We start from the raw sequence: 49,262 nt of genomic DNA, 5'->3' as shown, positions 1-49,262 counted from the left end.
TTCGAAACCTTGCAGCACGCCAGTCGCGTCATCGGCGACTGGATTGGCTTTTACAACAACCAGCGGCCGCATCAGGCCCTTGGTATGAAGACCCCGGCTGAGGCGAGGCATTTGCATTAGCGGCATGAAGTGAGCAGGTTTGGCTGGGTCATTACACTCAGGCACCCCATCAAAGATCCAACACCAACATCTTCGACTTGGCCCGCGAGACACAAGTACAGATCTGGTCGTTGGCCGCCTTCTCTTTCTTCGACAGGCAATTGTCGCGATGGTCCGGTTCGCCTTCCAGCAACGGCACCACGCAGGTGCCGCAGATGCCTTCGCGGCACGACGTATCGATGACGATCCCTTCGCGCGCCAGGATGTCGATGATGGGAATGCCCACCGGGATCTGCACTACCTTGCCCGAGCTGGCCAGCTTGACTTCGAAGGCGCCCTCCTCCGCTTCGCTGGCCTCGGCTGGCGTGGCCGCCTGGAAGTGCTCCAGGTGGATCGCTTCTTCGGACCGATGGCGCGCCGCACTCTTGACCACCGCGTCCATGAACGGCGCCGGGCCGCAGGTGTAGACGTGCGCTTCGGCGCTGGCAGCGTCCAGGCAGGCGTTCAGGTAGTGATCCATGTCCGACGGCTGCACGCCATAGTGAAAGCGTACATGGGCCGCGAACGGGGCGCTGTCCATCAGGTCGGCGAACGCCGCGTGCTCGCGGGCCCGCACGAAATAATGCAGCGTGAATTTCCGTTGCCCGGCCCATAGCTGGTACGCCATCGATAACAGCGGCGTGACACCAATGCCGGCGCCAAACAGGATGTGCTCGGGCGCCGCCGCGTCCAGCGCAAACAGGTTGCGCGGCGTGCCCACTTCCAGTTCCGCGCCCAGCGTCACGGCGTCGTGCAACGCGGCCGATCCGCCACGCGAGGCGGGTTCCTTCTTGACGGCGATGGTGTAGGCGCACTGGTCGTCCAGCGGGCCGCACAGCGAGTATTGGCGCATCACCCCGGTGGGGCCGGTGACGTCGATGTGGGCGCCCGGCTCGTAGGCGGGCAGCGCCGCGCCATCGGAGCGCACCAGGCGGAAGGAACGGATGTCGCCCGTTTCGTCGATCAGTTTGTCTACGATCAGTTTCATGTGTTGCGCCAATGCTCGTGTACTTGTTGCGGTTACAGCAGGAAGCCCAGGGCGTTCAGGCTGTCCATCGAATTGACCAGCCGGATCACCTTCTGCTCGATCTTCGGACCCTGCGCGGTAAAGCGGATGCGGTGCGTCACGTTGCCCACGAACAGCGTGTGCTGCTGGCGCTTGTAGCCCACCAATACCTGGGCCGAGGTGATCTCGACCAGTTCGGCCGACAGGTGCACCGGGACGAAGCGCGATACCGTGCGCACGGTGGTGGCGGCGTCGACCGCCGACATCGCAAAACCCGAGGTCAAGCGCTCGATGCGAATCTTGCGCATGTGGGCGTTGTCGTAGGCGTAGTTCAGGGTCGCCGCGAAGTCGGTGGTCTCGGGGTCGATCGGTACCACGTAGTATCCGTCGTCGGTCCACAGGTCTTGCCAGGCGGCGTAGTCCTTGCGGTCGAGCAGCTCGGCTTCTTTCCAGATAAAGGCGATGGCCTTGGCCATCGATTCGGGGATGCCCTGCAGGTTCTCGCTCATGCTCATTGCTCCATCATCTTTTTCCACTGGGCATACGCTTCGCGCATCCCGGTCTCGTCGGTCGAATGCGACACCTTGTCGCCGTTGTCGTCCACCCATTCACGGTTCAGGCCGCGGTTGACCAGGATCGGCACGTTACGTCCCGCGTTCGATCCGGCCTGCACGCGCTCCCACGCTTCGGCATCGTCCGGGCTGCCAAAGCCGAACGGGCCCTGGAAGTGCTCATGGATACGCAGGCGCTCGCGGTTGGCGATCTCGGGGCCGCCGTCCATGCCCAGCGCGACGTGGCGGATCTGGGTCTCGCTCACCGACACCGGATGCAGCACGCGGAAGAACGACATCGACATGGCCACGTTGGGGAACAGGTTCAGGTTGAAGCCGGCGCCGTGCAGCGAGCGCACGATGCGGCGTACCTGCTCCGGCGGCATGGTCTTGGACAGCTCTTCGATGATGTGCGAGAAGCGCTCCTGCAATTGCTCGCTGCCATCGTCGATATCCAGGTCGACGTGTTCCGGCACCATGATCATGACGCTGTGGCCGTTGCCCAGCGAGCGGGTGATCGACTGGTCGTCGGTCATGAAGGACAGCATTTCCGAGGTCTCGGCGTCCACCGACGACAGGAAGGTCTTGTGCACCACCGGAAAGTGATAGCCGTCGGTCGTGTTCTCGAGCTGGATCTTCCAGTTGCCCTTGAAGCTGAACTTGTGTTCGCCCTGTACCTTGATGGGAAAGCCCGCACCCTGCTTCATGAACAGGTCGATCCACTGCTTGGCGTGGCCGAGGAAGTCTTCCAGCGGCTCGATGTCCTGGTTGAAGGACGCGAAGATCATGCCGCCATAGGCGCCTACCCGCAGGTTCTGCAGCGGCAGGTCGGCCTTCTCGACCACGTCTTCGTAGCCTTCCGGATAGGGCAGCCCACGCAGCTTGCCGTCCAGCCCGTAGGACCAGCTATGGTACGGGCACGTGAAGCCGGTGGCGTTGCCCTTGTGCTTTTCGCACACGGTCGCGCCGCGATGGCGGCAACGGTTTTCGAGCACGTTGATCTTGCCGCTCTTGTCGCGTACCACGATCACCGGCTGGCGACCGATCTGGGCGGTCTTGAAATCGCCCGGATTGCGGATCTCGCTCTCGTGGCCGACCCAGACCCAGGTCTTGTAGAAGATCTTGTCCATCTCGGCTTCGAAGATGGCCGGGTCGGTGTAGAGCGAGGGGTCGACCACGGCATCCTGCACCAGGTCGGCGTAGGAAGAGTCCGGCGTTCTCGGATGGAAACGTAGCGGTGCGTTCATTGCATTCTCCAGTGTGTTGTTTCGTTCGGCGTGTGCCTGGGACTTCAGGCCGCGCTTGCTTTGAGCGCCTGTTCCAGGTGCAGGCCCAGTGCGCAGATTCTTTCGTCGTCGCCCTTGCGACCCACCAGTTGCAGCCCGGCCCGCAGGCTGCTGCCGGCCAGCGGGACAGGTACCGTCAGCGCTGGGTGGCCGGACAGGTTGAAGGGCCGCACCAGCTTGCTCAGTGTCAGCACAGAGGTGCCTTCGCGCAGGGCCGCCAGTGTCGGCGGCAGTTGCGGCAGGGTCGGCAGCAGCAGTGCATCGGCGTCGACCAGGGCGGCGTCGACGGCGGCGCTGAAACTGGCGCGTATGCGTTCGGCACCGGCTACTGCATCGTCGCTGGTGGTGCCGGCCGCCGTGAGGCGTTTTTCGATGTCGGCGCCCAGTCGCCCGCCGCCGGTGAGGTGGCCGAAGGCGGCCCAGGTCTCGCGGTTGATCAGCACCATGCCGGCCTCGAAGGCGCCCTGCATGCCCTCCAGTCCGATGGCTTCGCCCTGCCAGCCGGTGGCCTCGAAGGCGGCTTGCACCGCGGCCAGGATGGCGGCGTCGCTATCGGTGTGCACCAGTTTCACGCGCGCTTGCGCCTGCGGTGCGAGCGCCGCTGCACGGTCGAAGCCGGGGGCGATGGTGGCCATGGCGCTGATGATCAGGTCCATGCCGCGGGCAAACGGGCCGACACAGTCGATGCTGCTGTAGCGCGGCCAGGCACCGTTGCGGCTGACGCGACCGAAGGTAGGCTTGAAGCCGGCCACGCCGCAACAGGCTGCCGGCAGTCGGATCGAGCCACCGGTGTCGCTGCCGATCGACAGGTCGACCAGGCCGGCGCCCACGGCCGAGGCCGAGCCGCTCGACGAACCGCCGGGCATGCGGGTGGGATCCTGCGGGTTGAGCGGGGTGCCGTTCCATTCGTTGATGCCGGTCATGCCGTAGGCCAGCTCGTGCATGTTGGCGCGCGAGGTGATCTGCCAGCCGGCATCGATGAGCAGGCGCACCACGTCGGCATGGGCCTCGGCCGGCGCGGCGTCGGCCAGCGCCGCGCTGCCGCCGCAGCTGGCCATGCCGGCAATGTCGATGCAGTCCTTGATGGCGACGGTCGGGCCGCTGCCGCCCAGGTGAAAGCGCGACAGCAATGCATGCCCGGTGCCGGGTACGGTGCGGTCTGTCCCCTCGGGACGAATTGGCTCAGGTGTCATGGTGCATCCGTATCGATGAAGCGTTGCTAAGAGGCGCGCTGGGAAAACCTGGCTGGCGCCGGATGCATTCGATCAACCCTGGGCCCGTCGGTGACGAGCGCCTTTGGCTGTTCGAATGCATTCTAGAATCCGCATTAAAATAGATCAAATTGATGTAGAATATTATTCTCATAAACAGCATGAATGCAGCCGCCAGCCCTTCTCCGGCCGCCCTCGCCCTGTTTTCGCCGCTGTCATCACCCCTTCCGAAAGACTGCGATGGCCACCTTCAACAACATGGATCTGAACCTGCTGCGCGTCTTCCAGGCCATTGCCGAAGAGCGCAGCCTGACCCTGGCCGGCAACCGCCTGCACCTGTCGCAGCCGGCGGTCAGTTATGCGCTGGGCCGCCTGCGGCAGATCTTCGACGACCCGCTGTTCATCCGCACCAAGGACGGCATGCAGCCCACGCCCACGGCGACCGAACTGGCCAAGCCCATCAGTCGTGCGCTGCAGGCGGTGCAGGACGCGCTGCGCTATACCGAGCGCTTCGACCCGGCCACCAGCACCCGGGTGTTCCGGGCTTCGATGACCGATGTGGCCGAGATGATGTTCCTGCCGGACCTGTGCGAAATCCTCACTCAACAGGCGCCGGGCTCGCGCCTGCAGGTCGAGCAGGTGGCGCCGGCCCATCTCGAGGAGGCGCTGCGCACCGGCCAGCTCGACTTTGCCTTCGGCAACCTGCCCGCGCTCAAGCCGGTGACCCACTACGAACTGCTGTTTCGCGAAAACTATGTCTGCCTGATGCGGCGTCGCGACGACCTGCCGCAGCGCCGGCACCTCGAGCTCGACGAATTCCTGGCCATGTCGCATGTGCTGGTGGAGTCGGCCGAAAGCAGTCATCACCAGGTCGAGAACTCGTTTCGCGGCCTTGGCGTGCAGCGCAAGATCAGCCTGTCGATCCCGCACTTCACGGTACTGCCGCGCATCCTCGAAAAATCCAACCTGGTCGCCACGGTGCCGCTGCGCATTGCCAAGCTGTTCCAGAGCGAGCACCCGGAGTCGTTCGTGTCGTATCAACTGCCGGTCGAAATCCCGACCGTGGATGTCACCTTGCATTGGCACCAGGCCTTCGACAACGACGCCGGCAACAGCTGGCTGCGCCAGATCTTCATCGACCTGCTGCAACAGTACGGCCGTAGCAGCTGATCAAAACTCGAATGCCCGCCGGATGTCATTCGAGCGGGCATTCTTCCTCAGACTATTTCAGACTTCCATCAAGCGGCATCAGAAGCGGTGGCGGATACCCATGCGCACGGCGCTCTGGTTGCCGGTTGCCGACTGGATACCACCACCGGTGACCGGATAGGCGCGATAACCCTTGTCGCGGTCATACACGGCGCCGACATACAGATCGGTACGCTTGGAGATCTTGTAGTCGAGCATGGCGATGACGGCCTGTGCATTGCCGATACCCTGGCTGCGCTTCTGGAATTGATAGGCGCCGGCCAGGTCCCACAGCGGTGTCAATGCATAGACCGTGCCCAGTTCATAGGTGGTGTCCTTGGCGCTGGTACCGGTGTTCTTGACCTGGGTCGCGATACCGAACAGCTTGAAGGCACCCAGCTGGTAACTGGCGCCGCCACCGTACATGCGGGTCGCCGCATTGCCGGTGGCGTCCTTGATGTCGGTGTACGACAGCGCGCCGCTGAACGCCCCCGCGTCGTACTGGCCGGTGGCGCTGATGGTGCGGCCGGCGGTATTGTTGCCGGCGACTTCACCGAAACCGTACATGGCGCCAAACGAGAAGCCGCCGATCTTGTTGCTGGCGTACTTGATCGAATTGTTGGTACGGTCGCCGGCGTAGATGTGGTTGTTGAGCGCGCCACCGTTGGCGGCATCGGCATGCAGGCCCCAGGCGAACGAACCGGCGGGCGACAGCGCGCCCATGGCGTACTGGCCGCCGAGGTTGGCCATGAAGTCGTACTGGCGACCCAGGCTCACCGAACCCCAGCTCTTGCTGTTGATGCCGACGAACGACTGGCGACCGAAGATCAGGCCGCCCTGGCCCAGGCTGCCGTCATCGGCGCCGAAACCGGTTTCCAGGGTGAAGAAGGCCGACAGGCCGCCGCCGAGGTCTTCGGTGCCCTTGAAGCCGATCCGGCTGCCCTGGGCGATACCGCTGTCCATGCGCAGCAGCGACGCATTGCCGCCGGTGGCGGTGGTGCGGGCGCTGGAGTAATAGGTCAAGCCGATATCGATCAGGCCGTAGATGGTGACGCTGCTCTGGGCGTGCGCCATTGTCGTACATGCCGCCAGCGTGGCTGCGACCAGCAGTTTCTTCTTCATGTTGATTACGCTCCCTGTAGTGTTGCCTGTTGAGTGTGTACACGTCTGTGCACAATGTGTGTCCACACAACGTGCCGCGTCGAGGTCGATGCAGATCACGACGACGTCATGCAGGTCCGATGGTAGGGATGGGCTTTGCGCCAGATCAAATTGGCGCGTTGGATCACGCTGATAAGCGCCACTGATGGGCCGCCGGGGCAGGCCTTTTTTCTCTAATGAGGTGCAGCCGGGTCGGTCGCAAGGGGCCGGGCGGGGCCATCGGCACCAGCCGGGTGCGCCCGATCACCAATCGGGCGCGTGGCTAAAGGTATCTTTAGATGTGGTTTTTCACCAACGGAAGGGTGAAGCAAAAGCAGGTGCCGCGAGGTTGTGCCGGTTGCGCCCAGATGTCGCCCCGATGGCGCGCGACGATGTTCTTGCACAGCGCCAGTCCGATGCCGTTGCCGCTCACCTTGGACGAGAAGAAGCCATCGAAGAGCCGTTCGCGGTGGCCGGCCTCGAGTCCCCCGCCCTGGTCGCACACCTTCAGCAACGCGGTCTGGCCGTCGCGCTCGCAGCTGATCTCGATACGGCGCAAGGGGGCGTCGAAGCGGCTCATCTCCTCGATCGCATTGAACGCCAGGTTCAGGATCACCTGGCCGATCAGCACCTTCTCGCAGCTCACCGGCAAGGCCAGCGAGCCCGGCGCGATGGTGACGGCCACGCCCGCCTCGGCGGCCTTGAGCTCGATGAAGTAACGCACCTCGCCGACGATCTCGCACAGGTCGATCACGGTCTCGGTCTGTTCCAGCTTGACCACGTATTCGCGCACGCTCTTGATGATGGCGGCGGCATGGTCGACCTGGCGTCCTGCATTGTGCAGGCCCCAGGCGATACCGTCGGCGTGTTCGCGCAGCGCGGCGTTGTTCTCGATGCGCAATATCGAGCCTTCGAGGAAATTGCGGATCGCCGCCAGCGGCTGGCTCAGTTCGTGGGCAATTGCGGTGGCCATCTCGCCCATGGCGTTGTGGCGGGCCAGGTACTCGAGCGCGGTCTGGTCGCGCCGTCGCGCCTCTTCGGCCTCGACCTGGTCGGTGACGTCATGAAAATGCAGCAGGTGCCCCTTGAGGTCGTTCTCGATCTCGATGTAGCGGCAGGTCGCCTGGTGCCAGCGCACGGCGCCATTCTTCTGCAGCAGCTGGTAACGGATCGGAAACGAGATCGCGTCCGGCAGCGCCAGCGTCAGCAACTCGAGCAGTTCCTCGCGCGAACTGTCGCTGCACATCTGGGCGAAGTTCTTGGGCGGATGCTGGCCGGGGCGCACACCCAGCAGCTTGCGCCCGGCGTCGCTGATGTATTCGATGCCGCCGTCGGCACGCAGCACCGCCACCCCTTCGTCGGAGTCCTGCATGAATTCCTTGAGGCGCGATTCCAGCCGCTTCATCTCGCGCTTGATGAGTTCCTCGCTGGCAATGTCGCGAAACTGCACCATGATCACATCGCGTTCGGACAGCGACACCAGCGTGGCGATGGCCTCCGACATGATTTCATCGCCGTTCTTGGCCCGGTAGCACCACTCGACCATGTTGCGTCCGCGCAGTACCGCGTCATGCAGCCACTTGCGGCCGATCTCGCGCCGGTATTCGTGCGAGCGACGGCTCATGTCGGGTGCCTTCAGCGGCAGCAGTTCTTCCAGCGTAAAACCCAGTACCTCGCAGGCCGAAGGGTTGGCCCACAGGATAGCCTTGGTCTGGGCATCGTGCAGGATGATGCAGACCGACAGCGCTTGCATCATGCGCTTGAAGTCGGCCAGGTCGAAGCGCATCGGTGGTTCGGTGGTGGTGGTCATGACGGGCATTGGACGATGGAACGCGCCCCATTCTAAGCCCGCCGTGCCGGCCGGGTCGTGCCCTAGGGGATTTCTTTAGCGCGCTGCCCGGTTACCCCTAAAAATTCCCCGGCCGTCCCGATTGAACCGGGACGGCGCGCTGCCTACACTCGATTGCCAACAATGACAGCCTGCCGCACGCCGTGGCTTGCCGGCCGTCACCCGATGCAGTACCGCGATCTTGGAGAAACGAATGTCCGCAATGGAAGCACCGGCCGCCCTGGCGGCCAGCGAGGATGAGGCAATGACACAGTTGTTCAGCGAGATCCGCGCCCGGCGCGACGAATTCGGCCGCCAGCGCTTCGTGCCCCGTGAATTCATTTCCAGGCTCAAGAAGCTGGGCGTGTATCGCGCCGCCACGCCGCAGTGCTTCGGCGGCAGCGGCCTGGCGCCGACCGCCTTCCTGCAGCTGATCGAGAAGATTTCCGAAGCCGACGGCTCGGTGGGCTGGGTGGCCAGCTTCGGCTCGGCCTCGGTCTACCTGGCCGCCTTGCCCAAGCAAACCCAGGCCAAGCTGTATGCCGATTCGCCCGACCTGGTGTTCGCCGGCGGCCTGTTCCCGATCCAGCCCGCGACCCAGGTCGACGGCGGCTGGCAGGTCAATGGCACCTGGAAGTTCGCCAGCGGCTGCAAGGGCGCCGACATGCTGGGCGTGGGCATCGGGGCGGCGGTGCCCGGCCAGCCCGGCGCCAAGCCGCGTACCGCGGTGCTGCCGCCGGCGCAGGTCGAGATCGTCGACAACTGGGACGTCATGGGCCTGTGCGGCACCGGCAGCCATGACCTGCGGGTAAGCGACAAGTTCGTGGCCGACGAGTGGACCTTCATCCGCGGCGGCGTGCCGACCATCGACGAACCGCTGTACCGCTATCCCACCATCGCCTATGCGGCGCAGGTGCTGGGCGTGGTCAACCTGGGCATCGCCCGTGCCGCCATCGACGAGATCAACCAGATGTCCGGCGGCCGGGTGGCCATCACGGGCGCGCCGAAACTGGCCGACCGGTCTTACGTGCGTATCGAGGTGGCCAAGGCCGAGGCGCACCTGCGCTCGGCGCGTGCCTTCCTGTACGAAGTGACCCACGAGGTCTGGCAATCGATCCTGGCCGGCAAGCCGGTCACGCCCGAGCAGGTCAGCATGCTGCGCCTGACGGCCGTCGAGATCGCCCGGGTCGGCAACGAAGTGGTACAAAGCATGTTTGGCCTGGCCGGCACCACCGCCATCTACAATCACCATCCGTTGCAGCGCTACCTGCGCGACGCCGCCGTGGTCAAGCAGCATGCCTTCCTGGGCGAAGGCATCTACGATGGCGCTGGTGCGGTCACGCTGGGCGTGCCGCCGATGCCCGGCTTCCTGTGAACCGGCCTTGCCGATCCAAATTTCCGAAGGAGAAAATGCATGACCCAAGCCACTGAAAAAGAAGCACTGCGCGTCCTGTTCTGCGTAGGCGTCACCCAGAACTTCTTCGACCTGCCGGCTACCGAGACCGGCCCGGTCTGGAAGGCCTACGGCGAGATGATGACCGCGCTGGCCAGGATGGATGGCATCGACGTCATCGGTACCATGGACGACGACCGCCTGATGGTAGGCAAGTCCGACGCCGCCCCCTGGACCTTCTACATCATGGCCGACGTGGTCGACATGGATACCGTGGTGGCCGCCTGCAACCTGTTTCGCACCACCATGGTAGGCGAGCATCGGCTCTGGAAGTACGGCAAGATCGAGGCCCGCGTCGGTCGCGCGCTGATCATCCAGGCATGATGCACCCCATGGACAAGAAGATTGCATTGGTCACGGGCGCCGCCCGTGGCCTGGGAGAGCGCATCGCGCGCAAGATGCACGCTGCCGGCTACAAGGTGGCGCTGGCCGACGTCGACCTGGAACTGGTCTCCACTGTGGCCGCCAGCCTCGACGCCAGTGGCGCCAGCGCCATGGCGCTGGCGCTGGATGTACGCCGCAAGCCCGATTTCATCGCCGCCTGCGATGCCATCGAATTGCGCTGGGGCGGCGCGGCGGTACTGGTCAACAACGCCGGACAGTCGCGCGTGGCCGCATTGATGGACATCACCCCCGAGGAATTCGACGACGTCACCGCCATCAACCTGAAAGGCACGTTTCTTGCGTGCCAGGTGTTCGGCAAGCGTTTCGCCGAACGGGGATACGGACGCATCGTCAATATCGCTTCGCTGGCGGGCCAGAATGGCGGCACCGCGACCGGGGCCCACTATGCGGCGGCCAAGGGCGGCGTGCTGACCCTGACCAAGGTGTTCGCGCGGGAACTGGCGGCCAACGGCGTGACCGTCAATGCCATCTCGCCGGGTCCGCTGGAGCTGCCCATCGTGCGGGAGATCGTCCCGGCCGACAAGTTGGCCGCGACCATCCAGAACATCCCGGTCAAGGCATTGGGCGAACCCGATTTCATCGCCGATGCGGTGTTGCTGCTGGCCTCGCCCGAGGCGGCAGCGGCCACCGGAACCTGCCTCGACATCAACGGTGGCCTGTTCATGCGTTGAGTCCTGTCAGACTGTCGACATTGATCTGCAACCTGTAGCTCGCTTCACTCACCAAGGGAGAAAAAAACATGCTGCACAAGAGTTTGATCGCCGCCGCCGTGGCGCTCGTGGCGCTCGCCGCCACACCCGTCCACGCCCAGATCAAGATCGGCGTGGTGACTTCGTCGACCGGCCCGGTTTCGCTGGTGGGCATTCCACAGAAGAACACCGTGCCGCTGCTGCCGACCAAGGCCGGCGACCTGAAGATCGAATACATCTCGCTCGACGATGCCAGCGACCCGACCAAGTCGGTCACCGAGGTCAAGAAGCTCATCGCCGAATACAACGTCGACGCCATCATCGGACCCAGCGGTTCGCCCAATGCGATGGGCGTGATCTCGTTCGTGGCCGAGGCCGGCGTGCCGATGCTGGCCCCGGTGGGCACCGCCGCCGTGGTGTTGCCCATGACCGAGCAGAAGAAGTGGGTCTTCAAGACCACCCAGAACGACGACCTGATCGCCAAGGCGCTGGTCGAGCAGATGGTGCGCACCAAGGTCAAGACGGTCGGCTTCATGACCATCAACGACCCGTTCGGCGAGAACTGGGGCAAGGTCTTCTCGGAACTGGCAGCCAAGAACAACATCAAGATCGTGGCCAACGAGCGCTACCAGCGCACCGACACGTCGGTGACCGCGCAGACGCTCAAGATCATGGCCGCCAATCCCGATGCCGTGCTGGTGGCCGCGCCCGGTGCGGCCACCGTGTTGCCGCAGACCACGCTTTACGACCAGGGCTACAAGGGCAAGATGTACCAGACCCACGGTGCGGCCCTGCCGGCCTTCCTGCAGCTGGGCAAGAACAAGGTCGAAGGCACCATCCTGGCGGCCAGCCTGATGCTGGTGCTGCCGGAGATCTTCGACGGCAATCCGTCCAAGAAGGTGGCCACCGACTACGTCGACGCCTACAAGAAGATGTACGGCAGCGTACCGGCGACCTTCGGCGCCAATGTGTATGACGCCGGCCTGCTGTTGCAGCAGGCGATCCCGACCGCGGCCAAGAAGGGCAAGCCAGGCACCAAGGAGTTTCGTGCCGCCTTGCGTGACGCGCTGGAAAACACCAAGGAGCTGGTGGGCACCCAGGGCGTCTACAACATGAGCGCGGCCGACCACAGCGGCTTCGACGAGCGCGGTCGCGAGCTGATCACGGTCAAGAACGGCAACTGGACGTTGTTGAAGTAACGGCTTGCCGCCGTCCGATACGCCGCCATGCGGCTACCGGTACGAACCGCACCCGGCAATATCGGATGCGGTTCGTCCGGGGGGGCGAGGTCCCGTATCGGAGGCGCACACAGGCTCACCAAGGAAGGTGCAATGAATTTTCAAATCGCGGCCCTGCTGGGACAGGACGGCATCACCAACGGCGCCATCTATGCGCTGCTGGCCTTGTCGATCGTGCTGGTGTTTACGGTCACCCGCATCCTGTTGATTCCCCAGGGCGAATTCGTCTCGTTCGGCGCCCTGACCATGGGCATGATGCAAAATGGCCAGCCCCTGACGGTGGCCTGGCTGCTGGTGGCGCTGTGCCTGGCCGCCGCCGCCTGTGACGTGTTCGACATGTGGCGCGCCGGCCGTCGCCGCATCAGCCCCTGGTTGCCGGCCAAGCTGATCTATGCGGCGCTGGTCGCCTGGGCCGCGCTGGCCCTGCCCTGGGTCGGCATGCCGATGCCGTTGCAGGTCGCCATGACCTTGCTGCTGCTGGTGCCGATGGGGCCGCTGCTGTATCGCATCGTGTTCCAGCCCATCGCCAGCGCCTCGCCGCTGGTGCTGCTGATCGTCTCGATCGCGGCCCACGTGGCGCTGGTCGGCGTGGCCTTGCTGGTGTTCGGCCCGGAAGGCGCGCGCACCGCGCCCTTCACCGATGCCGCGCTCGAGGTCGGTTCGCTGCGCCTGAGCAGCCAGGCATTGTGGGTCATCTGCGTGTCGCTGCTGCTGATCGTGGGGCTGTTCGGGATGTTCGAGCGCACCCTGTACGGCAAGGCGCTGCGCGCGGCCGCCCTCAATCGCATGGGGGCGCGCCTGATGGGCATTTCGCCGGTGTTCGCCGGCAAGGCGATGTTCTTCCTGGCTTCGCTCATCGGCGTGGTGTCGGGGGTGCTGATCGCCCCGCTCACCACCATCTACTACGACTCTGGTTTCCTGATCAGCCTCAAGGGTTTCGTCGGCGCCATCTTCGGCGGCCTGGTCAGTTACCCTGCCGCCGCCATCGGTGCCGTCGCCATCGGCCTGATCGAATCGTTCTCCACCTTCTGGGCCAGCGCCTACAAGGAAATCATCGTGTTTGTCCTGATCATCCCGATCCTGCTGTGGCGTTCGCTGTCGAGCCGTCATGTGGAGGACGAAGAATGAAGCATCCCGTTTCTTCCCGTGCCGTGCTGGCGGTGTTCGCGTTGCTGCTGCTGGTGGCGCCGTTCGTATTGCCGCCGTTCACCATGACCCTGCTCAACAACATCGGCCTGGCCTCGCTGGTGGTGCTGGGACTGGTGCTGCTCACCGGCGTGGCGGGCCTGACCAGTTTCGGCCAGGCTGCCTTCGTCGGCGTCGGCGCCTATGTCTCGGCGGCCTTCTCGGCGTCGGTGCTGCCGCTGCCCGACGCCCTGGCCTGGATGCACACGCCGTGGGCCGCGTTGGCGATGGCCTTGCTGGTGACGGCGGTGCTGGCGCTGCTGGTGGGCATGGTCACGCTCAAGCTGTCGGGCCACTACCTGCCGCTGGGCACGATCGCCTGGGGCATCAGCATGTACTTCATCTTCGGCACCCTCGACAGCATGGGTGGCCAGACCGGCATGTCGGGCATTCCGTCGATTTCGCTGTTCGGCGTGCTGCTGGCGTCGGACCGCGCCATGTACGGGCTGATCTGGGTGGCGGTGATCGCCGTGGTGGCCGGCCTCAACAACCTGCTCGATTCGCGCGAAGGACGTGCCATCCGCGCCCTCAAGGGGGGCATGGTGATGGCCGAGGCGATGGGCATCGACACGGCCCGTTCGCGCATCGTCATCTTCGTCATCGCGGCGGTGCTGGCGGCGTTGTCGGGCTGGCTGTATGTGCATATGCAACGCTTCATCAATCCGTCGCCGTTCGGCCTGGGTTTCGGCATCGACTACCTGTTCATGGCGGTGCTGGGGGGCGCCGCGCACGTATGGGGTGCGGTGCTGGGCTCGGCCGTGATCGTGGTGCTCAAGGAATGGCTGCAGGGTTTGCTGCCGGCGATCCTGGGACGCTCTGGCAACTTCGAGACCATCGTCTTCGGCTTGCTGATCGTGGTCTTGCTGCAGCGCTCGCGCGATGGCATCTGGCCCTACCTGGCCAGACTGGTACCGGTGCGCGGGCGACCACTGGCGCTGGACCCCGGCGCCGAACCGCTGCCGCGGCGCGAGATGCCCCATCCGGCCGAGGTGGTGCTGGATGTGCGCCACGTCACCCGGCGCTTCGGCGGCCTGGTGGCCAACAACGACATGAGCCTGAAGGTGCTGGCCGGCGAAGTGCTGGCGCTGATCGGCCCCAACGGCGCCGGCAAGTCGACGCTGTTCAACCAGGTATCGGGCGTGGATACGCCGACCTCGGGCAGCGTCCAGTTTCGCGGCCATGAAGTCACCGGTCGCGGCTCGCGCCATATCGCCGGCCTGGGCATGAGCCGCAGCTTCCAGCATGTGCGATTGATGTCGCGCATGACGGTGCTGGAAAACGTCGCCATCGGTGCCCACCTGCGCGGCAAGTGTGGGGTGCTGTCGTCGATATTGCGGCTGGACCGCAAGGAAGAGGCGCGCATCCTGGCCGAGGCGGCGCGCCAGATCGAACGGGTCGGCTTGAAAGAACAGATGTTCGAGCTGGCCGGTGCCCTGTCGCTGGGCCAGCAGCGTATTCTCGAGATTGCCCGCGCGCTGGCGGCCGACCCCTGCCTGCTGCTGCTCGACGAGCCCGCCGCCGGCCTGCGCCTGGGCGAGAAGCAGGCCCTGGGCGACCTGTTGCGCAAGCTGCGCGGCGAGGGCATGGCGATCCTGCTGGTGGAGCACGACATGGATTTCGTCATGGAGCTGGTCGATCGCATCGTGGTGATGGACTTCGGCCAGAAGATCGCCGAAGGCCTGCCCGAGGAGATCCAGAACAACCAGGCCGTGCTCGAGGCGTATCTCGGCGTGGCCGACGAAGAGCCGCAGGCCGTCGCCGTGGCAGGAGTCCAACATGGCCAATAAGGTATTGGAAGTACGCGACCTGGCCGCCGGCTATGGCCGGGTGCAGGTGCTCTCGGGCATCGACGTCAGTGTCGAGCAGGGCAAGATCGTCACCGTCATCGGACCCAACGGCGCCGGCAAGACCACGCTGCTGTCGGCCATCATGGGGGTGCTGCCGTCACGTGGCACGATGGCCTTCGACGGCACCATCCGCACTTCGCCCGAGGTCGAGGAAATGGTCGCCGCCGGCATGACGCTGGTGCCCGAGAAGCGCGAGCTGTTTGCCGAGATGAACATCGAGGACAACCTGATGCTGGGTGCCTTCCAGCGCTACCGCACTGGCCTGCGCGATCATGCCGCCACGCTGGAGGAGGTCTATACGCTTTTTCCGCGGCTGCGCGAACGGCGCGGCCAGCAAGCCGGCACGCTGTCGGGTGGCGAGCGCCAGATGCTGGCGGTCGGGCGCGCGCTGATGGCCAAGCCCAGGTTGCTGATGCTGGACGAGCCGAGCCTGGGGCTGGCGCCGCTGATCGTGCGCGAGATCTTCCGCATCATCGCCGAGCTGCGCCGACGCGGGGTGTCGATCCTGCTGGTGGAGCAGAACGCGCGCGCCGCGCTGCAGGTGGCCGACTACGGCTACGTGCTGGAAAACGGCGAAATCAAGATGCACGGCCCGGCCAGCCAGCTGGCCCACGACCCCCGTGTCATCGAGGCCTATCTGGGCCTGTCGGGCAAACACCAGGACCAGCTGGCCGGTTGATCATATGAGCACACCCCACCCCACCACCACCGCCACGCCACTGCGCATCTGCATCGCCGGCGCCGGCGCCATCGGCGGTACGCTGGCCGTGCGGCTTTCAGCGGCCGGGCACCAGGTCAGCGTGCTGGCGCGCGGCCGGACGTTGCAGGCCATCCGTGACCAGGGCCTGACCCTGCACGACCTGCATGGCGTCACGCATGCCCGCCCTGCGGCCAGCGACCAGCCCGATTTCGGCGTCCAGGACCTGATCCTGGTATGCGCCAAGAGCCAGGACATGGCCGGCCTGTTGCCACGACTGGCGCCATTGATCGGCAGCCAGACGGTCGTGATCCCGACCAACAACGGCGTGCCCTGGTGGTATTTCCACCGCGAGGGCGGGCGCTTCGACGGCAATACCGTGCAGGCGGTCGACCCCGATGGCGTGCTGGCGCAGGCGGTGCCGCTGACGCAGTTGATCGGCAGCGTGCTGTTCATTACCGCCGAGGTGATCGAGCCGGGCGTGATCAAGTCGGTCAATCCGCACCTGATCGTGCTGGGCGAGCCGTCCGGCGAGATGAGCGATCGCCTGCTGCGGGTGCGGGCCGCCATCGAGGACGCCGGTATCGAGGCCCGGGCGACCGACCGTATTCGCGACAAGCTATGGACCAAGATCATCGCCAATCTCAGCACCAACCCGCTGTCGGTGATTACCGAAGGCACGCTGGAGCAGCTGTATGGGCGCGCCGAACTGCGCGAGGTGGTCAGCCAGATCATGCGCGAGACCTTGCTGGTGGCATCGAGCTACGGTGCGCGGGTCGAGATCGACCCGCTGACCTTTGTCCAGCTGGGGGAAGCCATGGGGGCATTTCGCACCTCGATGCTGCAGGACCTCGAGCGCGGCCGGCCACTGGAACTGGCCGCCATCGGCGACGCGGTGCTGGAGCTGGCCGATCGCTTTGCGGTGCCCATGCCGATCACGCGGGCGGTGGTGTCGCTGGCACGCTTTCGCGGCATCACGGCACAAAACCAACATCTCAGTCTTTCGGGAGCACAACCATGAGCATCATGCAATTCAGTTATGGCGCGCAGCAGCCAGCCCACTGCAGCGACGAGGAATGGGCGGTACGCATCGAGCTGGCGCACTGTTACCGGCTGGTGGATTACCTGGGCTGGACCGAGATGATCTTCAACCATATCTCGGCCCGCGTGCCGAGCCCCGACAACCACTACCTGGTGAACCCGTTCGCGCTCAACTACAACGAGGTGACGCCCGCCAACCTGCTCAAGGTGGGGCTGGACGGCAACCTGGTGGAGCCCTCGGACTACAAGGCCAACCCGGCCGGGTTTGCGCTGCATAGCGCGATCCACGGCGCGCGTGACGACCTGCATTGCGTCATCCATACGCACACCACCCCGATCTCAGCGGTGACGATGAAGAAGTCAGGCTTCGAGCACAACGACTTCTACGGCGCCCAGCTGTATGGCCGCATCGGCTATCACGAATTCGAAGGCATCACGCTGTTCGCCGAGGAAAAGGAGCGCATGCTGCAGAGCCTGGGCCAGAAGCACATCCTGGTGCTGCGCAACCACGGCGTGGCGGTGTGCGAGCGCGACATCCAGCGTACTTTCTTCCTGCTGTGGACGGTGCAGCGGGCCGCCGAGATCCAGTCTGCTGGTCGCGCCATGGGCGGCGAGGATGTCCAGCTTGCCGACGAGGTGCGGCAGAAGTGTGCGGACCTGACGCAGCAACTGATCCGCAATGATGGCTTCGCAGTGATCTTCTTCGAGGCGATCGTCAGGAAGATGCTGAAGGCGCAGAAGCTGGTTTGAACGGAATTATCTTATGCGGCATATGCGTGCTAGGAGCGGTAGGCATGATCGCCTAAGGATATGCGTGGGTGACGGTAGGCTGCCGATGCTGTTCAATGCTGACGTTCGTTAAAGATTTTCGGGAATGATGGCTTCAGAAATGAGGCCCATCACTAGATGGAATCCCAAAGAACATATTGTATGAGTCCGTGTAGGGACTCCAACACATGTTATTGGCATCAATCCAATCCCCCATATTGAGGCCTCGGATATCAAGAACGTTATCGGAAAGGCGGCCATTCGATAAATTCATGCTTCCTGCTACATCGCTTAGTCCAGGTTCTTCAAGGGGTTTCATCGGTATCATCCTAAAAATTACTGCAGCCATGTTTTTCAATGCGATCAATCAGATCAGTCAGTTTTTCCTTTCTCAAAATATCTGCACGCAATACAGAGACTTCTGCATTGCGCTGACGCAGATGGAGCATTTCCTGGGTGAATAGAAACCTTGAAGCGTGCCAAAGCCCGCAAGCCGCGTAGGCCTTGCCTTCGGGCGTAGCGGAGGGGGAGCGGACAATTGCGGTGAACGCAGCAGTGGCGTTGGCAGAACCTTGCACGCTGCGGTACAGGTATTCTTCAGCGCTGATATGGCTGACAAAGCCAACGTAACCCAGCGCGAAGGTGTTCACCTGGGCGAGTTCGTCGGCGGGCGTGTCCAGATTGTTGGCCAGACAGTTCAGCTGGGAAAATAGAAGAAACGCACCAAGGATGGAGCGCGCTGTCTTTCGCGACGGAATAGGGAGGATGTGCATGGGATGAAGTCTCCCTCAATGCAACAATGACCTCCGAATTTCAAGTCAATATTCGGAAGTCATCGGTAAATCTTCTGCTACTCGGTTCAAGCGGTCGTGGCGAACATCTACCGCTGCATCCCCCACCGTTTCACCGTCAGGCGCTCGAGCGTGTTGAACACCAGGTTTTCCACCAGCAGGCCGATCAGGATCACCATCACCAGCCCGGCAAACACCTTGTCGGTATAGAGTTCGTTGCGGTTCTGGAAGATGTACCAGCCGAGCCCCCCTTTGCCGCTGGTGGCGCCGAACACCAGTTCGGCCGCGATCAGGGTGCGCCAGGCGAAGGCCCAGCCGATGCGCAGCCCGGCCAGGATCGATGGCAGCGCCGCCGGCACCAGTACCTGCAGCACGAACGGCAGGCCGCGCAGGCCGTAGTTGCGGCCTGCCATGCGCAAGGTGTCGGATACGCCCAGAAAACCGGCGTAGGTGTTGACAGCCAGTGCCCAGAGCACCGAGTGCACCAGCACGAAGATCAGGCTGCCCTGCCCCAGTCCGAACCACAGCAAGGCGATCGGCAGCAGCGCGATGGCCGGCAAGGGATTGAACATCGAGGTCAGGGTGCTGAGCAGGTCACGGCCGAACTGGGTCGACACGGCCAGTGTGGTCAGCACGAAGGCCGCCACGATCCCCAACAGGTACGCCTTCAGCAGCACCTGCAACGACAGCCAGGTCTTGGTGAGCAATTCGCCGCTGGCCAGGCCATCGAAGAAGGCACCGGCGGTCTGGGCGAAGGTGGGCAACAGCAGGTCGTTGTCCTGCCAGCGACCAAAGCCCTCCCATATCAATGCCAGCAGTACCAGGATCAGGGTCTTGCGCACCCAGGCCTGCTGCCAGATCCGCTGCGGCAGCGACAGGCGGCGCGCCAGCGCCACGCCAGGCAACGGCGCCAGCGGCAGTTCATATTCGTCCCGCACGGGGGGCGTCAGGCTCATGGTGTCACCTTGGAGTGGGGTAGCGGCTCAGTACGAAAAGCGAACGTCGCTGAAATTGATGGGCTGGGCGGCCGCCGGCGCCTGGCCTTCGTCGAACAACAGGCGATGGATGCGTTGCGCGGTCTGCTGGAAGTCGACCCCGCCCAGGCTGGACAGGTCGTATTGGTGGCTGTTGATCTCGGCCCGTACCCGGCCCGGGTGCGGCGACAGCAGCAGGATGCGGTTGCCCACCACCAGCGCTTCCTCGATCGAATGGGTCACGAACAGCAGCGTAAAGCGCACTTCTTCCCACAGGATCAGCAATTCTTCCTGCATCTTGCGCCGGGTCAGCGCATCGAGTGCGGCGAAGGGTTCGTCCATCAACAGCATCTTCGGTTGCATCGCCAGCGCCCGGGCGATCGCCACGCGCGCCTTCATGCCGCCCGACAGGGTATGCGGATAGGCATCGGCAAAGCGTGACAGGCCGACCTTGTCCAGGTAGTGGCGGGCGCGGTCGGTGGCTTCGCGGCGACCCAGCGTGCGCGAGGCCAGCAGTGGAAACATGACGTTGGCCAGGACCGTCTTCCAGGGCGGCAACTGGTCGAACTCCTGGAACACCACGATGCGGTCCGGACCCGGTTGCTCGATGAGCTTGCCGTCCAGCCTGATCTCGCCCTGGGCCGGCGGCAAGAAGCCGGCCACCGACTTGAGCAGGCTGGACTTGCCACAGCCCGAGGGCCCCAGCAGCACGAAGCGGTCGGCCGGATAGACGTCGAAGCTGACTTCATGCGTGGCCTGCACCACCGCCTGGGCGGTGCGGTATTGCAGGCTGACCTGGCCCACCTGCAACAGCGGCGACGTCGTTTCAGCTGCCGGGCTGGGCATAGGCTTCCTCGAAGAAGTAATCTTTCCAGGAGCTGGCACGGTGCTTGAGCACGCCGATCTCATGGAGCTTCTCGGCGTACACGAAGCTGCGCTCGGGCGAAACCGTGAAGTTGATTTCGGGATCCTCGACGATCTTGCGCACGAACTCCGGCGACAGCTTGGACTTCTGCACGCGGATGAAGGTATCGGCCGCGCGCGCCTTGTTGTTGCGGATGAATTCGGCGGCCTCGACCAGCGCGTTATAGAAGGCCCGGTAGGTCTTGGGGTTTTCGTCGTGGAACTTCTGCGTGCCGTACAGGAAGTTGAAGGTGGCCGGCCCGCCCAGGATGTCATAGGAGCTGATCACCTTGTGCACGTTCTTGTTTTCCAGCGCCTGGTACTGGAACGGCGGGCTCGAGAAATGGGCATTGATCTCGGAGCCGCCCGAGATCAATGCGGCCGTGGCGTCGGGATGCGACAGGCTGACGGTGATGGCATCGAAGCGCTTGTAGTCGTCCTTGCCGTACAACCTGGCGGTTTCGATCTGCAGCGTGCGCGACTGGTAGCCCACGCCTGCGGCCGGCACCGCGATGCGGTCCTTGTCGCTCAAGTCCTTGACCGACTTCACCTTGGGATTGTTCGACAGCAGGTAGTTGGGCATCGAGCCCAGCGAAGCGATGGCCTTGACGTTCTGGCGTCCGCGGGTGCGGTCCCACAGCACCAGCGCCGGTGGCGCCCCGGCCGATACCACATCCAGCGCACCGGCCAGCAGCGCCTCGTTCATGCCGGTGGCGCCCGACAGGCTGGTCCATTCGACCTTGATGTCGAGTCCTTCCTTCTTGCCCTGCTTTTCGATCAGCTTCTGGTCTTGCACCACGTCCAGGATCAGGTAGCCGATGCCGAACTGCTGGGCGATGCGGATCTGGCCTTCGGCCCGGGCCGCGCCGGCCAGGGCCAGGGCGGTGACGCCGGCCAGCAGGGCCGGGATGAATGGTCGGATCGATGGCATGTCAGCTGCCTCCCTGGATGTGACGGTCGTCGAAGAAGTAATCCTTCACCGAGGCCGGCTTGTTCTTGATGGCCCCCACGCGATGCATGAACTCGGCCAGCGCATAGGTGTTCTGCGGGCCGATCTTGAACTGCACCTCGGGGTTCTTGATGATCTGCAACAGCAGCTTGCGGTCGGTGTTGCCCTTGTTGACCTTCAGGTAGATGTCGGCGGCCTGCTCGGGATTGGCGGCGATGAACCTGGCCGCGTCGTCGAGCGCGGCGACGAAGGCGTCGTAGGTCTTGGGGTTGTCCTTGCGGAATTTCTCGGTGGCGTACAGCACCGTGGCCGAGGAGGGACCGCCCAGCACCTGGTACGAATTGAGCACGATGTGCGCCTTCGGGTTGCCGGCCAGCTCCTGCTCCTGGAACGGCGGGTTGCCGAAGTGTGCGCTGATCTCGGTGCCGCCGCCGATGATGGCGGCAGTGGCGTCGGGGTGAGGCACGGCCACGCTGATCTTGTCGAGCTTGTTGAACTGGGCGTCACCCCACAGCTTGGCCGAGGCAAATTGCAGCACGCGCGACTGCACCGATACCCCGACGGCCGGCACGGCGATGCGGTCTTTCTCGGTGAAGTCGGCAATGGTCTTGACGTTCGGGTTGTTGCTCACCAGGTAATACGGAAAGTTGCCCAGCGAAGCCACGCCGCGCACGTTCTGGCGGCCATGGGTACGGTCCCAGATGGTCAGCAGCGGCCCCACGCCGGCGCCGGCGATGTCGATCGAGCCCGACAGCAGCGCGTCATTGACCGCCGAGCCGCCAGACAACTTGAGCCAGTCGACCTTGATGTCGACGCCGTTGGCCTTGCCGCGCTTCTCGATCAGTTGCTGGTCTTGCGCTACATTGAGCAACAGGTAGACGATGCCGAACTGCTCGGCAATGCGCAGCTGGCCTTCGGCCTGTGCTGCCAGCGGAACGGCCAGCAGCGACAGCGACAGGCCGCCGGCGGCCGAACCTGCGATGAGCCTGGATACGAGGCGCCGGAGACGTCCCGGCGTGGGGCGAGCTGTGGTCATGGTCAACCTGTCGATATCGTTTGGGGCCGGCCTGGGCCGGAGTGGAGATTCGCCTGGAATTGCAGGTGCTTAGAACCTGTTTGTTAGAAAATTGCGGTTCTTTATTCCGAAGGAGTATATAAAGGCTGCTGTCGAAAGAAAAATTCGATTAACGCATATCGATATTCGGCCCGGGCATGTCGATCGGGCAACTTGTCAAGCCTGGGTGGCTTTTCAGAGGCGCGGGCGCAACGCAGGGCGTGGCAAGCGCGGCATTTTGATCGCAGCCCGGGGTAGAGTGCGATAAAGTACGCGTCCTGCCCGCCCGGACACCACGCCCTTGTACAGGGCAAGCCTGGCGCCCCGGCGGCGATTATCCAAAGATGTAAAAGGGAGTTTGATGAGTTCATCTCACACCAATCCGGATCTTTCCTTCCGTTCACGCAAGCTGCACCTGATCACCCTGGCCGCCCTGGGCGTGGTGTTTGGCGATATCGGCACCAGTCCCCTGTATGCGCTCAAGGAATGCTTCAGTCCCGAGCATGGCATCGCCTTTTCGCCCGACGCGGTGCTGGGCATCATCTCGATGCTGTTCTGGGCCATCACGGTGGTGGTGACGATCAAGTACGTGCTGTTCGTGCTGCGGGCCGACAACAACGGCGAAGGCGGGGTGCTGGCGCTGATGGCGCTGTCGCTGCGTTCTGCCGTGTCCGGCTCGCCACGGGCCAAGCTGCTGATGATGCTGGGCGTGTTCGGCGCCTGCATGTTCTATGGCGATGTGGTCATCACACCGGCCATCTCGGTGCTGTCGGCGGTGGAGGGGCTGGAGATCGCGGCGCCCCAGACGGCGCGTGTGGTGATTCCGTTGACCATCGGCATCGTGGTGGTGCTGTTCCTGATCCAGCGCCACGGCACCAGCGTGGTCGGCCGCTTCTTCGGCCCGGTGATGATGCTGTGGTTCTTCTCGCTGGCCGCGCTGGGCATCTACAACATCGCCAAGGCGCCCGAGGTGCTGGTGGCGATCAACCCCTACTACGCCTTCCATTTCATGGCCGAGCATTCGCTGCAGGCCTTCATCGTGCTGGGCTCGGTGGTGCTGGTGCTGACCGGCGCCGAGGCGCTGTATGCCGACATGGGGCATTTCGGCATCAAGCCGATCCGCTTCGCCTGGATGTACACGGTGATGCCGGCGCTGCTGATCAACTACTTCGGCCAGGGCGCCAACCTGATCGCCAACCCCAGCGCCATCAAGAACCCGTTCTACCTGATGGTGCCGGACCCGCTGGTGCTGCCGATGGTGCTGCTGGCGACGTGCGCGACGGTGATTGCCTCGCAGGCGGTGATCTCGGGCGCGTTTTCGCTGACCAGCCAGGCCATCCTGCTGGGCTTCGTGCCGCGCATGCGTATCCTGCACACGTCGGAAGACGAACAGGGCCAGATCTACATTCCGCTGGTGAACTGGATGTTGCTGGTGCTGGTGGTGGCGGTGGTGCTGGCCTTCAAGCGCTCCGACAACCTGGCCGCGGCCTATGGCGTGGCAGTGACCACCACCATGGTGATCACCACCATGCTGTTGGGCGTGGTGATGCGGCATATCTGGAAATGGCGCCTGCCGGCCGTGGTGTTTACCATCGCCTGCCTGCTCACGGTCGACATCGCCTTCTTTGCCGCCAACCTGCTCAAGCTGACCGAAGGCGGCTGGTTCCCGCTGGTCATCGGTGGCGTGGCCTTCTTCCTGCTCATGACATGGTATTCGGGCCGCATGCTGCTGCGCATGCGCATCAAGGACGACGGCATTCCGCTGGAACCCTTCATCGAGGGACTGCTGGCGCATCCGCCGCATCGGGTGGGCGGCACGGCCGTGTTCATGACCGGCAATATCAATACGGTGCCGGTGGCGCTGCTGCATAACCTGAAGCACAACCGGATCCTGCACGAGCGGGTGTTCTTCCTCAAGATCAGTATCTGGGACGTGCCGTACGTGGCCGATAGCGAACGCCTGACCATGAAGGACCTGGGGGGGCATGTCTACCTGCTGCGCGCATCGTTCGGCTTCAAGGAAACGCCGGAAGTGCACAAGGTCATGGCGCTGGCCGAACAGCAGTTCGGCCATCACTTCGACCTGATGGATACCTCGTTCTTCCTGGCACGCGATACGGTCGTGCCCAGCAAGCTGCTGGGCATGTCGTTGTGGCGCGAGCGGCTGTTTGCGTGGATGTACCAGAACGGCGCCAAGCCGTCGGACTTCTTCAACATCCCGGCCAACCGGGTGGTCGAGCTGGGGACCAAGGTCGAGATCTGAGCCCGCGCGGCGCACCGGCACGGTCTGGCAAGACGGCGATGAGCGATCATCGCCGTCTTGCCTTGGGCGGTGGTATCAATGCATGCCCAGCACCACCGCGCCGGCGGCGATGACCAGGCACGACAGCAGGCGCCGGGCGCTCAGCCTTTCGCCCAGGAAGATCGCGCCGATCAGCGCGGCGAACAGCACCGAGGTCTCGCGTAGCGCCGACACCAGTCCCATCGGCGCGAGCGTGACGGCCCAGATCACGATGGCATAGGCCAGCAAGGACATGACGCCACCCAACAGGCTGATCCAGGTGTCGCGTTGACCCGGCACGATGGGCCAGCGCCGGTGCCGGTAGAGGTAGATCAGCGCCAGCGGGATGCTGTCGAGTACGAACAGCCAGCCCGCATAGGCGATGGCATCGCCCGCCAGTCGCGCACCGATGCCGTCGGTGACGGTATAGGCGGCGATGAAGGCGCCGGTGACGAAGGCCGCCAGCGGGGCCTGGCTTGTGCCTCGGCGCAGCGCGCCCAGGTTGGCCAGGCTGATGATGCCGAGCGAGACCAGCGCAATGCCCAGTACCGTATGCCAACCCAGGGCTTCGCCGGCGAACAGGGCCGCACCCAGCGCCACCAGCAGCGGTGAAGAGCCGCGCGCGATGGGATAGGACTGGCCGAAGTCGCCGATCCGATAGGCCCGCACCAGGAACAGGTTGTAGCCGGTATGCAGGATGGCCGACAGCATGATGCACCACCAGCTTGCCGCCGCCGGCCATGGCCGCAGCAATACCAGCGGGATCGCGCCCAGACCGGCGCCGATGGTCATCAGCGAAAGCGAGGCCAGGCGATCGCCGCGGCTCTTGAGCAGCGCGTTCCACGACGCATGCAACAGGGCCGCCAGCAGCACCAGGCCGATCACGGCCAGCGTCATGGCGCCACGCCCAGGTCCAGTCGGCAGCGCCACAATGCGTGTCCCGAGGCCAGGTATTTGCGTTCGAACGGGGTGATCGGGGCATCGGTGACGAATTGCTCCGCCGCCACCGCCCGTGCGCTGACCTGCTGCAGCGCCTGGGCGAATTCTTCGATATAGATGCGCCAGTTGCTGCGGCATTCGATCCGGCCGCCCAGCGCGACGATGGTGGGAAAGACGGCGTGTCCGTGCCAGCGGCGCGCCAGCTGGCCGATCTTGGGCCAGGGATTGGGGTACAGCAGGTACTGCTGCGCGGGACGTACCCCGGCCTGCAGCGCCAGGCGCCAGTAGTCGACCAGGTCGGCACGGACGAAGCACAGGTTGCGGGGAGGCTCACCGCTCCACTGGGTCTGGCGTGCCAGGCGATCGGCCGACTGGTCGATGCCGATGACGAAATGATCGGGATGGCGGGTGGCCAGGTGCAGCGTCGACAAGCCGACCCCACACCCGGTATCGAGGATCAGCGGGGCGCATCCTGCCGCCTGCCAGGCCGCCATGCTGGCGTCGAAGCTGCGCCGGTTGTAGTCGGTGATGGGTTTCTGGAACGGGTGGGCGACATGTCGTGCGACCAGTTCGGTGAGTGCGTCGTGCACGCCGTTCTGGGCACTGCTGATCGGAGTAGAGTTCACGGGGGCTGCACCAGGACAGGCGACTAAAAGGCGACATCTTAAATGAGGACGCCGCCGTCGGCACGCAGGCACCCGGGCCGGCGGGCAAAAAAAAGCCGCGCTGTGGAGCGCGGCCTGGTTGCCCGGGGGCTGGTTCGTCAATGCAACGTCATCGGATGACGCATCATGACGTCGTAGCGGCTGAGAAAGTCATCGATGTCTTCGATGGTGGGTTCGCTGGCGATCAGCTCCTGTACATCCTTGCGGAACAGTTCGGCGGCCGGGCCATCGATGTAGATTTCGCGCTGGCCTGACTTGTCCATGATCTCGTAGCCCCCGAAGCGCAGCGCTTCGTGATCGGAATCGACACCGAACTCGACGACGCTGTAGTCTTCACTGTTGTAGATCAGATTCATAGTGCCTCCTTGGCTGGAATGCTGCTTCGAAAAGGAAGTGGCGCCTTTACCCCTGATTTCAAGAGCCAGGCACTGGCCCTCGAACCTTGCAACTGCGTCTTGCTGCGTTCCGCCGTGCGAGCGCCAGGTCCCTGCCTGTCGCTCCTGCTTTGTTTACGGCGTGAAGCCCTGAAACTTTGGTTCTTTTTACTCTACCTCAGCTGGCTGGCCGTAAAAAATAGATAGGCCATGTCGCTTGAAGTTCACCACCACCGTTGTTGCCGCGTGGAAAATTCCCGCTGCAGGCCGGCGCCAGCGACGGGCCTACCGTAAAACTACGGTAGCCGATACCGCGTCGGTTCAAGGTTCCCGTCAACCTTGCTTCGAGGATGATCGTAAAACCGGGCAAAGACCATCAGGAAAATTCTGACCCCGGAAAACGACATACTGGAAGTGCCAGCGCCCAACGAAAAAGAGACCGACAGGCGGTCTCTCTGGGCATCATGCATGACAGGCGTTCAATGGTTCTTGCGCGACAACTTGCCGGGTTCCACGCCCAGTTGCTTGAGCTTGCGATAGAGGTGGGTGCGTTCCAGGCCGGTACGTTCGGCCACCCTGGTCATGCTGCCGTTCTCGCGCACCAGGTGATACTCGAAATAGGCGCGCTCGAAGGCGTCGCGCGCCTCGCGCAGCGGCAGGTCGAACGAGATATTGGCGGCATTGTCGGCCACCGGCGCATAGGCCGAGTTGGTGGCGATGCCGTGATGCAGGTTGTCGCCACCCAGTGCCGGCGCATAGGCCGAGATGGGCGTGACGGCATGATCGGGCGTGTGATGCAGTTCGCCGGCGTTACTGGCCACCGAGGTCACGGCAGCAGGCCGGTAACTGGCTGGCCGCGCCGGTTCACGGCTGTGCGAAAGGCCCTGTTGCACGGCCTTGAGCAGCTTTTGCAGCGCAATCGGTTTTTCGAGGAAGTTGAGCGCGCCGATACGAGTGGCTTCGACGGCGGTATCGATGGTGGCATGACCCGACATCATGATGACCGGCATGGTCAGCAGTCCGTCACGCTGCCATTCCTTGAGCAGGGTCACGCCGTCGGTGTCGGGCATCCAGATGTCGAGCAGAACGAGATCGGGCACGCTGGCCTGGCGCAATTCGCGGGCTTGCTGCGCGTTCTCGGCGGTAGCCACGACATGCCCTTCATCGCCCAGGATTTCAGAGAGCAATTCGCGGATACCCATTTCGTCATCGACGACCAGGATGTTAGCCATGTGTTGCTTTCCTCGTTGCTAGTTCGTTGTCCAAGTTTTCGATTTTTATACCGGGATTCCGGTCGCCGCCGCCGGTGCCCAACGGTCCGGCCTGACGATGCGTCCCGGTGGCGACACTTGCATCTTGAGTCTTAATCAATAGGGGCTAACTTTACCAGCAAAATCAGTATTTTTGCGCCCCGGCCATTTGTACGGTTCTGGATATCGATCCTTCCCCCGTGTTCTTCCACGATTTTTTTGACCATCGCCAGCCCCAGTCCGGTGCCACGTGGCTTGCTGGTGACATACGGTTCGAACGCGCGTGCCAGGATCTTGGCCGCGAAACCGGGGCCATTGTCGATGATCGACAGCCGCACCGCGGGCTGGTGGGCGCCGTTGGCCCCGGTGATGTCGATCTGCTCGGTGATGACGTCGATGTGCGGCGCCTGCTGGGCCTCGTCGCCTACGGCGTCCTGGGCGTTCTGCAGCAGGTTATGGATGACCTGGCGCATCTGGGTGGCGTCACCCATGACCTTGGGCAGGCCGCCGGCCAGCCGCGCATGGATGGTGTCGCGGCCATCGCCGGCCAGGTAGAGGTTGAGGATTTCCTCGATCAGCGCATTCAGGTCGAGCGCCTCGGGTTTGGCCGGTGGCGTCTTCGCATAGTCACGGAAGTCGTCCACCATGCGCTTCATGGCGGCCACCTGGTTGACGATGGTGGTGGTGCCCTTCTCGAGGATGGCGGCGTCGTTGGGCATGAGCTTGTCGGACAGCCGATGCTGCATGCGCTCGGCCGACAGCTGGATCGGCGTGAGCGGGTTCTTGATTTCGTGTGCCAGGCGCCGCGCCACCTCGCCCCAGGCCAGCGAGCGCTGTACCGAGATCACGTTGCTGATGTCGTCGAACACCACCACATAGCCCACGCCGTTGTGGACCGGCAGGTGCGAGCCACGCGCAAACAGTGTGATCTTGTCCTGGTCGGGCTTGCCGGCGTTGCCCTGGTCGCCGTCGATGTCGCCGGCGGCGCCGGGTTGGCGCGGCAGTTCGATCTGGCGTTCCCAGTGCAGGGCATCGGCGGCGCCTTGCGGCCGGTTCTCGGCGCTGTGCTGGGCGCGCTGCTCGGAGAAGGCGCGGATGATGGCATGGGCAAAGCGGGCCTGGGGCTCGATGGTCTGCAGCGGCGTGCCGACATCGCCGCCGAAGTCATAGCCCAGGATGCGCCGCACCGAGTCGTTGCTGCTGACGATATTGAATTGGTCGTCCAGCACCATCACCCCGGCCGACATATTGGCCAGCACCGATTCGAGATAGGCCTTGGCGTTCTCGAGCTCGGCGCGGTTGCGTTCGACCGAGGTGCGCGCCTCGAGCAGTTGGCGGGTCATGGTGTTGAACGACTGGGTCAGCGTGCCCAGTTCGTCGGAGGTACTGACGATGGGGCGCGGCGACAGGTTGCCCTCGGCCACCGCCTTGGTGCCCTCGGCCAGCAGCAACAGCGGCTTGGCCAGGTCGCTGGCGATCAGGAAGGCGCTGGCGATGGCCGCGAAGATGGCCAGCAGCAGGGTCAGCGTCAGCGTCACCAGGTAGATCTTGCGCAGGCCCGAGCGCGATACCGAGCGTTGCTGGTATTCGCTGTAGGCCTGGCGCAACGTCTCGGCGTTGGTCGCCAGGTAGTCGGGCACCGGTTGCAGCACCTGGAGGAAGCGGTTCTCGTTTTGCAGCGACAGGCCCCGGCTGGGCGCCGGGATCATCACCACCACGTGCAGGCGCAGGTTGGCATCGTTGTCGGACGGGTCGCCCGAGGGACGCGAGTCGTCGCTCTCGACGGCGGCAAAGCCGCGCGAGATGCGCGCCTGGCGCAGCGCCGAAGGCGTCGGCAGAATCGGCGTAAGCGCGCCGATGCTGCCGCCCACCGATGTCATGGCCTGTCCGGCGTTGTTGATGATGGCGATTTCCATGCTCTGGTCGCGCTGGCGCGACAGATAGGTAACCTGTTCGGAATCGCTCATGTCCGACAGTTCCTGGGCCATGCTGCGCGTGCGCGCCGACAGGTCGGACAGGGATGAGTCAAGCGCATTGCGTCCCAGGTTCAGGCCCGATTCGAGCGCCGCTTCCATGCGCACGTCGAACCACGATTCGATCGAGCGCGACACGAATTGCACCGACATCAGGTAGATCACCGCCCCCGGCAGGATGCCGATGAGCGCAAACATCAGCACCAGGCGCGCCAGCAGGCGCGAGCCGAACTTGCCCCGGCGGTAGCGCTTGTAGAGACGGGTCAGCAGCAGCAGTACCAGGATCAGCAGCGAGATCGCCGCCAGGCCGTTGAGAAACAGCAGCCAGGGATAGTGCTGTTCGAATAATGCGGAATTCTCGGATGCCGACGCCAGCAGGAACAGCAGGACGCTGATGACGCCGCCGCCGACCACCAGCAGATAGCGTAGGGTGCGACTCATTCGGCTTTATAGGTGAATTCGATCCAGTCCGACGACAGGCGCCAGTCGCTGTTGTTGAGCGCATTGATCTGGAACGGCTTGGGCAACTGCGCCACGTCCAGCCGCATGCGCACGCCCACGGTGTAGGGGTCGCCCGGCTTGAGGGTATTGCCGTCGATGATCAGCCAGCGCGGCGGACGGCGCACCAGCGCCATGGCGTCCTCGAGGGTACTGAAGCTCTGCTGCAACTGGCCGCTGATGGCGGTGTGGTACTGGCGGGTCAGCACGTTGTAGGAGATGCGCACCGTACGCGAGGCCGATACACTGGTCTCGTCGAACCAGTACCAGCGGTGGCGCGTCATCTGCACCTCGGTGGTGAAATACAACGGCACCCCCCTGGTGAGCGCATCTTCGAGCCCACGGTTGAGTTCGAACGAGAAGGCCAGCGACAGCCGGTACCCCGGATTGCTGGCCTCGATCGAGGCCTGGTCGACCGTGATCTCGGCCGCCGGCACCGGTCCCGACCACAGGCACAGCATGAAGGCCAGCATGATCCCGCCTGCCCAACGCCGCAATCGTGCGATGGCGGCGGCGCGAGGGCCGCTGTGGAGGCAGGGGAAAGAATAGGCCGATTGCGTCAAGTTCATGCACCAGTTTTTTGGAACAGCGCGTAAAACAGGCCATCATGGTCGGTTTCTGCGCTGGCAGTCGGCAAAAGTTGACCTGGAGCTGGCAGTCGAGTGGCGTTATTTCTTTGCGCGAAGGCATCTGCCTGCTGTTGCGATTCGAGCGGCCACAGCGAGCATGTCACGAGCAGCAATTTACCATCCGGGCGCAGCATCTGCCAAAGGTTGTCCAGGATTTGCGCCGAAAGTGTCGCCAATTGTTCGGCATCGGTCTTGCGACGCAGCCACCGGATATCGGGATGACGCCGCACGATACCCGAGGCGGTACAGGGCACATCGGCCAGGATCCGGTCGTAATGCCGGCCGTCCCACCAGCCGGCGCCAGGCGCCAGCCCGGCGTCGCGCGCATCGCCCGCCAGCAACCGCGCCTGCGATCGCAGGCGTTGCAGGTTCTCGCTGATGCGAGCGAGGCGGCGCGGATCGTGGTCCAGCGCATCCAGTTCGATATCGGCGCATTCGAGCAGGTGGCCGGTCTTGCCGCCAGGCGCGGCGCAGGCGTCCAGCACCCGCATGCCGTCGCGCACGTCCAGCAACGGCGCGGCCAGTTGCGCGGCCGCGTCCTGCACCGACACCACGCCGTCGGCAAAGCCGGGGATCTGCTGCACCGGCACCGCCCGCTCCAGCCGCACCGCCACCGGCCCTACCTGCCGTGCTGCCATGCCGGCGCCAGCCAGGGTGGCGATGTACTGCTCGACCGAGCTGCGCCGGCGGTTCACGCGCAGCGTCAGGGGTGGTTCCTGGTTGCCGGCATGCAGGATCGCCTGCCATTGCTCGGGGTAGGCTGCCCGCAGGCGGTCGATCCACCAGGTCGGGTAGTTCCAGGTGCCGGGTGGGGTCTTGACCGCCTGCGGCATGAGCGACACGCGCTCGCGCAGGAAGCGCCGCAGGATGGCATTGACCACGCCCTTGGCAAAGCTCATGGCAGGGCTGGCGGCGGCGGCCTCGACCGCCTGGTCGACCACGGTAAAGCCCTCGTAGCCGGCCTGGTCGCCATCGACCAGCAACGCCAGCGCGCAATCGAGCAGTCCTTGCAGCACTTCCGGTTGGGGTGGCTTGTTGGCCAGCAGCGCCAGCAGGCTGTCGGTGAGGCCACGGCGGCGCATGGCGCGATAGCTGATGTCCTGGATTGCGCCACGGGTGGAGGGCGCCGCATCGATGCGCTTGAACACGGCGCCAAGCGCCTGCGGCAAGGCACTGCCGGCGCGCACCGCGGCCACCGCCTGGGCGGCGTAGGCCAGTTGGTAGGCCAGCGAGTCGGGCTTGGCCGAGGAGGAAATAAGCGAGATCTGGATCAAGGTTGGGTCAATTTTAAGTGCTGGCCGAACGCCGGCGCACCAGGGTGGAGCCTGCTACCGGCCAAGAGCGCAAGTGTACCAGCGACCCGCGCGCCCGCACCAATCCGTAAAGTGGACATTGTCGGGAACGCCACGGCCGGCATGAATCGGCCGCTTCGGCTAAAGTGGCTGCCTTTGAACAGGCGGCCGCGCCAGGCCGGATATCGCATGCAAGCCTTTGCCACGCAGTCGTCAACGCCATCGGACATCCCGCGCTGGATGGTGCTGCTGCTGGCCAGTGCCTGCGGCATCATCGTCGCCAATCTTTACTATGCCCAGCCGCTGGTGGGGCCGATCAGCGCCGCCACCGGCATTTCGCCGGCCGCGGCCGGCCTGATCGTCACGCTCACCCAGGTCGGATATGGACTGGGCCTGCTGTTCATCGTTCCCATGGGCGACCTGTTCGAGAACCGGCGCCTGGTGCTGTGCGGGCTGGGCGTGACCTGCGTGGCGCTGGTGAGCGCCGCCCTGGCCGACAGCGCGGCGCAATTGCTGGCGTCGATGGCGGTGATCGGCCTGAGCACGGTCGGCGCCCAGGTGCTGGTGCCGTATGCGGCGCATTTCTCGCTGCCGCACACACGCGGACGGGCGGTGGGAAATGTGATGAGCGGCCTGTTGCTGGGCATCCTGCTGGCGCGTCCGGTGGCCAGCCTGGTCACCGACCTGTTCGGCTGGCACGCCATCTTCGCCATCTCGGCGGTCGTGGTCGCCGCGCTCATGGCGGTGCTGGCGCGTTACCTGCCGCGCCGCCAGCCACCGGCCGGCATGCACTATGGCGCCTTGCTGGCCTCGATGTGGACGCTCATGCGCACCACCCCGATCCTGCGCCGTCGTTCGTTCTACCACGCCATGCTGTTTGCTGCCTTCAGCGTCTTCTGGACCGCCTCGCCGCTGTGGCTGGCCAGCCCCGAGCTGGGCCTGTCGCAGCGTGGGATCGCCCTGTTTGCGCTCTCGGGCGTGATCGGGGTGATCGCCGCACCGGTGGCCGGGCGCATCGCCGACCGCGGCTGGAGCCGCCCGGCCACCGGCGCGGCCTTGCTGTGCGCTGCGCTGTCGTTCCTGGTGCCGCACCTCGTGCCGCCGGGCCGCACGTGGTCACTGGCCGGCCTTTTGCTGACGTCGTTGCTGCTGGACCTGGCGGTGGCCGCCAACCTGGTGTTGAGCCAGCGCGCCATCTACGGTCTCGGTGCCGAGATCCGCAGCCGCCTCAACGGGCTCTTCATGGCCACCTTCTTTGCCGGTGCGGCCGCCGGATCGGCCCTGGGTGGCTGGATCTATGCCCATGCCGGCTGGTCCGGCGCCAGCTGGCTGGGGTTTGCGTTTCCCTGCCTCGCATTGCTGTACTACCTGACCGAATTGCGTTCACCGCGTTGATCCCGGGCATACCGGCCACGAGAGCGGGCAAGAAAATGGCCGACGCGGTGGATGAACGCGTCGGCCATTTTCTTACCGGTGCGCCGGGACGGCGCGACCAGATACTATCGAGCGATCAGACGCCCCACAACACGTCGTACTGTCCCTTCTGCGCTTCGCGCAGCATGTCCAGCAGCGGATAGGCGCGTGCCGAGAAAGTGACCGGTTCGATCTTTTCGTGGTTGTGATCGTCGTGGCTGTCGTGGTGGTGGGCGTGGACATCGCGTTCCAGCGCTTCGGCGGCTTCATGGTTCTTGCTGGCAACAATCTGTTTTTCGATCAGGGCCACTGCATTGCCCGCTTCGGAGGCGGAGATGACGCCACGGGCGGGGTCCTTGTGCAGCAGGTCGAGAATCGGTTTGGCGTGCGACTCGTACATCACCACATCGGCGGCCGCTTTTGATTTGAATGTAATCAGCATATTTCCTCAGGGTCTTTGATTGCTAAAAGTGTTGCTCCGGCCAGCCATCGGCATCGGTCTGCAAGGATACTGCGCCGCTTGAAGTCCTGTCATCCGGTCGTCAAGCATTCAACTTGGTTTGAACGAGCCGAAAAAGGTTTCAATGTTGTCATCCGTGAAAGATTTCTCGTCGCCCAGCATCAGCACCTGCATCACCTGGGTCCGGCGCGCCAGCAGTCGCACCACCAGCCGCTGTGGCCGCCCGCCGGCCTGGCCGCGGGCATCGACGTCGATGCTGCGGGTGTTGCCCTCGGCAGGGCCGGGCAGCAGCGGCCGGGCGGCTGCGCCCGGCTCGGCGCCGATATTGGCCAGCAGCGCATTGCGCATGGCGTCCAGCGCCGCCGCTGCGGTGGCGGGGTCTCCCAGCTCGGCGGTGGCTACCGCAAAACTGACGCCGCCGGCCTGCGCCGCGGTCATGTGCATCTCCACCCGATGGCCACCCAGGTTGACCGGGCGACTGTAATGGGCGGGTCGGGCCGGCAACAGCACCACGAAATCGATGCCCTGGCCGGGTTGCGGCCGCACTTGACGCCAGTTGTAGGTCGGCGAACACGCCGCCAGCACCAGTACCAGCAACAGCGGCAGGATGGCCAGGGCGGCCGACCGCCCAGCCGCGCGCCTCAGTTGCATTCGTTCCGGTAGCGCTGTTCGGCGTCGGCCAGCGGGTCGCTGGCAACGCTGCCCACCGGGCCGGCGGAGGCTTGGCCGTTACGGCGCGGGCTGTCCGAATAGAACGGCCGGGATTCGGCATGTGGCATGCTGCGCGCCCGGTCCATGCGCATGCGCAATTCGCGGCAGGCAGCGCTTTCGCCATTGCCTTGGTTCAAGCCTGGGCGAGGCGCCTCGCCGGGTTGGGGCGCAATCGCCTTCCTGACATCGGTGGCATAGGGATTGAGGTAGTTGCTGGCGTTGTTCTGCGCCAGCGCCGCAGGGCCGGCCAGCAGCATGATCATCGGCAGGGACAGCCATCGGGTAGAACGAATCATCGAATCCTCGGCGAAAAGACGCGACCGGGCCGCGCCGCGTGATCATAGCAAACAGGCGAGACGGCATTCATGCCAATCTCGAACAAACACCAAAATCGGACATTGTCCGACAGTAGGGGCCGTGCGCTTACGGTATAACGAGTAGGCGAAAAACAATCACTCATCATTGGAGACCCTATGCAGCCCAACTCCTCCCCGCTGCCGGAACTGACCCTGCGCGGCATGATCCTCGGCGCGTTGATCACGGTGGTCTTCACGGCGTCCAATGTCTACCTGGGCCTGAAGGTCGGCCTGACGTTTTCCTCGGCGATCCCGGCCGCGGTGATCTCGATGGCGGTACTGCGCCTGTTCGCCCACGCCAATATCCTCGAGAACAACATGGTGCAGACCCAGGCCTCGGCGGCCGGCACGCTGTCGTCGATCATCTTCATCCTGCCGGGGCTGGTGATGATGGGGCATTGGCACGGTTTCCCGTTCTGGCAGACGGTCGGCATCTGCGCCGGCGGCGGCATGCTGGGGGTGATGTTCTCGGTGCCGTTGCGGCGGGTGATGGTGGTGCAGGGCGACCTGCCCTATCCCGAAGGCGTGGCCGCCGCCGAGATCCTGCGCGTGGGCAGCGCCGAGGCCGGCGGTGACGAACAGACCCGGCGCGGCCTGCGCGACATCCTGTTCGGGGGTGCGCTGTCGGCCGGCTTCAGCCTGGCGGCCAGCGGCCTGAAACTGTTTGCCGAGAACCTCAACCTCTGGTTTGCCGCGGGCGCCTCCATCCTGCGCCTGCCGCTGGGTTTCTCGTTGGCGCTGGTCGGTGCCGGCTACATGATCGGCATCGTCTCCGGCATTGCCATCCTGATCGGGCTGGTGATCGCCTGGGGCGTGGCCGTGCCTTACCTGAGCGCAGTCACCCCCCGTCCCGATGGCGCCACGCTGGCCAGCGTGGCCACCGGCATCTGGAGCAGCCAGGTACGGTTCATGGGGGCCGGCATGATCGGCGTGGCCGCGATCTGGACCCTGGCCACCCTGTTCCAGCCCATGGTGGCCGGGGTCAAGGCCTCGCTGTCGAGCCTGTCGCGGCGCGGCCAAGGCAGCGGCGAACGCATCGACCGCGACCTCTCGCCGACCTGGATCATCATCATCAGCCTGGCCATGATCGCCTTGTTGGCAGTGGTGTTCTGCAGCTTCCTCAGTGATGCGCCGCTGTCGGCGGGCCTGTTCGCGGCGCTGGTGGTGTATGCGGTGGCATTCGCCTTCATCTTCGGTTTCCTGGTGGCCGCCGCCTGCGGCTACATGGCCGGCTTGATCGGCTCTTCGGCCAGCCCGATCTCGGGCATCGGCATCGTCGCCGTGATCCTGGTGTCGCTGCTGCTGCTGGTCTCGGGTACGGTCGATCCGCTGCTGGCCACGGCTGCCGGCAGCAAGCTGGCCATTGCCATCTCGTTGTTCGTGACTGCCGCCATCATTGCCGTGGCCGCCATCGCCAACGACAACCTGCAGGATCTCAAGACCGGCCAACTGGTGGGTGCCACGCCATGGCGCCAGCAACTGGCCCTGCTGATCGGCTGCGTGGTGGGTGCACTGGTCATTGCACCGGTGCTGAACCTGCTCTACAACGCCTACGGTTTCACCGGCGTGTTGCCGCGCGCCGGCATGGATCCGGCACAGGCGCTGGCCGCGCCCCAGGCGACGTTGATGACGGCCATCGCCACCGGCATCTTCACCCGCGAACTCAACTGGACCATGCTGGTCATCGGCGTGATCCTGGGGATGGTGCTGATCGCCATCGATCACCTGCTGGCACGCCGCGGCGGCGTGGCGCGCCTGCCGGTGCTGGCCGTGGGTATCGGTATCTACCTGCCGCCCACGGTAAGCACGGCGCTGTTCATCGGCGCCGTGCTGGGTTGGGTGATCGACCGCCAACTGCGGCGACGCGCGCTGGCGCTGGGGGTCGAGTTCGAGGCGCATGCGAGCGGGCCGCGCCAGCGCGGCATCCTGGTGGCGTCGGGACTGATCGTCGGCGAAAGCCTGGTGGGTGTGCTGCTGGCGGCAGTCATCGGCGTGACCGGCAGCGACGCGCCGCTGGCGCTGGCCGGTGCCGGCTTCGCACAGGCCAGCCAATGGCTGGGGCTACTGGCGTTCGCGCTGATCGTGGCCCTGATCGCACGGCGCGTGCTGTCTACTCGATGACGGCGAGTTAGCGGCCCGACACATCCATCTTGAAGGCGCCGACGATGGTGGCCAGTCGGGCCGCCTCGGTCTGCATCGACGCCGCCGCTGCCGCCGCCTGCTCCACCAGCGCCGCATTTTGCTGCGTGCCTTCATCGATATGGGTGATGGCCAGGTTGATCTCGTCGATGCCAGCGCTTTGCTGAGCGCTGGCATCGGCGATTTCGCCCACGATGGTGCTGACGTTGCGAATGCTCTCGACGATCGCCCCCATGGTCTGGCCGGCGGTGGCCACCAGGCGACCGCCGTCGGCCACCGTGTTGACCGAGTTGTCGATCAGCTCCTTGATTTCCTTGGCGGCCTGGGCGCTTCGCTGCGCCAGGCTGCGCACCTCCGAGGCCACGACCGCGAAGCCCCTGCCCTGCTCGCCGGCGCGGGCGGCTTCCACGGCCGCATTGAGCGCCAGGATGTTGGTCTGGAAGGCGATGCCGTCGATCACGCTGATGATGTCGGCAATCTGGCGCGAGGATGCATTGATGGCTTCCATCGTCTGCACCACATTACCCACCACCTCGCCGCCCTCGGCGGCGATGCCGGAGGCCGCGCTGGCCAATTCGTTGGCGCGCCGCGCATTGTCCGAGTTCTGCTTCACGGTGGAGGTCAACTGTTCCATGGCCGAGGCGGTTTCCTCGAGCGAACCGGCCTGCTGCTCGGTGCGTGCCGACAGGTCCTGGTTACCCGAGGCGATCTCGGCCGAGGACACCTTCACGGTATCGCTGGTATGGCGGATCTCCAGCAGGATGTCGGTGATCTTCGAGACGAACTGGTTGAACGAACGGGCGATCTGGCTCACCTCGTCGGCGCTGTCTTCGGGCAGCCGCATGGTCAGGTCGCCGTTACCCGAACCGATGCTGTCCATCGCGTTGCGCACCTGCTGCAGGCGACGAAACACGGCGGTGGTCACCACGCTCATGACTGCCGCCGCCCCCAGCGCCACCAGCACCAGCGCGATGATGGCCGATTGCATCGCACTGCGCATGCCGGCATTGGCCTCGGCCTTGTCGATGGCCACCACCAGGGTCCATTCGGTGCCCTTGATGGGCGCGCTGTTGATCAGCTTGGCGGCGCCGTCCAGGTTCATCTCGACCAGCTTGGTGTCGGCCTGCAAGGCGGCGATGCGTTCCGGAGTGAGATCGGCGTTCCATTCCTTGGCAGGCTTGTTGACGCGATTGACATCGGGATGGGCCAGCAGCAGGCCGTCGCGGTCGACCAGGAACGCAAAACTGGCCGGCGTCGGGCGGATCGAGCGCACCACTTCGCTGACCCCGTCCAGGAACACGGCGGCGGCCACTACCCCCACCAGCGTGCCTTCCTGCTTGACCTGTGCGGTAAAGGACACCATCGGCTTCTTGGTGGCGACGTCGGTATAGGGTTTGGTCACCACCGGCTTGCCGGCCTTGACCGATTGCAGGTACCAGGAGCGCTGGGTGGGATCGTAGCCGGGCGGCAAGCCATCGGCGCTCGACGTGAAGGCGGTCTTGTCCTCGCGGCCGAAGGTGGTGACGTAGAAGCCGCCGCTCTTCTGCAATTGCCGGATCACGAACACCGGCTCGGCGCCCAGCACACCTTCGGCGGCGGCGGCCGTCATCGAGGCCCTGCCCGCGACCCATTCGTTGATGGTCGCGGCAAAGCCGGTGGTGATGGTGTGGGTGCTGCTATCGAGCGCGCGGTCGTGGTCGCTCTTGACGATCACGAAAGATACCGCGCCGACCACTGCCAGGCTCAGCGCCAGCAGCGCGATACTGGAAAACATGATGCGTGCCTTGATGGATTTGAACATGGCGCTTTTCCCCTTGATAAGCGTTTATCTATTGTCCTGGTTCCATGCGCAGTCGCTACCCCATGCGACCGAGCGGATTTCGCAACATGAAGTATTGGCGCGGCAGCCGGTATTCCATTGCGGGGATAAGGCCCCTGTTTTGCGGCTTGATCAGCTGTTTGCGCCACGCCGCGCGGCGTGCTCGCGCGCAACATTTGCATCAGGCAACTTAGTACAGTTGCCGTGGCTTGCATGGAACTCCGGGCCTGGCGCCATCACTGATGAAAAAGAGTGGCTGCGGAGGCGCCGGGGAATCCTGAAGGCCCATGGTTTGCATGTCTTGTCGATCCGCAGCGCACTTCTTCCGACCCGTCTCTGAAGGCATCATGGCTACCATTTCTTCCTTGTCTGCGACACAAGGCATTTCATACGAGCAGCAACACGCGCCTGTCGCAGGTTCGTCCGCCGCCACGCGCGTGGTTCCGATCTCCAACAAGCGTACGGCGCAGTTCACCACGCAATCGTCCGCGCAAAAGAAACTGTTGCGGCAGGTCGAGCAGTCCAACCTCCTTCATATGCAACACCTGTGGGTATCACGCTCGCGCAGCAACCCTGAGCGGACCACGTCGAACGCATTCCGGATGGGGCTGCAAAGTTCGTGGTTGACCCTGGCCAGGGCGCGTCCCGACATGCCGCTCAATGCCATCGCTCATCTCTGGACCGATCGCCGCTCGCTCAAGGCCTTGTACATGCCTGTGGCTGGCACGGGCTTGCCAGATCTCGAAATTCCCTACTCGATGCTGGATCGCGTACCGGTCAGCCTGCACGGTCCGGATCACCTGGACCGGCTCATCAACAGTATCTCCAACCGTGATGCGAGACAGTTGGCCCGCGCCCTGGTGCATCACGAGACCTCGGAGAACATCTGCCTTCGCAAGGACCTGCTCACGCTGGTCTTGGCTGCCACCTACCAGGCATCGACCAGGCGTAGGCAATTGAATGTCCAGGCCGATATCGACGTCGTCAAGGGAACCCATGCAATGGGTGTGCGTAACGGTGGTTCGCAGCAGGAGCCGATTGACGACGAGGTCCCCTTGAACCTGGATGAACGGGACGCCATAGAGGCCGAGTTGCTGGCGCCGTTCCCACAGGCCACCGAGGACAGGCTGAAGGCCTGGAGCAAGGCGCCCGACCGAGGAATCGGGGTGGTTCCCCCGCAACGCGAGCGCACCATTGCCGATACCTATCCCACGCAACGTCGACCGGATGCCGAAGAGAACCTGGCAAGATCGATGGATGCGCTGATGCAGCGCGGGTTTGCCAATCTGAAAATGGCAAACGACGTGATCGCGTCCACGCCGCATCACCCACGCACATGGGCGGTAGCGTTCAAGACAGCGCATGTGCTGCGCACCGGCCAATGGCAGTTCGACGGTGACCCGGCATCGATGGCCCACCGGCAATACATGGCCGGGGTTGCACCGCAGCCGGCGCCGATGTCGGCGGAGATGTTCGAGATGCTGCAGGAGTTCGCCGGTGAGGTGCAAGATCTGGCCGCCACGCTTCATTCGATGACCCACGATGCGGCCATTACCGATCCCGAGGCGATGACCCAGCGGCAGCGGATCGACATGTTCATGCTGGCAGAGCGTATCCGCCAGGCCGAACCGCTGCTGCAGGACAAGGTGGACGTGCTGCGGGTGACGGCGGACAACCCGCGGGCGTCGCCGCAGGAGAAGGAGGAAGCGCTGGCCAGGATCGCCGCCATCTCCGGCGTGTACGATTGGGTCGGCAGTTTCATCGAGTTCTTCGTCAATCTGCATACCTACATGCCACAGGTGGAATACAGCGCGGCGCCACTCGATGACGAGGTGCGGGAGTTGTTCAGGAATACGCTAGGCGCCAGCCCGGTCGCCATGCAAGGCGACAGCTGGAAGTCCAACAAGTTGAGGGTCCCGGAGGGGACCGACGAACGTGACTTCGACCTGATGGAGCATCGCCAGATGTTCCGCGAGATCGTGGACATGCTGCGCCAGCAACCTGCGCGTACCACTAACGATATCGTCGACATGGCGGTGTGATCGGAGCGTGCGGGGGCGCTGCCGCAGGCGTTCCCTGAGCGCTCCGTCAGCGCTCTTCAACGCCCGGCGATACTGGATAGCCTCGCCGACATGCTCGCGCCGCACCTGATGCGCGTCGTCCAGGTCGGCGATGGTGCGGGCCAGTCGCGGCACCCGATGGTAGGCCCGCGCCGACCAGTCCAGTCTTTCCATGGCCCGTTGCAAGAGGGCCTCGCCTGTTTCGTCGGCGCGGCAATGCTGGTCGATCTCGCTAAATTATTTAGCTGCTTACCAGCGCCTGCGTGGGTCAGGCGGTGCCGCGGATATCAGAAAATGGTCTACCGGGAATACCCAGGTAGGCTGGAGGTCGACCAGTTCGATCCGGAGCGTTATATCAGCCCGGACGAACTGAAAGGGATCGGCATCAACGGCGAGAGCGCTTTCGACTTCCGCGAGCGGACCTACAACGCATCCCGTTATCACGACGCCATTACCGCCATCAGCGATGCCGCAAAGCTCAATGCCAGCGGCAGCATCACCATCGATACTGGTTCGCTGACCAATGATGCCAGCGACATCCTGGCTGGCGGCGCGATCAGCATCAACGGCGGCAGCGGCGGTGGCGTGGTCAACAACATCGGCTATTCGGTCAACAAGACCGTCGTCAGTACCTCGGTCGACCATTACGACCGGAACGTCGGTCACCATACCTACACCACCATCAACGATACCGATGTGACCGCGCTGCAGACCATCGATGCCCGCATCCAGTCCAATCAGGCAGTGTCGATCAGCGCGCAGAACATCGGCAACACCACTGTCGGTGCCGCTACCATCGTCGCACCCGGCAGCAGTGCTTCGACAACCCGTGTGAGTGGTGCTTTTTCCACGCAGGTCGCTGGCGCCACTGGCGGGCAGCGCATCGCCTCCGTCGCGCTGCACATCAATGGCGCCGGCACGGCCACCAGCATCGCCTTGTCGACCGGCGGGCTATTCTCGCTGCGCCCGGCGCCGCAACAGCAATACCTGGTCGAAACCGACAGCCGCTTTACCGACTACAAGACCTTCCTCGGCAGCGATTACATGCTGGGCCGTCTGACGATGGACCCGTCAATGACGCAGAAACGGCTGGGCGACGGCTTCTACGAGCAGAAGCTGATCAACGACCAGATCGCCGAACTGACCGGCAGGAAATTCCTTGATGGCTATACCAATGCCGAGGCGCAGTATAAGGCGCTGATGGACAGTGGCGTAGCCAGTGCCAACGCCTTCCAGCTAACACCGGGCATCGCCCTCTCGGCCGAGCAGATAGCCTCGCTGACCAGCAACATCGTCTGGCTGGTCGATACCGAAGTCACGCTGGCAGACGGCAGCACACAGCGCGTGCTGGTGCCGACGGTGTACCTGGCTCATGGCGGCAGCGCCACTCTGCAAGCCAGCGGAGCGCTCATCGGCGGCAGCGATGTGACGCTGGCGGCCGATACGATCAGCAACAGCGGTATCGTGCGTGCCGATGACCAGCTTGCCGTTACCGCCCGCAATATCAACAACACAGGCGGCGAGTTGCGCGGCGACAAGGTCGACGTACTGGCCACCGGTACGCTTGATATTGCGACGGACTTCCAGAACAACGGCAGGCAGGGCAGCGTCACGGGCCGTCAGGTTAGCCTGGTCGCCAATGACATCAACATCATTGGCGGGAAGATCAAGGCCGGCGATACGCTCGAACTGGCCGCCAACAACAACCTGACCATCGCTGCCGCCACTGCCCAGCGCGATGTGAAGCTAGCCTGGGACAGCGCTGGCGAGAAGGCAGAAAACCTCGGCCTGATGCGCAACGGCGGCATCACCTCCCAGCTGCAACAGGCCATGGGAAGCTCCATCGAGGCCGGTGGCGACGCCAGCTTTGCAGCTGGCCGCAATATTGCCGTACGCGGTTCGTCCATCGACGTCACTGGCGATGCCGCCTTGATGGCGGGCGGCTCGGTAGAGGTCAGCGCCGTCAAGACCGCTACCGACAGCGTGGTCACCGGACGCAGCGATCGCTACGACCTCGACGTGGTGGGGCATACCGAAAACCTCATCACCAGCCAGATCGCCGCCGGCAAGGGCCTGAGCATCGTTGCCAGCGGCCAGAATGGCAGCGGTGATATCAACCTGCTCGCCAGCCGGCTGTCGAGCAAGGACGGGATGGTGACGCTCAATGCAGCAGGCGACATCAACATTGGCGCGCTGCAGAAGAACAATGATAACCGCATCGATGAACGCGGCGGCAAGGCCTGGATGAAAACGAAGGACAGTTCTTCCGTGGCCGCAGGCAGCCTCATCGAAGGCGAGAAGGGCGTCAACCTGATCGCCACCGGCCGCAGTGATGCCAAGATCAGCGTGGCCGGCAGCGATATCTACAGCAACGGCACCATCGCCATCCAGGCCAAGGGCAACGTCACCATCGCCGAATCGCGCTCGACCTCGGAAGAGTGGCAGCAGGCCCATTCGGAGAGCCGCGGCTTGTTCTCGCGCAGCTCCTCCGACCGCCTCGACCAGATCCGACAGGACATCGCCAACGGTAGCACCCTCAGCGGCAACAAGGTCGTTATCGAGTCCGGCAAGAATATCTCCGTACGCGGCAGCGATGTGGTCTCCACCGAACTGACCTCGCTACGCGCCGCCAACGACGTCACCATCACCACCACGCAGAACCTGACCGAGCAATCCCACACCAAGGAAGATCACAAGTCCGGCTTGATGGGAGCGGGCTTCGGCGTCAGCATCGGCAGCAAGGGACAGGAGGCGAACGGGTGGGGCGCCAGCGTCACCAACAACGCCAGCACCGTGGGCAGCGTCAACGGCAACGTCAATATCATCGCGGGCAACGCCTACAGCCAGACCGGAAGCCAGGTGGTGGCACCACGGGGCGACATCAACATTATCGCCAAATCGATCGATATCGGTGCCGCGTATGATGCGTCGACCTATACCCAGGAGAACAAGTACAAGCAGAGCGGCCTGACGTTGGCCATCAACAGCCCCGTGGTATCGATGCTGCAAACCGGGCAGCAGTTGATCCAGGCCGGCCAGAAGACCAGTGACACGCGCATGCAGGCGCTGGCGGCGGCAACTGCCGCCAAGAATATCTATGAAGGCGGTGCCGCGCTGGCGGCCAATCCGACCGATACCACCGGCTTCAAGATCACGTTGAGTCTGGGCAGCTCGCAAAGCAGCAGCACCGTGACGAATGCTTCCAGTACTGCTGTGGGCAGCGCGATCGGGGCAGGCGGCACGGTCAACCTTATTGCCACCGGTGCGGGTAACCGCAGCGACATCAACATCGTCGGTAGCGCCGTCAGCGGCGGCGCCAACGTCAATCTCGTGGCCGACCACCAGATCAACCTGGCGGCGTCGCAAAGCGTGGCCAGTCAGCACGGCAACAACAGCAACAGCGGCGCCAGCATCGGTATCGGCTTCGCCATGGGTGGCAGCCAGAATGGTTTCACGCTGGAATTGGGCGCCAGCCGTGGGCGCGGCAACAGCGACGGCGAAGACGTGATCAACAACGCCACGACGATCAGCGCCGGCAACCGCGCCAGCCTGATCAGCGGCGGCGACACCAATCTGCGCGGCGCCACCGTCACGGCCAACTCGGTGGCCGCTGCCGTAGGCGGCAACCTCAGCATCGAAAGCCTGCAAGACAAGAGCACCTACGACAGCAAGCAAAGCAGTGCCGGCATCGGCCTGAGCCTATGCGTGCCGCCGTTCTGCTACGGCGCCAGCTCGGTGAGCGGCAGCTTGTCGGCTTCCAAGGCCAAGGGCGATTATGAGAGCGTGGTCACGCAGGCCGGTATCAAGGCCGGCGACGGCGGCTACCAGATCGCCGTCGCGGGCAATACCGACCTCAAGGGCGCGGTGATTGCGAGCACCGCCCAGGCAGTCGCGGACGACAAGAATTTCTTGCAGACCGGATCCCTGACCTACAGCGATATCAAGAATCACGATTCGTATGAGGCGAGCGGCTACTCGGTGAGCGGTTCCCTGAGCAGCAAGGTCGGCGATCAAAGCAAGCCGCCGACGGAGGCCGACGAGAAGGCCGCCAATACGCCAACCGGGCTGGGCGGCAGCCCCGGCTATTCCGATGCGCAGGGCAGTCAGTCCAGCGTTACCCGTTCCGGCGTGAGCGGGGGAACGATCGTCATCACTGATGCGGCTGCCCAGAAGGCTGCCAATGGCATGGAGGTGGCTCAGTTGCTGGCGTCGCTCAACCGCGACGTCGATTCCAGCAACGACGCCAGCGGCGCCTTGTCGAAAGCATGGAATGGCGAGGCGCTGCGTCAGCAGGTCGAAGCTGAGGCGCGGATCGTGCAAGCCTTTGGGCAGACGGCGGCCAAGGCCATCGGCGACTACGCCGACACCAAGAAGATCGAACTCAAGACAGCGGCCGATGTGGCTGAGAAGAATGGCGATTCGGCGTTGGCGCAGAAGCTCAGGGACGAGGCGGCAGGCTGGGACGAAGGGGGAACCTCGCGGGTGGCGGCGCATGCGGCAGCGGGCTTGCTGGGCGGAGGCCTAGCGGGAGGACTGGGTGCGGCGGCTAGCGCCCAGCTGATGCCTGCGCTGGCCGCCCGCATCAAGGAAATGGGACTGCCGGAGGAGTTGCAAGGCGTAGTCACCGCTGCGGCAGCTGCGGGAATCGGCGCGATTGTCGGGGGCGGCGCCGGCGTTGCTACGGCGGTCAACGTCGACCTGAACAATCGCCAGCTGCACCAATCGGAACGGGCCCTGCTTTCTACGCTTGCCAAGAACAAAGCCGTCGCAATGTGCGGCAGCGATGCGGATTGTGTGACAAGGCAAACACTGTTCTGGTCGGACATGCTCGAGCGTGTCGCCAATGGGCTGGTCGACAATGTCGAAGCGGGAAAGAACATGGACTATCTCGCTGCCCTGGTCAAGGCATCCGCTTCCCCGGATAGCGAGGGAGCGCGCGGCGGGTTGGAGGCCTACCTGAATGCATGGCAAAGCGCACAGGATTTGTTGAAGCCGTACATGAGTACGCCCATCGTGATCAATGGCGTGCCTATTAATGGCGATGGGGCGGTTCAAACCTATTTTTCCGCTACCGAGCCCCAGCGTGCGGATAAATACCTCAATGCCGCCCTGGCGCCGCCACCTGATGCGCTGGTTCCCGGAAAAGCGGAGAGAGAAGCGGACCGCATCAACGGTTTCCTGGCGCAAAACGGCAGCGCGTTGAAGGATTATTTCTTCGAAGAAAATATCCTGGGCGGGATGTTCGCGACCAAGGCCTTGGGGCTGCTGGGACGGCTGCTTGGTAATGAGACCGACTTGTTATTTGCGGGTACTATCAACTCATCTGGCAAAGGGGCAAGTGGTGGACTAAATATAACCAGCGATATTGCCCCCACTACTAAGGGCTTAGTGCAGTACGGTCCTTTAAGTAACCCTGGACCTCTTCCTCCATCTATCGCAAGCACATTCAGAAGCGGCACATATGCCGAAACAGTAACTACCGAGCCAACGGCACTGTATCGAGTATATGGAGGCGCCGCCGATCAACTAGGAGGTTATTGGACTACAACTGCACCCTCGGGACCAGTTCAATCAATCATAGATAGCGCTTTAAATCCTGCATGGGGAAACCTCGCCACTTTGGTTGTAAAAATAGAAGTTCCTGCAGGAGTACGGTTGTACCAAGGGCAAGCTGCTGCGCAAGGTGGCTTGGTCGGCGGTGGAAATCAGGTTCTCTTTCCTAGAAATGTCACAATCGATCCAGCTTGGATAAAACCATGATCAAAAATTGTAATTGGGAAGTAATAGATAGTTTTCGATCCAATTCTGAATTTAAGAGATTCATAGATTGGATTGAGTCGCAAGTTGCTGAAGGTATTGCTATAGAGGTGTCTGTTAAAGATTTATATGCAGTCGCTGGTCTAACCGAACGATGGTTTCAGTGTCTATCCTCTAAGTGCATTTGGCGGCTGGTTTATCCTGATGGGCCGTTTCACGGGTATTGGGGTGCGGTAACGTAATGTTAAAAAGTGGCGATTTGCTGAGGTGGCGTTGACGGCGGAAATCTCGCCAAGCGCAAAGTCGCGAGAGCCCCCACGCCCCGTTTTTAAGGGACACATATGACGCACTACCACGTCGAGCCTAAAAACGGGATAGAACCTGCGCTCGTACTAGATTTTCAATGTATGACACGCAGCTCAATTGCGCCTGGAATTCCAGGTGGATGCTTTCACTATGGCCGCAGCTATCCCAATATCAATGGGCCGGCCTGGATCACATACAGCAGTTTGCGACCAACTGGATGGACCTACAACCACGAACGCCCTAACATGGCCTTGGGCGGAATCACCCCGAAACAGCAGCTGGCCATGGCTGCTTGACGTTTCTACTTCTGGCGAACGTGAGAAATGGGGGGATTACCGACCGCATCAACGGTTTCCTGGCGCAAAACGGCAGCGCGTTGAAGGATTATTTCTTCGAAGAAAATATCCTGGGCGGGATGTTCGCCACCAAGGCCTTGGGGCTGCTGGGGCGGCTGCTTGGTAATGAGACCGACTTGTTATTTGCGGGTACTGTCAACTCATCTGGCAAAGGGACAAATAGTGCAGCTGGGGCAGTTGATGATGCAGTAGCCACAAGTACGACTGGAAAAATTATAAATGTCGATTCCAAGGGTAATGCCTTGGCTGGCGATTGGTCTGCGACAAAAACTCTATCTGCCCCCGAAAATGCACTTGCGCATTGGACAAAACACGCAAGTGAATTTCCCGAGTTCAAGAATGCTTCTCAATATGTAGAAGAAGCACAAAATTTTGTTAGCAATCCTCCTACAGGTGTTTTGACAAAAACAAAGCCGAATGGTGATGTAATGTTCTACGATCCGGCTACAAATACTTTTGCTGTCAAAACTTTAACAAATGCTCCCCGAACTATGTTTAGACCAACGGACGGGATTAACTATTGGAACAAACAATGAATGTTCATCAAGATAACCTTGTGGCTTGTCCTTGTTGTGGGAACCGTGCCATCTCAGAATTAGGAGAGTATGAAATTTGTCCTATTTGTTTTTGGGAGGATGATCCGGTGCAATTGTCTGATCCGAACTACGTCGGAGGTGCGAACCCATGTAGTCTCAATCAGGCTCGCGAGGAGTGGTTTAGAAAAACAAATAAATGTTGAGCTTCAGGTCCCATTCCCAGCAGCGCCTGAAAAGCAAATCGTCACGATTTGCTGAGGTGGCGTTGATGGCATAAATATCGCAAACTGGAAATTCGCGGAAGGTACCGTGCCCCTTTTTAAGGGGCACCCATGACGCACGACTACTCCGAGCACAAAAAACAGCAGCAAAGTCGCGCCCGTGGCTGCCTATGGCGTGAACGGTTTACTACCCAGGAAATCAAAAGCTCTGACGCAATTCTGCTGGCCGATGGCGTAATTAAGAACCCGAGTGTGGTGAGGGAACTGACAAGTGATGGGGCGAATATTGCCGACTGGGGTAAGTACACAACGCAGTCAGTAACGATGCCAAATGGACAATCAATGCAGCTTCATTACTACATGAATTCGGTTACTGTAAGGTCGATTACGTTACGTCGGACTTCAAAGTGAAAGGGGTGGTGACGCGATGAAAGTACGTTATGCAAGGCTGCGTGACTATAAAGGACAAGGTGATGATCCAAGCTTCACGATAGGAAAGATATATATTGCTCTTGGTGTTCGTTTCCCGCCAGAAGGTCGTTCAGTAATGATCACGGTTCAGCGAGACTCAGATAGCACGCCGGTCTTGGTGGAGCTTCAATACTTCGATGTTATCGATCCGGCAGTTCCTAATTACTGGAATTTTTTGGATTTCGATAGCGGGAGCTATTCCATAGCGCCCAGAGAGTTTGGCGGCGATTTCTGGGATCGCTTCCATGATGCTGATCCAGATGCGGAGAGGACATTCCGACAAGTGATAAAGAGGATTGAAGTCTTCCATGCGGAACTTGCCACTCCGTTGGCAGCAAGATAAATACGATTGTGTACGCTGTATAGAAAATTTGTTCCACGCAGTGTGGTTCAGAAGGCCGCCAATACGCCAAC

General features: G+C 63.3%; 43 protein-coding genes and 1 pseudogene. 21 read left to right on the top strand and 23 right to left on the bottom strand.

What is annotated here, in order from left to right; genetic code table 11:
- The first annotated feature begins 9 nt into the window (after positions 1 to 9).
- The gene (locus tag PMI40_RS23385; RefSeq protein ID WP_238540971.1) at positions 10 to 120 is read left to right on the top strand and encodes an integrase core domain-containing protein; all 111 of its coding nucleotides are present in this window, start codon (positions 10 to 12) and stop codon (positions 118 to 120) included.
- A gap of 49 nt (positions 121 to 169) precedes the next feature.
- Here the strand turns inward: PMI40_RS23385 and PMI40_RS16970 are convergent, their stop codons facing one another.
- Genes PMI40_RS16970 through PMI40_RS16955 form a run of 4 tightly spaced genes read right to left on the bottom strand, consistent with a single transcriptional unit; the run spans position 170 to position 4,174 of the window.
- Positions 170 to 1,126, bottom strand: a complete 957-nt coding sequence (locus tag PMI40_RS16970) for a PDR/VanB family oxidoreductase (RefSeq protein WP_008117786.1) — start codon at positions 1,124 to 1,126, stop codon at positions 170 to 172.
- 32 nt (positions 1,127 to 1,158) lie between these two features.
- Positions 1,159 to 1,653, bottom strand: a complete 495-nt coding sequence (locus PMI40_RS16965; RefSeq protein WP_008117783.1) for an aromatic-ring-hydroxylating dioxygenase subunit beta — start codon at positions 1,651 to 1,653, stop codon at positions 1,159 to 1,161.
- 2 nt (positions 1,654 to 1,655) lie between these two features.
- Complete coding sequence (locus PMI40_RS16960) at positions 1,656 to 2,942, bottom strand: Rieske 2Fe-2S domain-containing protein (RefSeq protein WP_008117782.1); 1,287 nt, start codon at positions 2,940 to 2,942, stop codon at positions 1,656 to 1,658.
- Positions 2,943 to 2,986: 44 nt separating this feature from the next.
- Positions 2,987 to 4,174 (bottom strand): amidase, encoded by a 1,188-nt coding sequence (locus PMI40_RS16955; RefSeq protein WP_008117780.1) that lies wholly within the window; start codon positions 4,172 to 4,174, stop codon positions 2,987 to 2,989.
- Positions 4,175 to 4,432: 258 nt separating this feature from the next.
- Between PMI40_RS16955 and PMI40_RS16950 the strand changes: the two genes are divergently transcribed.
- Entirely contained in the window at positions 4,433 to 5,362 is a 930-nt protein-coding gene (locus PMI40_RS16950) for a LysR family transcriptional regulator (RefSeq protein WP_008117778.1), read from the top strand.
- A 78-nt stretch (positions 5,363 to 5,440) separates the two neighbouring features.
- Here the strand turns inward: PMI40_RS16950 and PMI40_RS16945 are convergent, their stop codons facing one another.
- Both PMI40_RS16945 and PMI40_RS16940 read right to left on the bottom strand, forming a co-directional pair.
- Positions 5,441 to 6,502, bottom strand: a complete 1,062-nt coding sequence (locus PMI40_RS16945) for a porin (protein ID WP_008117775.1) — start codon at positions 6,500 to 6,502, stop codon at positions 5,441 to 5,443.
- A 313-nt stretch (positions 6,503 to 6,815) separates the two neighbouring features.
- On the bottom strand, positions 6,816 to 8,330 hold the full coding sequence (locus PMI40_RS16940; RefSeq protein WP_008117773.1) for an ATP-binding protein: 1,515 nt from the start codon (positions 8,328 to 8,330) through the stop codon (positions 6,816 to 6,818).
- Between the two features lie 232 nt (positions 8,331 to 8,562).
- Here PMI40_RS16940 and PMI40_RS16935 point away from each other — a divergent pair, with 232 nt between their 5' ends.
- The 9 genes from PMI40_RS16935 (at position 8,563) to PMI40_RS16895 (ending at position 17,653) form a co-directional block, all read left to right on the top strand.
- On the top strand, positions 8,563 to 9,723 hold the full coding sequence (locus PMI40_RS16935) for an acyl-CoA dehydrogenase family protein (protein ID WP_008117771.1): 1,161 nt from the start codon (positions 8,563 to 8,565) through the stop codon (positions 9,721 to 9,723).
- Positions 9,724 to 9,762: 39 nt separating this feature from the next.
- A complete protein-coding gene (locus PMI40_RS16930) occupies positions 9,763 to 10,125 on the top strand; it encodes a hypothetical protein (RefSeq protein ID WP_008117768.1) in 363 nt (120 codons plus the stop codon).
- A gap of 8 nt (positions 10,126 to 10,133) precedes the next feature.
- On the top strand, positions 10,134 to 10,877 hold the full coding sequence (locus PMI40_RS16925) for an SDR family NAD(P)-dependent oxidoreductase (RefSeq protein WP_040502243.1): 744 nt from the start codon (positions 10,134 to 10,136) through the stop codon (positions 10,875 to 10,877).
- Positions 10,878 to 10,945: 68 nt separating this feature from the next.
- Positions 10,946 to 12,094 carry an ABC transporter substrate-binding protein gene (locus PMI40_RS16920; protein ID WP_008117762.1) on the top strand — a complete coding sequence of 383 codons (1,149 nt, stop codon included), beginning with the start codon at positions 10,946 to 10,948 and terminating at the stop codon, positions 12,092 to 12,094.
- A gap of 132 nt (positions 12,095 to 12,226) precedes the next feature.
- Positions 12,227 to 13,261 carry a branched-chain amino acid ABC transporter permease gene (locus PMI40_RS16915; RefSeq protein WP_008117760.1) on the top strand — a complete coding sequence of 345 codons (1,035 nt, stop codon included), beginning with the start codon at positions 12,227 to 12,229 and terminating at the stop codon, positions 13,259 to 13,261.
- On the top strand, positions 13,258 to 15,105 hold the full coding sequence (locus PMI40_RS16910) for an ATP-binding cassette domain-containing protein (protein ID WP_008117757.1): 1,848 nt from the start codon (positions 13,258 to 13,260) through the stop codon (positions 15,103 to 15,105). Before PMI40_RS16915 ends, PMI40_RS16910 begins: the two co-directional genes overlap by 4 nt.
- Positions 15,095 to 15,844, top strand: a complete 750-nt coding sequence (locus tag PMI40_RS16905) for an ABC transporter ATP-binding protein (RefSeq protein ID WP_008117756.1) — start codon at positions 15,095 to 15,097, stop codon at positions 15,842 to 15,844. The genes PMI40_RS16910 and PMI40_RS16905 overlap by 11 nt, the downstream gene beginning before the upstream one ends.
- Positions 15,845 to 15,848: 4 nt before the next feature.
- Positions 15,849 to 16,883 (top strand): ketopantoate reductase family protein, encoded by a 1,035-nt coding sequence (locus PMI40_RS16900; protein ID WP_008117753.1) that lies wholly within the window; start codon positions 15,849 to 15,851, stop codon positions 16,881 to 16,883.
- A complete protein-coding gene (locus tag PMI40_RS16895; protein WP_008117751.1) occupies positions 16,880 to 17,653 on the top strand; it encodes a class II aldolase/adducin family protein in 774 nt (257 codons plus the stop codon). Before PMI40_RS16900 ends, PMI40_RS16895 begins: the two co-directional genes overlap by 4 nt.
- Before the next feature lie 347 nt (positions 17,654 to 18,000).
- On the opposite strand, the gene mchS3 is transcribed toward PMI40_RS16895, so the two are convergent.
- From mchS3 to PMI40_RS16870, 5 genes are all read right to left on the bottom strand, one after another.
- Positions 18,001 to 18,444 carry an MchS3 family protein gene (mchS3, locus tag PMI40_RS16890; RefSeq protein WP_008117748.1) on the bottom strand — a complete coding sequence of 148 codons (444 nt, stop codon included), beginning with the start codon at positions 18,442 to 18,444 and terminating at the stop codon, positions 18,001 to 18,003.
- Between the two features lie 107 nt (positions 18,445 to 18,551).
- A complete protein-coding gene (locus tag PMI40_RS16885) occupies positions 18,552 to 19,418 on the bottom strand; it encodes an ABC transporter permease (protein WP_008117747.1) in 867 nt (288 codons plus the stop codon).
- Positions 19,419 to 19,445: 27 nt separating this feature from the next.
- A complete protein-coding gene (locus tag PMI40_RS16880) occupies positions 19,446 to 20,282 on the bottom strand; it encodes an ABC transporter ATP-binding protein (protein ID WP_008117745.1) in 837 nt (278 codons plus the stop codon).
- Complete coding sequence (locus tag PMI40_RS16875; protein WP_008117744.1) at positions 20,263 to 21,270, bottom strand: ABC transporter substrate-binding protein; 1,008 nt, start codon at positions 21,268 to 21,270, stop codon at positions 20,263 to 20,265. Before PMI40_RS16875 ends, PMI40_RS16880 begins: the two co-directional genes overlap by 20 nt.
- Position 21,271: 1 nt before the next feature.
- The gene (locus PMI40_RS16870) at positions 21,272 to 22,324 is read right to left on the bottom strand and encodes an ABC transporter substrate-binding protein (protein WP_008117743.1); all 1,053 of its coding nucleotides are present in this window, start codon (positions 22,322 to 22,324) and stop codon (positions 21,272 to 21,274) included.
- Between the two features lie 379 nt (positions 22,325 to 22,703).
- Here PMI40_RS16870 and PMI40_RS16865 point away from each other — a divergent pair, with 379 nt between their 5' ends.
- Positions 22,704 to 24,605 (top strand): potassium transporter Kup, encoded by a 1,902-nt coding sequence (locus tag PMI40_RS16865; RefSeq protein WP_008117742.1) that lies wholly within the window; start codon positions 22,704 to 22,706, stop codon positions 24,603 to 24,605.
- A gap of 75 nt (positions 24,606 to 24,680) precedes the next feature.
- Here PMI40_RS16865 and PMI40_RS16860 read toward each other — a convergent pair whose 3' ends face one another.
- From PMI40_RS16860 to rsmB, 7 genes are all read right to left on the bottom strand, one after another.
- On the bottom strand, positions 24,681 to 25,520 hold the full coding sequence (locus PMI40_RS16860) for a DMT family transporter (RefSeq protein WP_008117741.1): 840 nt from the start codon (positions 25,518 to 25,520) through the stop codon (positions 24,681 to 24,683).
- Positions 25,517 to 26,188: a tRNA (guanosine(46)-N(7))-methyltransferase TrmB gene (locus PMI40_RS16855; RefSeq protein ID WP_008117740.1), complete on the bottom strand. Its 672-nt coding sequence runs from the start codon at positions 26,186 to 26,188 to the stop codon at positions 25,517 to 25,519. The genes PMI40_RS16860 and PMI40_RS16855 overlap by 4 nt, the downstream gene beginning before the upstream one ends.
- A gap of 137 nt (positions 26,189 to 26,325) precedes the next feature.
- Complete coding sequence (locus tag PMI40_RS16850; RefSeq protein WP_008117739.1) at positions 26,326 to 26,583, bottom strand: DUF3567 domain-containing protein; 258 nt, start codon at positions 26,581 to 26,583, stop codon at positions 26,326 to 26,328.
- Positions 26,584 to 27,080: 497 nt separating this feature from the next.
- Positions 27,081 to 27,833: a response regulator gene (locus PMI40_RS16845; RefSeq protein ID WP_008117738.1), complete on the bottom strand. Its 753-nt coding sequence runs from the start codon at positions 27,831 to 27,833 to the stop codon at positions 27,081 to 27,083.
- 131 nt (positions 27,834 to 27,964) lie between these two features.
- Positions 27,965 to 30,265 carry an ATP-binding protein gene (locus PMI40_RS16840; protein WP_008117737.1) on the bottom strand — a complete coding sequence of 767 codons (2,301 nt, stop codon included), beginning with the start codon at positions 30,263 to 30,265 and terminating at the stop codon, positions 27,965 to 27,967.
- Positions 30,262 to 30,795, bottom strand: coding sequence for a DUF4390 domain-containing protein (locus tag PMI40_RS16835; RefSeq protein WP_008117736.1), 534 nt, complete (start codon positions 30,793 to 30,795; stop codon positions 30,262 to 30,264). The genes PMI40_RS16840 and PMI40_RS16835 overlap by 4 nt, the downstream gene beginning before the upstream one ends.
- Positions 30,796 to 30,887: 92 nt before the next feature.
- Positions 30,888 to 32,225, bottom strand: a complete 1,338-nt coding sequence (gene rsmB, locus PMI40_RS16830) for a 16S rRNA (cytosine(967)-C(5))-methyltransferase RsmB (protein WP_008117734.1) — start codon at positions 32,223 to 32,225, stop codon at positions 30,888 to 30,890.
- A gap of 207 nt (positions 32,226 to 32,432) precedes the next feature.
- Between rsmB and PMI40_RS16825 the strand changes: the two genes are divergently transcribed.
- Positions 32,433 to 33,638: an MFS transporter gene (locus PMI40_RS16825; protein WP_008117732.1), complete on the top strand. Its 1,206-nt coding sequence runs from the start codon at positions 32,433 to 32,435 to the stop codon at positions 33,636 to 33,638.
- Between the two features lie 115 nt (positions 33,639 to 33,753).
- Here the strand turns inward: PMI40_RS16825 and PMI40_RS16820 are convergent, their stop codons facing one another.
- The 3 genes from PMI40_RS16820 to PMI40_RS16810 all read right to left on the bottom strand — a co-directional run bounded on the left by PMI40_RS16820 (position 33,754) and on the right by PMI40_RS16810 (position 35,123).
- On the bottom strand, positions 33,754 to 34,098 hold the full coding sequence (locus PMI40_RS16820) for a DUF1840 domain-containing protein (RefSeq protein WP_008117731.1): 345 nt from the start codon (positions 34,096 to 34,098) through the stop codon (positions 33,754 to 33,756).
- Between the two features lie 108 nt (positions 34,099 to 34,206).
- Positions 34,207 to 34,767, bottom strand: coding sequence for a hypothetical protein (locus PMI40_RS16815; protein WP_008117729.1), 561 nt, complete (start codon positions 34,765 to 34,767; stop codon positions 34,207 to 34,209).
- On the bottom strand, positions 34,758 to 35,123 hold the full coding sequence (locus PMI40_RS16810; RefSeq protein ID WP_008117727.1) for a hypothetical protein: 366 nt from the start codon (positions 35,121 to 35,123) through the stop codon (positions 34,758 to 34,760). The genes PMI40_RS16815 and PMI40_RS16810 overlap by 10 nt, the downstream gene beginning before the upstream one ends.
- Positions 35,124 to 35,300: 177 nt before the next feature.
- Here PMI40_RS16810 and PMI40_RS16805 point away from each other — a divergent pair, with 177 nt between their 5' ends.
- Positions 35,301 to 37,304, top strand: a complete 2,004-nt coding sequence (locus tag PMI40_RS16805; RefSeq protein WP_008117725.1) for an OPT family oligopeptide transporter — start codon at positions 35,301 to 35,303, stop codon at positions 37,302 to 37,304.
- Between the two features lie 7 nt (positions 37,305 to 37,311).
- Here the strand turns inward: PMI40_RS16805 and PMI40_RS16800 are convergent, their stop codons facing one another.
- Entirely contained in the window at positions 37,312 to 39,123 is a 1,812-nt protein-coding gene (locus PMI40_RS16800) for a methyl-accepting chemotaxis protein (RefSeq protein WP_008117723.1), read from the bottom strand.
- On the opposite strand from PMI40_RS16800, the gene PMI40_RS24195 reads away from it, so the two are divergent.
- Positions 39,095 to 39,481 (top strand): hypothetical protein, encoded by a 387-nt coding sequence (locus PMI40_RS24195; protein WP_162130383.1) that lies wholly within the window; start codon positions 39,095 to 39,097, stop codon positions 39,479 to 39,481. The two genes, PMI40_RS16800 and PMI40_RS24195, sit on opposite strands and share 29 nt — an antisense overlap.
- Positions 39,429 to 41,183, top strand: a complete 1,755-nt coding sequence (locus tag PMI40_RS16795) for a hypothetical protein (RefSeq protein ID WP_157221594.1) — start codon at positions 39,429 to 39,431, stop codon at positions 41,181 to 41,183. The genes PMI40_RS24195 and PMI40_RS16795 overlap by 53 nt, the downstream gene beginning before the upstream one ends.
- A 126-nt stretch (positions 41,184 to 41,309) precedes the next feature.
- Here PMI40_RS16795 and PMI40_RS24620 read toward each other — a convergent pair.
- A pseudogene (locus PMI40_RS24620) lies at positions 41,310 to 41,375 on the bottom strand (hypothetical protein); the annotation flags it as partial.
- A 42-nt stretch (positions 41,376 to 41,417) separates the two neighbouring features.
- Between PMI40_RS24620 and PMI40_RS16790 the strand changes: the two are divergent.
- The 5 genes from PMI40_RS16790 (at position 41,418) to PMI40_RS24065 (ending at position 49,191) form a co-directional block, all read left to right on the top strand.
- Entirely contained in the window at positions 41,418 to 46,961 is a 5,544-nt protein-coding gene (locus PMI40_RS16790; RefSeq protein ID WP_162130382.1) for a hemagglutinin repeat-containing protein, read from the top strand.
- A 595-nt stretch (positions 46,962 to 47,556) separates the two neighbouring features.
- On the top strand, positions 47,557 to 48,156 hold the full coding sequence (locus PMI40_RS24070) for a hypothetical protein (protein WP_157221592.1): 600 nt from the start codon (positions 47,557 to 47,559) through the stop codon (positions 48,154 to 48,156).
- A complete protein-coding gene (locus PMI40_RS23380) occupies positions 48,153 to 48,359 on the top strand; it encodes a CPCC family cysteine-rich protein (RefSeq protein WP_081496483.1) in 207 nt (68 codons plus the stop codon). Before PMI40_RS24070 ends, PMI40_RS23380 begins: the two co-directional genes overlap by 4 nt.
- A gap of 129 nt (positions 48,360 to 48,488) precedes the next feature.
- Positions 48,489 to 48,788, top strand: a complete 300-nt coding sequence (locus PMI40_RS23375; RefSeq protein WP_081496482.1) for a hypothetical protein — start codon at positions 48,489 to 48,491, stop codon at positions 48,786 to 48,788.
- Between the two features lie 16 nt (positions 48,789 to 48,804).
- Positions 48,805 to 49,191, top strand: coding sequence for a hypothetical protein (locus PMI40_RS24065; RefSeq protein ID WP_157221591.1), 387 nt, complete (start codon positions 48,805 to 48,807; stop codon positions 49,189 to 49,191).
- Positions 49,192 to 49,262 lie beyond the last annotated feature (71 nt).

This window comes from Herbaspirillum sp. YR522 (assembly GCF_000282575.1).
Classification (GTDB): Bacteria; Pseudomonadota; Gammaproteobacteria; order Burkholderiales; family Burkholderiaceae_D; genus Herbaspirillum.
The sequence above is the reverse complement of the archived record's forward strand: the minus strand, read 5'-3'. Positions and strand labels throughout refer to the sequence as shown.

Coding starts and splice junctions, on each gene's coding strand:
- PMI40_RS16965 (WP_008117783.1), bottom strand. CDS start 1,653: ATGAGCGAGAACCTGCAGGGCATCCCCGAATCGATGGCCAAGGCCATC.
- PMI40_RS16935 (WP_008117771.1), top strand. CDS start 8,563: ATGTCCGCAATGGAAGCACCGGCCGCCCTGGCGGCCAGCGAGGATGAG.
- PMI40_RS24195 (WP_162130383.1), top strand. CDS start 39,095: ATGATGCGTGCCTTGATGGATTTGAACATGGCGCTTTTCCCCTTGATA.
- PMI40_RS16940 (WP_008117773.1), bottom strand. CDS start 8,330: ATGACCACCACCACCGAACCACCGATGCGCTTCGACCTGGCCGACTTC.
- PMI40_RS16805 (WP_008117725.1), top strand. CDS start 35,301: ATGCAGCCCAACTCCTCCCCGCTGCCGGAACTGACCCTGCGCGGCATG.
- PMI40_RS16810 (WP_008117727.1), bottom strand. CDS start 35,123: ATGATTCGTTCTACCCGATGGCTGTCCCTGCCGATGATCATGCTGCTG.
- PMI40_RS16905 (WP_008117756.1), top strand. CDS start 15,095: ATGGCCAATAAGGTATTGGAAGTACGCGACCTGGCCGCCGGCTATGGC.
- PMI40_RS16875 (WP_008117744.1), bottom strand. CDS start 21,270: ATGCCATCGATCCGACCATTCATCCCGGCCCTGCTGGCCGGCGTCACC.
- PMI40_RS16895 (WP_008117751.1), top strand. CDS start 16,880: ATGAGCATCATGCAATTCAGTTATGGCGCGCAGCAGCCAGCCCACTGC.
- PMI40_RS16925 (WP_040502243.1), top strand. CDS start 10,134: ATGGACAAGAAGATTGCATTGGTCACGGGCGCCGCCCGTGGCCTGGGA.
- PMI40_RS23375 (WP_081496482.1), top strand. CDS start 48,489: ATGACGCACGACTACTCCGAGCACAAAAAACAGCAGCAAAGTCGCGCC.
- PMI40_RS16950 (WP_008117778.1), top strand. CDS start 4,433: ATGGCCACCTTCAACAACATGGATCTGAACCTGCTGCGCGTCTTCCAG.
- PMI40_RS16820 (WP_008117731.1), bottom strand. CDS start 34,098: ATGCTGATTACATTCAAATCAAAAGCGGCCGCCGATGTGGTGATGTAC.
- PMI40_RS16825 (WP_008117732.1), top strand. CDS start 32,433: ATGCAAGCCTTTGCCACGCAGTCGTCAACGCCATCGGACATCCCGCGC.
- PMI40_RS16790 (WP_162130382.1), top strand. CDS start 41,418: ATGCTGGTCGATCTCGCTAAATTATTTAGCTGCTTACCAGCGCCTGCG.
- PMI40_RS16955 (WP_008117780.1), bottom strand. CDS start 4,174: ATGACACCTGAGCCAATTCGTCCCGAGGGGACAGACCGCACCGTACCC.
- PMI40_RS16870 (WP_008117743.1), bottom strand. CDS start 22,324: ATGACCACAGCTCGCCCCACGCCGGGACGTCTCCGGCGCCTCGTATCC.
- PMI40_RS16930 (WP_008117768.1), top strand. CDS start 9,763: ATGACCCAAGCCACTGAAAAAGAAGCACTGCGCGTCCTGTTCTGCGTA.
- PMI40_RS16880 (WP_008117745.1), bottom strand. CDS start 20,282: ATGCCCAGCCCGGCAGCTGAAACGACGTCGCCGCTGTTGCAGGTGGGC.
- mchS3 (WP_008117748.1), bottom strand. CDS start 18,444: ATGCACATCCTCCCTATTCCGTCGCGAAAGACAGCGCGCTCCATCCTT.
- PMI40_RS16970 (WP_008117786.1), bottom strand. CDS start 1,126: ATGAAACTGATCGTAGACAAACTGATCGACGAAACGGGCGACATCCGT.
- PMI40_RS16885 (WP_008117747.1), bottom strand. CDS start 19,418: ATGAGCCTGACGCCCCCCGTGCGGGACGAATATGAACTGCCGCTGGCG.
- PMI40_RS16900 (WP_008117753.1), top strand. CDS start 15,849: ATGAGCACACCCCACCCCACCACCACCGCCACGCCACTGCGCATCTGC.
- PMI40_RS16910 (WP_008117757.1), top strand. CDS start 13,258: ATGAAGCATCCCGTTTCTTCCCGTGCCGTGCTGGCGGTGTTCGCGTTG.
- PMI40_RS16815 (WP_008117729.1), bottom strand. CDS start 34,767: ATGCAACTGAGGCGCGCGGCTGGGCGGTCGGCCGCCCTGGCCATCCTG.
- PMI40_RS16835 (WP_008117736.1), bottom strand. CDS start 30,795: ATGCTGGCCTTCATGCTGTGCCTGTGGTCGGGACCGGTGCCGGCGGCC.
- PMI40_RS24065 (WP_157221591.1), top strand. CDS start 48,805: ATGAAAGTACGTTATGCAAGGCTGCGTGACTATAAAGGACAAGGTGAT.
- PMI40_RS16945 (WP_008117775.1), bottom strand. CDS start 6,502: ATGAAGAAGAAACTGCTGGTCGCAGCCACGCTGGCGGCATGTACGACA.
- PMI40_RS16960 (WP_008117782.1), bottom strand. CDS start 2,942: ATGAACGCACCGCTACGTTTCCATCCGAGAACGCCGGACTCTTCCTAC.
- PMI40_RS16795 (WP_157221594.1), top strand. CDS start 39,429: ATGGTTTGCATGTCTTGTCGATCCGCAGCGCACTTCTTCCGACCCGTC.
- PMI40_RS16920 (WP_008117762.1), top strand. CDS start 10,946: ATGCTGCACAAGAGTTTGATCGCCGCCGCCGTGGCGCTCGTGGCGCTC.
- PMI40_RS16840 (WP_008117737.1), bottom strand. CDS start 30,265: ATGAGTCGCACCCTACGCTATCTGCTGGTGGTCGGCGGCGGCGTCATC.
- PMI40_RS16860 (WP_008117741.1), bottom strand. CDS start 25,520: ATGACGCTGGCCGTGATCGGCCTGGTGCTGCTGGCGGCCCTGTTGCAT.
- PMI40_RS16845 (WP_008117738.1), bottom strand. CDS start 27,833: ATGGCTAACATCCTGGTCGTCGATGACGAAATGGGTATCCGCGAATTG.
- PMI40_RS16850 (WP_008117739.1), bottom strand. CDS start 26,583: ATGAATCTGATCTACAACAGTGAAGACTACAGCGTCGTCGAGTTCGGT.
- PMI40_RS16800 (WP_008117723.1), bottom strand. CDS start 39,123: ATGTTCAAATCCATCAAGGCACGCATCATGTTTTCCAGTATCGCGCTG.
- PMI40_RS16915 (WP_008117760.1), top strand. CDS start 12,227: ATGAATTTTCAAATCGCGGCCCTGCTGGGACAGGACGGCATCACCAAC.
- PMI40_RS23380 (WP_081496483.1), top strand. CDS start 48,153: ATGAATGTTCATCAAGATAACCTTGTGGCTTGTCCTTGTTGTGGGAAC.
- PMI40_RS16865 (WP_008117742.1), top strand. CDS start 22,704: ATGAGTTCATCTCACACCAATCCGGATCTTTCCTTCCGTTCACGCAAG.